Genomic DNA, 55,131 nt, shown 5'->3' with positions numbered 1-55,131 from the left:
CCGGGGTCAGATCGCGAGCGACAGTTGCCAAATAAAGCCATCACTTCGATTGTCGATATTTTCTTATTGGAAATTTTTCTGCCTGTTTCGACCATAAACATTGATATTTATCAATGAGTGGGCCGCTTCCATCCATAGACTTGAACTGAGGGGGGTTGCTATAGCCCGAGAATCTGGCGCTTACCCCCTAGGGCCTGCTTGTCGCATGGCCGGTTTCGTAGGGAGAATTGTAATGAACGTTAGACCAATCGCCACCGCATTCCTGATAGCATCCGGAATGGCTCTGGCTGGTTCCGCAGGGGCCGATGAAGGTGGAATGAATGAATATATGCAGTCTTGCTCTGGCTGCCACGGACCAAACGCTTTAGGCGACGGAGAAATGGCAGAATTCATGACAATTAAAGTTCCGGATCTTACAATGTTGAAGCAGGGAAATGACGGCGTTTTCCCGATGCTGAGGGTAATCCATTCCATTGACGGTCGTACAGGTGTGCGCGGTCATGGTACTGAGATGCCGATCTGGGGCCTTCAGTACAAAGATGCGGTCATGGAAGATGCTGGGGTTTACGGTGCTGAAACGATTATTCGTGGTCGGGTGTTATCGATTGCTTATTATCTGGAATCTATCCAGCAATAGAGGTGAACGTTAAACTACATGCCGCCGTTTCGATCTTGCGAAGGCGCTGGAACCGGCGGCACCAACTTGGATTGCTCTGAGTCTACGTTTGCTTATCCAGTTCCCACAAAGTTTACTGCAAACCATAACAATTAGATTGTGGGGGCTATGCGTTTCGGAGTTTTAATTTTTTTAGCTGCCTGGCTTCCTGTCAGTGCTTCATTGGCAGATGGGCGTGAACGACAGCTTGCGAGTTGGCATCGCAATGCCAGCGAGAAATGTTTGATAACAGTTGATTCAAGCGCTGTCTCGCCAGACCAAACCAGATTAAGAACCGTGCTGGATATCATCGACAGCATTTATCCCGAGGGAAATCCTTTTCTAGATCTTGCAAGGGACCAGAAAACAGCAATCTGCATCGAAGATCGCTCGGCCCCGGAGCTCGGATTTTTCGATGCTGCACTGAATTTGATTGCTTTGCATTTTTCTCTAAACCTTGATGAAACGGTCGTGATTTTAACCCACGAGCTTCGTCACTTGGACCAGTATTCAAGGGGTTTTTGCCAATCGGCACGTTTTGATGTGAAGGAAGAGGTGCGCTTTACCTATGTTATTGAAGCCGATGCGATGGCCGTCACAGCACATGAAATCTGGAGAATGAAAGAATTGGGGTATTCAGGCCCTTGGTATGCCCTGGAACATCTTGGCCACTATAACGATGTCGCTCAATCTTATGCGGAGATTGCCGGCAACGATGGGACAGCAGATGCCGCTTTAACGGCAGCGTTTGATCAATGGTTTACGTCCGAGTGGCGGCGGGACACCTATGAATTGGCGACATGTATGTTCTACTACGACGAATTGGATCGCACGAATACAATACAGAGTTACGGATTGCGGTCTGACAGTCTTTTGCAGAACGTGTGCGTCTTACCGGATGGCAGCCGATACAAATGTGATTTGCCTGCGCGCTAGAATATAGTTTCTTGCTAACGCACAATTTCCATTATCGCACGCTCCATTGCGCAATCGCGTCTGGTATCGGGTCCGCATTTGCGGAATTCCATTTCGAGCGTCATGCAAATGCGCGCTTCCTGTATGTAGCCGGACTCGCAGGTAATTGTAATCATCTCAGCGGTCAGATCAGGGTTGGATTGCAGAAACGCTTCCTCAACCACAGATGCAGGCAGGCGGATTGCATTAGGAAGACGCCGGAAAACAGGCGGGCGTGTGACAGATCGATATGCGCGGCGCGCGGCGGCGTAATAATCTTCAGAGGATAAACCCGAACAGCGGCCATGTTTCTGCCATTGGTGCCATGCAAGTCCGCCCGACCCCATGATGTCTGTCATTGCACGGGTTTGTCTGCGGGATGGGTTGCGAAAACGACTGTTGCAGAAGCTCGGCCAGCCATTTTCGTATTGCGGCCAGAGACCGTGCATAATCCATCCATAGTCGTGTCTTGCATCACATTGGTCAGCGTTTCGCGCATCACCCGCAAGCGCACACCAGTTTGGGGACCATGAAAGGGAAAGGATGTAATAGTCGAAAGTACCCGCTTGCTCACCCTCGGCCTTTGCAACGGTCGCAGTTAAGAGCAGCACAAACAACCAACGCATTTTCTCTTTCCTCTTTTGCTGTTCGGCACTATATAGCTCTCAAGTTCCCCTACAATGAGAACCCGTCCCGATCCGGGGCTGCCCCTTCAAGGGCGTGGGGAAGATGTGTTTAAGGAGAGAGTAAATGGCCAAACCGATCATGGCAAAAGCAACCGCCGTCTGGCTGGTGGACAACACGACCCTGACATTCAAGCAGGTCGCAGACTTTTGCGAGCTTCACGAACTTGAAGTACAAGGTATTGCCGATGGCGACGTGGCCGCGGGTGTCAAAGGTTTTGACCCGATTGCGAACAACCAACTTACTGCAGAAGAAATCGAAAAAGCCGAGAAAGACCCGAACCACAAGCTGGTCCTGAAATTTAATGCTGCAGCAGTCGGTGAAGAAAAACGCCGAGGGCCACGTTACACGCCGCTCAGCAAACGGCAGGATCGTCCTGCGTCTATTCTGTGGCTGGTCAAGTTCCACCCCGAACTGACGGATGGTCAGATTTCAAAGCTGGTTGGGACGACCAAGCCAACCATTCAGGCGCTGCGTGATCGCACCCATTGGAACATCTCCAACATCCAGCCGATCGACCCGGTCGCTTTGGGGCTGTGCAAACAGTCTGAACTTGATGCCGCTGTGCAAAAAGCAAATGCCAAGAAAGCACGCGAAGGCGAAGTGATGTCTGATGACGAACGTCGCAAGCTCGTAAGCACCGAACAGTCGCTGGGTACGGAAGCCGAGCCGCGCATGCCGTCTTCTATAGTCGGTCTTGAAACATTCTCGTTGACGGATGACCGCGAAGAAAAAGAAGAAGAGGCTGTTCCAGACGCTGACACCTTCTTCAACTTGCCCAATAATGATACGGATGAAGACGAAGACTGATCTTACCGGTTACTGAAAAATCGAGCTCCGGCGCTCTGGCTCCGGGGCTTTTTTTAGGCTGATTGACGACTGTCCAAACCCAGCAATTGAATATAAATCTGTATGTTGAAAATAGTTCTTGCAACGACTCAACCACAGCTCTAAACGCGCGCTGAATAGACGCCAACGCACGCGCCTCTGGCCGGTGGTCCGTACTCCACCCGTGTTTACGTAGCGACGGTAACGTCTCCCTTGGAAGTGAGCGGTCATATATGGCCGGGTCTATTGGAGATGACCATGAACGCTATCGTAACCGACATTGTCGGCGGCGCTGTTGCCGACCATACCCGCAACATCAACGCCTTTATCCGCGCTACACATTTTGACCATCCGACATTGGTTCTGGATCGCTCAATAGTTGCCGAGCAGTATGATGCCCTGAAACTTGGCTTGGGACGTGCCAACATTCACTATGCGGTAAAAGCAAACCCTGCGCGCGAAATTCTTGAAGTTCTGATTGCAAAGGGATCTCACTTCGATGCGGCGTCGCGTGGCGAGATTGAGCTTTGTCTCTCTTTGGGTGCGGCCCCATCTGACATTTCTTTCGGAAATACAGTAAAACGCGCAAGCGATATCGCCTTTGCGCATCAGGCCGGTTTGACCATTTTCGCGGCTGATGCCGAAGAAGAGCTTGAAAAAATTGCTGAAAACGCACCAGATGCAGAGGTTTACATTCGTCTGATTGTGGATGCTTCTGAGGCAGACTGGCCGCTTACCCGCAAATTTGGCTGTGCACGGGATAAGGCGCTTGGCTTGTTGGCATACGCGACAAACCTTGGTCTTCGTCCTGTCGGTTTCTCGTTTCATGTGGGTTCCCAAACCCGCCGCGCTGAAATGTGGCGTACAACACTGGATCAGGTCGCAGACGTCTGGCGCGCCGCACAGAATGCTGGGTATGTGCTTGATCTGTTGAATATCGGCGGCGGATTTCCGGCGTTTTACGGCGAAGCGATTCAACACCCAACGGCTTATGCTGCTGAGGTGATGGCTCAAGTCACCGCGCGCTTTGGCGATGTTGCACGCATCATGGCGGAACCTGGCCGTGGAATGGTTGCTGAAGCAGGGATGATTGCGGCAGAGGTTCTGCTGGTTTCCCGCAAGTCTGACAATGACATGCACCGCTGGGTGTATCTAGACATAGGTAAATTTTCAGGCTTGGCCGAAACAATGGACGAAGCGATCCGCTATCAGTTTGTAACGGACCGTGACCACGAAGATATGGGCCCCTGCATTCTAGCCGGTCCAAGCTGTGATAGTGCTGACGTCCTTTACGAAAAGAAGCTTATCGGTCTGCCGCTGGGGCTGCGTTCTGGCGATAAGGTGATCATTCGCAACTGCGGGGCGTACACATCCAGCTATTCTTCGGTCGGCTTTAACGGTTTCCCCCCGCTGGACGTTGTTGTGATTTAGTGCAGGTAGAGTGGGTGCTCACGCACCCACTCATTCATCTGCGGCGAATAGTTTACTCTGCCGGGTGAAGATCACCTAGTCCAACGACAGCTTTGACGAACCCCTCAAATTGTTTTTCCACCGGAAAAGGTTCGGGGATGGAAAACCCTCTCCAAACGGAGGGGCGTTCTGAAACCCGGTCCCACCACTGTTTGAGATGCTGGTTTTGGTTTAGGGGAAAGCCCCCGCAGGCGGGATGAATTTCACAAAGACGTATCCAGGGCGCGACGGCGATATCGGCAATGGTGAATTCGTTTCCGGCCAAATAGTCCCGTGTCGCCAGACGAGCGTTCAGCACTCCCATAATCCTGGAAACCTCGCTAAAGTAACGAGCGGTTACTTTAGGAAACTCGTTACCCCATGCCGCTGCGAACACGAGGTACTGTCCAAGCATCGGGCCAAGAGACGCTACCTGAAACATAAGCGCTTCGATTGTCGCCGTGCGCGCGACTGGTTCGGCTGGCAGAAGCTTCCCGAATTTTTCAGCGAGGTGGATCAGAATTGCACCGGATTCTGTCACGACCAGGCCGTCGTCTATCAGGACAGGAATCTTTTGGTTGGGGTTCATTTCTGTAAAGTCGGGTGCCAATTGTTCGCCTCCTAAGAAAACCTGATGTACCTTGTAGGGAAGGCCCAGTTCTTCGAGTGCAATTGAGATTTTCAACCCATTTGGCGTTGCATCTGTATATAGATCAATCATAGCTTTTTCCTTTTCCGGTGCAAAAATGTGGATACCTATTTGCAAACTTGAAATTATTACTTCTCAGTAGGCTTAACAATTCTTGAAAACTCCAGAGCGGTGGTGCAAAAATCAACCAATGGAAAATTGGGATAATGTCAGAGTATTTTTAGCTGTCGCGCGCCATGGCTCGGTCAGGGCAGCGTCAAATGCTTTGCAACTGAACCATTCGACTGTTCTTCGGCGGGTGTCGCAGATGGAAGCTCAGTTAGGGGCGAGGCTGTTTGAAAAACTCCCAACCGGGTACGAATTGACACCTGCCGGGGCTGAGATTCAGTCACTCGCTGAGGAGATGGAGCAGTCGTCCTCACTTTTGCAATCTCGTGTGTTTGCAAGGGATCAACGGCTGACAGGCAAGCTGAGGGTCGCGATGCCACCATCGTTGGTTGCCGACCTATTGATGCCCGATTTGGCTGATTTTTCGCGTGAACACCCAGAAATAGAGCTTCAGATCATATCATCATATGAACCGGTCAACCTGACGCGCAGACAGGCGGATGTCGCCATTCGGCTTGTCTATGATCAGTTCTCTCTGCCGCAGCACCTTGTAGGGCAACGACTACACGACGTGTATCGCGGAGTGTACATTTCTCAGGCATTGTTAAACGAGTCAGCTTACTCTGAGAGAGATTGTAACAAGTGGATTTTGAAAGAGGAAGACAACGGTCTTCCCGACTGGGCCTTGGTTGGGAGCGATCCAACCAGCGTTCCGCCTATGAAAGTGAATGACGTTTTTTCCCAACTCGCAGCCGTTCGCGCAGATATAGGAAAGGCCATTTTACCATGCTTCGTTGCGGATGCGGACATGGCTCTTGTTCGGGTTCCCAAGAGCGAGATTGCGTTCTACGGAACCTTGTGGATGTTGACCTATGGGGACACCCGGAAGACAAATCGCGTACGGTTATTTGGGAAGTTCATCAAGGAACGAGTGGACGCACACGCGGAGTTGCTGAAAGGGAAATCCCCAGTTGATGCATCAATGAAATAGGGACACTCTCCTATAGAACACGAACTCTGAAGTACGCGTTTTGTTGTTCAGAAATTAGCTTGTGATAGAGTTGGTAAGAGAGACTGACCGCATAAAAAGGACGGCTGGCCATGTTGCAAAAGAATGTCTTTCCCATCGAAAAAATTCGTGTGCCCGTGAAGCGCATGAAAACTTTGGATCCTGCCAAGGTCGAAGAAATTGCAGAGAGCATACTGGAAGAAGGCCAGATTACTCCGATACGGCTGCGCGAAGATGGTGACAGGTTTGTGTTGATTGAAGGGCTGCATCGACTGGAAGCGCTCAAGGCGCTGGGCGAAGAGAGTGTTGATGGCTATTTGGTGCATGCACGGTTGCACTAACGATGTAAGCGGCGCGACAGAGCAACCAAAAAAATAGATTGGTGACAGCGGACCCGATTAAACGCTTTTGCGTGCTTTTAATGCTGCGGAAATGGTTCCGTCATCCAGGTAGTCAAGCTCACCACCAATCGGGACCCCTTGCGCAAGCGACGTAACCTGAACGTCGCTTCCTTCAAATTGTTCGGCGAGGTAATGGGCGGTCGTTTGTCCGTCGATCGTTGCATTCAGCGCAAGGATAACTTCTTTGACCTCTTCGCTGATCACCCGGTCAACAAGTTTTGGAATGCGCAAATCTTCGGGTCCAACCGCATCAAGGGCTGACAGGGTTCCGCCAAGCACGTGATAACGTCCCTTGAAGACCTGTGAGCGTTCCATGGCCCAGAGGTCAGCAACGTCTTCAACAACGCAAATTTCGCCGTTTGCGCGTTTTTCAGACTGGCATATTTCGCACAGGTCAGATGTGCCGATGTTCCCACAATTCAAACATTCGCGCGCTGAAACCGCGACCGCATGCATGGCATCCGCAAGCGGGTTCAATAGTAAACCGCGCTTTTTGATCAGGTGTAACACCGCACGGCGCGCCGAACGCGGGCCAAGGCCCGGCAGCTTAGCCATCAGTTCGATCAGATGATCAATGTCGCGGGGCGCATCGGACACTCGGCGCGCCTCAGAACGGCAGATTCATGTCGGCAGGCAGACCCATGCTTTCGGTCAGGCGCTTCATTTCGTCCTGCGCGCGCTCCGATGCTTTAACCTGGGCGTCTTTAACGGCTGCAAGGATGAGATCTTCGACAACTTCTTTGTCATCCGCGTTGAAGATAGAGGGATCTATATCCAATGCTGTAAGTTCACCTTTTGCTGTTGCAGTTGCTTTAACCAGCCCCGCACCGCTTTCACCCGTGACGGCGATATTGTTCAGGTTCTCTTGCATCTCAGCCATCTTGCCCTGCAATTCTTGTGCCTGCTTCATCATCTTTGCCATGTCACCGAGTTGGCCTAGTCCTTTAAGCATACTTTTTCTCCTACATCTTAGCGGCGTGTATTCCGCGAAATCTTAAATTCGTTTTCAGGCAGCATATCGCAGTACAGTGCATAATGGGCAAGTGTGACAGAGCAATGCAAACATGCAATTTTAACTTTGAATCGGACGCGCACTTGAAACTGTTACCCACGTCAGGATGCGCGTTCGGTTTTGTCATTCTTCTTCAAACGGGTCCCATTCATCTTCGACCTCGGGCAAGGCAACTGCGGCGGCATCGGTTTCAATATCTTTTGCAGTTCTGATTTCCGTAATGCGGGCGGCCGGAAAGGTCGACAGAACCGCCTGTACCAAAGGATGCGCGCGCGCCTCTGATTTCAGGGCCTCCCCATCAGCATCACGCGTTTCGGCGATTGTTGCGGCGCCGCCGTTATCAACAACGCTGATCGCCCAGCGTGCACCTGTCCACCCTTGCAAACGCTGGCCGAGCCTTTGGGCCAAGTCGCGGGGCGCGTCCGCTGTCGGTTCAAACTCGACCCGCCCAGGCGCGTAGCTGACTAGCCGCAGGCCGTTTTCGACATCAACCAACAATTTAACGTCCCGGTTGGCGCGGATCAGCTCAACGACCTGCTCAAACCGGGTATACAGCGCAAGTGCATTCTCAGGCGCTTGGGCCAGCGCAACGACGGAACCATTGCCCATTGCAGAGCTGGATCTGAAAGACGCATCAACCCCGGATGTTTGCGAAGCACCTTCGTTCCCACCTTTGTGGGAACTGGCCTGTGATCTTTCGGACCCGCCGGAAGTGCGTGCGCCGCCACCGCCACCGCCAGATGGGGGAGGCGTTTCGTCCTGAAGCTTGCGCACGAGGTCTTCGGGTGAAGGCAAATCAGCGACATGTGTAAGCCGGATAATCGCCATTTCCGCAGCCATCATCGCGTTTGGTGCCATTGCCACTTCTTCCAACGCCTTTAGCAGCATCTGCCACATCCGGGTCATGACGCGCATCGGCAGCACTGCTGCCATTGCCTGACCGCGTGTTCGCTCGTCCGGAGAAACTGTTGGGTCTTCCGCTGCTTCAGGGGTTATTTTTATCACCGAAACCCAATGCGTAATTTCGGCAAGATCACGCAGCACGGCCATTGGGTCAGCGCCGTCTGCATATTGGGCTGACAACTCGCTCATCGCGCTGGCGGCGTCACCTTTCATAATCATGTCAAACAAGTCGAGCACGCGGCCACGATCCGCGAGACCAAGCATCGCACGCACCTGGTCGGCGGTTGTTTCGCCCGCGCCGTGGCTGATCGCCTGATCAAGCAGCGATGTTGCGTCGCGCGCCGAACCCTCAGCAGCCCGTGTGATCAATGCGAGCGCGTCTTCGGTAATCCCGGCTTTCTCTGAAGCCGCAATCTTCTTCAACAAGGCAATCGTCACTTCCGGCTCGATCCGTCGCAGATCAAACCGCTGGCAGCGCGACAGCACAGTGACGGGCACTTTGCGGATCTCGGTTGTCGCAAAGATGAATTTCACATGTTCGGGTGGTTCTTCCAGCGTCTTCAGCAATGCGTTAAACGCATTGGTCGACAGCATGTGAACCTCATCAATGATGTAAATTTTGTAGCGAGCACTGGCTGCACGATAATGAACTGACTCAATAATCTCGCGGATGTCGCCGACCCCGGTGCGGCTGGCCGCGTCCATTTCCATCACATCAACATGGCGTCCTTCCATGATCGCAACGCAATGTTCGCATTTCCCGCAAGGTTCTGTTGTTGGGCCACCGGTGCCATCTTCACCAATGCAGTTTATTCCCTTGGCAATAATGCGCGCGGTTGTGGTTTTTCCGGTTCCGCGAATTCCGGTCATGATAAAAGCTTGCGCGATCCGGTCTGCCTCGAACGCGTTCTTTAGAGTGCGCACCATAGCGGTTTGTCCGACAAGATCGGCAAATGTTTCCGGCCGGTACTTACGCGCTAAAACCTGATAGCCGGAATCGGGATTATCTGACATCTTGCCTCTCGGGTGGTGGACCATGAACAGACTAAGCGCAGTCGTTGCCAAGGTCCAGCGTTGCGCGTGCAATTACGCTCTTCGGTATTAGGATTTGTCATTCCTAGGGTGGCGAAGTGCTTTATAGCCAATGGAAGATTGATCTGTCTCAAAAATTTCACGGCAGGGCGACTAAGAAAGGACAAAACACAATGGAACTCCTGATGTTCAGATTGGCAGAATTGCGCGCAGGTGCTGGTTGGCTGGGGCTGTCGTCTTTGCCGGGACGCAACGGAAACTACCAAACAGATTTGGCTCAGATGTTGGCATGGCGACCCCAGCTTGTGCTTTCAATGACCGAAATGAAAGAAATGGAACTTTTTGGCGCCAAATCGTTGGGTAGTGATCTGTCTAAAGCAAATGTAGAATGGCGGCATCTGCCAATTGCCGATTTTGGAGCGCCAGAACCCGCAACAGCAGCAAATTGGCCCGAAGCATCAAAAAAGGCGCACGCTATCCTCGCATCAGGCGGTCGGGTTCTTGTGCACTGCAAAGGCGGGTGCGGGCGCTCTGGAATGGCAGTGCTTCGTTTGCTTGTTGAGCGGGGTGAAAGCCCTGAAGAGGCGCTGGCCAGCTTGCGACGCGAAAATCCGGATGCTGTTGAAACCAAGGAACAATACCTGTGGGCGGCCCACCCCTAAAAGCGGGCCGTTGCCACGCTAACGCCCCTTTCGGGTTTTGCTTTCAGTGATAATGCGTTTGGTCATGCGCTTGAAATCACGTTGTCTTTTGCGAGATTCTGCTATTGTCTCTTCGTTGCGGGCATCTTCTTCTTCCAGCTTTTGCCAACGTTGAAGCCGCGCTGCGTCAAGAACCCCTTCTGCAATCGCCTTCTGTATCGCGCACCCAGGTTCTTTGCCGTGTGAGCAATCGCGAAACCGGCAGTTCTGCGCCAGTTCTTCGAGATCGGCAAACACCGAACTGATCCCTTCCGAAACCGAGTGCAGCCTAAGCGCCCGCATTCCCGGCGTATCAATCAGCCAGCTTCCATTTGACACTGGATAAAGAGACCTTGCTGTAGTTGTGTGGCGTCCTTTTGAATCATCGTCCCGTATACCTGCTGTCGATATATCAGCCCCTGCGAGCATGTTTGTCAGCGTCGATTTTCCGACCCCGGATGAGCCAAGCAACGCCGCTGTCTGTCCTTTGCGCCACCAGTCAAAAAGCTGGTTGACATCTTCTGGGTCTTTTGCATTAAGCGCGATGACAGGCATATCGGCAGACAGGCTTTGCGCGCGCCGTATGTAGCTATCTGGGTCACTCGCAAGGTCGGCTTTGGTAAGCACCATAACGGGCTGAATACCCGCATCATGTGCGAGAACCAGATACCGCTCCAACCGTGCTTCGTTGAAATCATCGTTGCACGATGTTGTTATGAATAGCGTATCAACATTGGCGGCAATCAACTGGTTCTGAACATCGGTCCCAGCGGCGCGGCGCTCGAGAACTGTCCTTCGCTCCAGACAACGTACAATCCGGTTGTTTGAATCCGCAAGAACCCAATCACCAACAGCCAGATCCGCTGTTGTCATATCAGGGGGTGTTGTAAGGGTTGTCGCACCTTTTTCCGACAACGCGGTCACAGTGGCGCGTTGCACCTCTGAAATTCGCATCGGGGTGAAAGATTCGAGGTCTTCGACGTCAAGTTGCATCGAAAAAAAGGCTGACCAGCCTAGGTCAGATAAAGTATAGATCATTGTTCTGCCTGAGTTTTTAACAAGAAAATACCCTTCCGCAGCAAATGTGCGCGAAGAGCGTTGTGAAACAGGCAGGACAGCCGGGGCAAATGCCGGATCAGCAATTCCCTGCCTGAGGCATCACGATTGCAATCATAAAATCCCTCCTTGGTCAGGGTTGCGTAAGTGAGAGGCTGGACAGCGACCCAAGCGGGTCTCGTTGCGGCTGCTTCCTTCCGGATCTGACCGGGTTGGCGAGGCGCTCGCCCGCGCCAACCTCTCAACCGCTATTTAGGACAGGTTGCACGGATTCGCAAGCTTAGCCGTAAAGAAGGCTCGGGATGCGGCGCAGGACATCTGATGATCTTTTTGCACGCGCCATGGTCCAACCACCCTGTATTGCAAGCAATAGCGTTTCTGCCGCCTTACCTGCGTCGTCGGTTTCAAGTCCAAGGCGACTAGCCTGTCTGATTATGCTTTCGGTCCAGTCAGTATAAATCTGGTCAGCAAAGTCCCGAAACTCTTCGTTCCCGGGCCCGTCAAACAAGGCCGAGGATACCGGGCAACTTTGCCATTCCTGTGCGGTGTCAAAGAACTTTGCCAGTTTGTAACAAAGCGTGGTCGCGCCATCCTGAAAATCCGAAGCACCTTCAAAGGCCGCATCAATGATTTCCAGCATTCCCTCCGACGCCCAGCTTGCAGCAGCTTTCGCAAGATCGGCTTTTCCAGCCGGAAAATGATGATACAGCGATCCTTTCGGTGTCTCGCTTTTCAACAGAATTTCAGCGATCCCGGTGCCGTGAAAGCCCTTTTCCCGAAAGAGCCTTGCAGCTGTTTTGATCAGGCGCGTGCGTGTATCTGTCTCCAACATATTCATACAACGTCTCATAAACGGTCTAGACCGATTGGTCTAGAGATGTTATTAGACCGATCAGTCTAGTCGCAGGAATCAACGATGAGCACGCAGCAAACCACGGCAGAACCGGTAGTTGAAGACGTGTCCTTTCGCGCAGATCGTGCAAAGCTTTCTGGCCGGTTGTACCAACCATCCGGGTCCCCCAAAGCGGCGATCGTCATTCATGGCGCGACCGGAGTACCCCAGAGTTTTTACCGGCACTTCGCAGGTTGGCTCGCGACAGAAGGTTACACCTGTCTGACATATGACTATCGCGATACAGGTGCCTCTGCCACGGGACACTTGAAAAACTCAAAGGCCACAATGGCGGAATGGGGTGTGGCCGATCAACCTGCGGCTCAGCGCGCTCTGGAGAAATTCGTGCCTGACACACCGGTTTGGGCGATTGGTCATTCACTTGGCGGGATGATGTTGCCTTTTCACGAAGGCGCCTCACGCCTTTCACGAGTCATAACCGTTGCGAGTGGGCCGGTGCATTTTCGTGACCACCCCTGGCCGTATCGTGGCATTGCAGCAGCCTTCTGGTGGGGGCCCGCACCGGGGCTTGTGCGACTCCTGGGCTATTTGCCCGCACGCTGGCTGGGTATGGGCCCCGACTTGCCAAAGGGTGTCTACTGGCAATGGCGCAAGTGGTGCACAACGGCGGGTTTCACGCTCTCGGACGTTGGCTACAGTTTACCGCTGCCTGACTGGAAAGCCGTGCAGGCCCCTGTAAAACTCGTCGCAGTCGCAGATGACGACCTCGTTCCGCCAACCGCTGTCTGGCGTCTGATGCAACAGTTCCCGGAGGCTTCTAAAAAACAGCTTGTTTTGCGACCGTCTGAATTTGGGTTGAAGAAAATCGGGCATGTCGGGGCTTTCAGGCGCGAGAATTCTTCGGTCTGGCCAAAGCTCATCGCGTTTGATTGATGATGGGTGCCTCCACTCTTTTGTTGCGTTAACCCAACTTTCTTTTCCCAAAAATATCCCCGCCGGAGGCAGAAGTATTGCCAGGCGGATCACCTAACTGACAATTGCCATTGTTGAACCGGCGTGGCAGACAGGCCGCTAAAGAGGTCTCGACAGTGAAAATTGCAGAACAGGTAACTTTTGGTGGCTCAGGGCTTGATCGTTTAGGGCAATTGCGTGGGCAGCCAGACCGGATCGAGGCGTTTTGGCAAGAGGTAACTGCAGCCGTCCTGCCCGTCTGGCGTGGCAAACCCCTTATCGCCGGGTCGGAACGAAATGCCATCGGTTTGGTCGCTACCGATCACGAACTGGTCTCACTCGCTGCCGAAGCCCCTGTTTTTCTTGGGCTCGACAGGGGCGCGCCACGTTTTTCGATTGATGTTTCCGCGTGGCAACCAGAGGAACTGGATGACTCAACCTTGGGGCTTTTTCTTGACCCGAGCGAGCAACATTTCCCGGGTTTGCCCGAAGACCTTCGCTTTACTGAGTTGCGCAGTGTCATGTCATCGCTCGGCCCACGCGATGCAGAGCTTATCGCAACCGCAAAGGCGGTCCTAAGCTGGCACGAAAGTCACCAGTTTTGCGCAAAATGCGGTGAAAAAACTGTTCCGGCAATGGCCGGGTGGCAGCGTAACTGCCCTCAGTGTAACGCCTCTCATTTCCCGCGGACAGATCCGGTTGTCATCATGCTGATCACACATGGCAATGATGTTTTGATGGGGCGTAGCCCCGGCTGGCCTGAGGGAATGTTTTCACTTTTGGCTGGGTTCGTTGAGCCGGGTGAAACCATTGAAGCTGCGGTTCGGCGTGAGGCCGAAGAAGAATCAGGCATACGCGTCGGTCGCGTAGATTACCTGGCAAGCCAGCCCTGGCCCTTTCCAACATCACTCATGTTTGGGTGCTGGGGGGAGGCGCTAAACCGGGCGATTGTGATAGACCTGGACGAAATCGAGGAAGCTATGTGGGTATCGCGCGAAGAGATGATGAAAGCTTTTGCGGGCGATCACCCGGTTCTTAAACCAGCCCGAAAAGGTGCAATAGCGCATTTCATTTTGTCAAACTGGCTTGCAGACCGGCTCGATTGACGCGAAAACGAGTTACAGGGCAGCAGAGCGGATAAATGAAGTTTTCGACAAGAGAAGACATAGAAGCACCAATAGAGCATGTGTTTCAGGCAATTTCCGATTTTGACGGCTTTGAACGGTCGGCATTGCGCCGTGGTGCCGAAGTTCAACGTCGGGAAAGGCTGACCGAACCCGGTGCCGAGAAGGGTTGGGATATTGGATTCGAATTTCGCGGCAAACCTCGCCGGATTGTAGCAGAGCTTACACATTTCGACGCACCAAACGGATTGCAGGTCGCCACTGCGACGCCCGGTATCGCGGGAGATCTGGTTGCAGAACTTGTACCGCTCTCGCGTAGTCGCACGCGACTTCGTTTTTCGCTAGAGATGCGGCCAACATCGCTGGGGGGTCGTCTAACCATCCAGTCGCTGAAACTTGCAAAGGGAAACCTTACACGGCGCTTTGTTGCTCGTGTCGCCAAGTTCGCGATTGATGTTGAAGACCGCTACAAAAAGTATTAGTGCCGACGCGGGTCTGCCGGGTAAACGCCCATCAGCGAAACCTCTGATGTGAAATACTCAAGCTCTTCCATCGCAAGCTGGACATTCTTGTCATCAGGATGGCCCTCGATTTCTGCATAAAACTGTGTTGCATAGAACGAACCGTCAACCATGTAGCTTTCGAGCTTGGTCATGTTAACCCCGTTTGTCGCAAAACCACCCATAGCTTTGTACAACGCCGCAGGAAGGTTTCGCACACGAAACACAAAACTGGTCATCATGCCGTCCGCTCCGCGGCGTTTCAGATTCGGTTCGCGGGACATGAGCAAAAAGCGCGTGGTGTTTTTACCGTGGTCTTCGATATGGCGGGCCAAAACATCCAGCCCATATATTTCGCCGGCCAATTCAGAGGCAAGTGCTGCGTGCTCCGGGTTACCATCTGCTGCGACTTGTTTGGCAGAACCGGCCGTGTCAGCACCAGTGATGCGGTGGATCCCGTGTTCAGCAAGGAATTCTCTGCACTGACCCAGAAGGACAGGGTGGCTCATGGCCGAGTCGATTTGCTCAAGACGCGTCCCGGGCAGGGCAAGCAAATTGATATGGACGCGCACAAATGCCTCGTCCACGATGTGCAGTCCTGAATTTGGTAGCAAGTGATGAATATCAGCAACACGTCCGTATGTGGAGTTTTCGACCGGCAGCATCGCAAGGTCGGCCTCACCCTTCCGAACGACCTCGATTGCATCTTCAAAAGTGCGACAAGGAAGGGCTTCGAGATTCGGGCGCGCCTCGCGGCAAGCCTGGTGGGAATAGGCGCCGGGCTCTCCCTGAAATGCGATCCGTCCTGTCATTTTCGTCAACTCCTGTGCCGTATGGGGCGTTTTTTTTCATAAAGGGCGATTGGTCGCGGTAACTATACCTTGCGGAAAGGCAGGGGAAGCGGATAGATAACCCGAAATTTCGAACAAAATGGAACGCGACATGTTCGACACTATGACAATGACTAAAATTGTAGGCGGCTTCTGCGGCGCCTTTCTGGTTTTCCTTCTTGGAGGCTGGGCGGCGGAATCGCTTTATCATATCGGCGGCGGGCATGGTGACGAACATGCAGCGGCGTACCCAATCGAGGTCGACGGAGACGATCACGGTGGTGAAGTCGAGGAAGGCCCAGATTTTGCTACTTTGCTAGCATCTGCAGATGCAGAACGCGGCGAAAGGGTGTTTGGTAAATGTAAAGCTTGCCACTCTGTAGAAGAGGGCGCGCATGGCACCGGGCCAAGCCTGTTCAGAATCGTTGATCGTGATATTGCTGCCATTGATGGTTATGCGTACTCAGGAACAGTCGCCGGCCTCGAAGGTAACTGGACAGCTGACGAGCTTAACGCTTTCCTCGAAAGCCCAAAAGGATATGCACCTGGCACCAAGATGACATTCAACGGTCTTGGAAAAGTTGAGGACCGCGCAAATCTGGTGGCTTACCTGCAAACGCTGACGAACTGATCCGGCGTTTCTGTTTTATTTTGGGGCTGTTTCTTTTCAGAAGCGGCCCCATTTTTTTGCGCATTTTTGTACCAAGAACTGGAATCACTGTTAGTTCACGGAATATCAACTTGATTGTTGCTCTGCGCTATCTAGGTTGTTTCATAACTAGATTGTTGAGAACACATCCACTGGAGGACTTTATGCCCGATTGCCAAATTGCCATGCGTGATCTGAGAATTTTGGGCATTGGAACATTTCTTAGCGTTCTGTTTGTGGCTTTGTTCTGGAGCCAGCTGGCCCAAGCTGAAAATGAAATAATCCGCAGTCACGGCATTTCGACTTTGGGAGAGCTGAAATACGGCCCCGACATTTCCCATCTGGACTATGTGAACCCTGAGGCCCCAAAGGGCGGTGAAATCTCGATTTGGGCGTTTGGTTCATTTGATTCGATGAATCCCTACAGCACCAAGGGGCGCTCTGGCGCAATGTCGAACGCCTTTTTTGAGTCACTTCTGACGGGTACGGCAGATGAGATCGGGTCGTCATACGGGCTGATTGCGGAATCGCTTGAATATCCGAAAGACAGGTCATGGGTTATCTTCAATATGCGTCCGGAAGCGCAGTTCTCCGATGGGACACCACTGACCGCCGACGATGTTCTGTTCTCTTACGAGATTATTCTTGAGCAGGGTTTGCCAAGCTACCGTGCCGTTCTGAGTTCACAGGTTGAACGCGCAGAGGTGCTTGGCCCGCATCAGGTGAAGTTTACATTCAAGGAAGGTGTGCCTACGCGCGACCTGCCGGAAACGGTTGGTGGGCTGCCGATATTTTCCAAGACATTTTTCGAAGAAAACGACCGTAACCTGGAAGATAGTTCGCTTCAGCCGTTTCTTGGGTCTGGCCCGTACGTCCTTGCTGAAATGGACGAAGGCCAATCACTGATTTACGCCTATAACCCTGACTATTGGGGGGCTGATCTGGCGATAAACGTTGGGCGCAACAACTTTGAACGTATTCGAATCGAATACTACGCTGACTACAATGCGGCGTTTGAAGGTTTTAAAGGCGGGAGCTACACGTTCCGCAACGAGGCCTCTTCGAAAATCTGGGGTACGGGATATGACTTTCCGGCCATCGACAACGGTTGGGTGAAAAAGGTTGAACTTCCTGATGGGTCTGTCGCAACCGGGCAATCATTTGTTTTTAATCTACGCCGCCCACAGTTTCAGGACATTCGCGTTCGCGAAGCGATCGGACTGATGTTCAATTTCGAATGGTCAAATGAGACATTGTTTTACGGTCTCTACGAACGAATTCATTCGTTCTGGGAAAACACAGAGCTGGCCGCATCCGGCATGCCTAGTACTGCCGAGCTCGCCTTGCTAGAGCCCTTGGCTGATTTACTTCCACCCGGGGTTCTTGATAGCGAGCCGGTGTTGGCGCCGGAGTCGCGCACGCGACAGTTCGATCGGGGTAATTTGCGAAAAGCCTCTGCATTGCTTGATGAAGCCGGTTGGATTGTTGGTGACGATGGATTGCGGCGCGACGCGAATGGCCGGATGCTTCGGATTGAATTTCTGAATGACAGCCAAACCTTTGATCGTGTGATTAATCCGTTTGTCGAGAATTTGCGACGCTTGGGTGTCGATGCAAGGCACGAACGCGTTGACAATGCGCAGGCAATTAACCGGGAACGGTCCCATGATTTCGATTTTGTGACAACGCAGTTCCCCCTTGGTTATATTCCAGGGGCAGGACTGCGCCAGTACTTTGGCTCCGCCACGGCTGATACCTCTGTCTTCAATACAATGGGGCTGAAGAATGAGGCAGTAGACAATCTTGTCGCGCATGTTGAGGCTGCGCAAACGCAGGAAGAACTGGAAACCGCAATCCATGCATTGGACCGGGTTTTACGGGCAGAACGGTTTTGGGTTCCCCAATGGTTTAAGGATTCCCACACTGTCGCCTATTACGATATGTTTGAGCATCCCGAAGAATTGCCACCATACTCTCTGGGGCATCTGGATTTCTGGTGGTATAACGCAGAAAGAGGCGAAGAGCTGCGCGCCGCCGGCGCGTTTCAATAAAAACAAGAAAGCAGGACGATGGGTGCCTATATCCTACGGCGATTACTGCTGATCATTCCGACACTTATCGGAATTATGGTGGTGAATTTTGCCCTGATCCAATTTGTTCCAGGTGGGCCGATTGAGCAAATTCTAGCTCAGCTAGAGGGCAGCGGTGATGCTTTTGAAACAATCGCTGGAGGGGCCGACGCTGGCGCCAACGCTGTTGGAGGGGACGAACGCTATCTTGGTGCACGTGGCTTGCCGCCGGAGTTCATTGAAGAGCTTGAACGTCAGTTTGGTTTTGATAAACCGCCGCTTGAACGTTTTTTTAAAATGATGTGGGACTATTTACGCTTTGATTTTGGCGAAAGCTATTTCAGGTCTGTCGGTGTGATTGATCTGGTGATCGAGAAAATGCCCGTGTCGATCACACTTGGCCTTTGGTCAACACTGATCGCCTATCTCATTTCTATTCCGCTTGGCATTCGCAAAGCGGTACGCGATGGTAGCAGGTTTGATACGTGGACGTCTGGCACCATCATCATCGCCTACGCCATTCCGGGCTTTCTGTTTGCAATCTTGCTGCTGGTTCTGTTTTCGGGCGGGTCATATTGGAAGATTTTCCCACTTCGAGGCCTCGTTTCAGACAATTGGGACGATCTCAGCATGATCGGAAAAGTACTCGACTACTTCTGGCACATAACGCTGCCTGTCGTTGCTATGACGATTTCTTCTTTTGCGACCCTGACCCTGCTCACGAAGAACTCGTTTCTGGATGAGATCAAAAAGCAATATGTCATCACAGCCAAAGCCAAAGGGCTTAGCGAGAACAAGGTGCTTTATGGCCACGTGTTTCGCAATGCGATGCTGATCGTAATTGCCGGGTTTCCGTCGCTTTTCATAGGGGTGTTCTTTGGTGGATCACTGATAATCGAAACGCTTTTCTCGCTCGATGGTTTGGGTCGGCTTGGCTTTGAAGCCGCTGTAGCGCGCGACTATCCGGTTATGTTCGGCACGCTCTATGTCTTTGGACTTATGGGGCTTTTGGTCGGTATCCTGTCTGACCTGATGTATGTCTTTGTCGATCCCAGGATTGATTTCGAATCGAGGAGCGTCTGATGGCGCGGCTCTCCCCCCTTAACCAGCGTCGCTGGCGTAATTTTCGGCGGAACCAGCGCGCCTATTGGTCACTTATCATTTTCACCATTCTGTTCGGCGTGTCTCTTTTTGCTGAATATATCGCCAACGAGAAGCCCTTGTTGGTGAGCTACCGGGGCGAGTGGTTTGTGCCAGTGCACAATTTCTATACGGAAACAGAATTTGGCGGCGATCTGCCGACCGAGGCTGTTTACCGCGACATCGAGGTGGAATGCCTGATTGTCTCTGGTGGGCTTGAAACCTGCTGGGACGATCCGGAAGCGATTATCGACGACGCGAAAGACGGCGTTGTCGACGGTGAAGAGATTGAAAAGGGTTGGGTCATCTGGCCCGTGATCCCATACTCCTACACTACAATCGTCGACATTCCCGGCGTTGCGCCGTCACCACCCGACAATAACAATTACCTCGGCACCGATGATACAAAACGCGATGTACTGTCGCGGGTGATATACGGCTTCCGTTTGTCGATCCTTTATACACTGATCGTGACCAGTGTTGCTTCAATCCTTGGGATCACGGCGGGAGCTTTGCAGGGCTTCTTTGGCGGCTGGGTTGATCTGATCTTTCAACGAATGCTTGAAATTTGGGGGGCGATGCCGTCGATTTATGTGATCATTATCCTGTTCGCTATTTTGGGTCGAAGTTTCTGGATACTTGTCGCGATATCCATTCTATTCGGATGGCCTGCTTTGGTGGGTGTTGTAAGGGCAGAGTTTTTGCGAGCGCGAAACTTTGAATATGTGCGCGCTGCCCGGGCGCTGGGTGTGTCAAACCGCGTTATCATGTTCCGTCACATGCTGCCGAACGCAATGGTGGCAACGCTTACACTGCTGCCTTTTATTATAACGGGCACCATAGGCATGCTCGCGACTCTGGACTTCCTTGGTTTCGGGTTGCCCTCATCCGCTCCATCGCTAGGCGAACTGACCCTTCAGGCAAAACAAAACCTGCAGGCGCCGTGGCTCGGGTTCACCGCATTTTTTGTCTACGCCATAATGCTGTCCTTGCTTGTCTTCATTTTCGAAGGCGTGCGTGATGCGTTTGATCCAAGAAAGACCTTTCAATGAAGACGGTGCTGGACGTCAAAGACCTGAGCGTTGGTTTCAGTCAGGATGGTAAGGTTGTTCCTGCGGTTACTGATGTATCCTTCACCGTCGGTCTGGGCGAGACCGTTGCGATCGTGGGGGAATCCGGTTCTGGTAAATCCGTGTCGGCGCTTTCAACCGTGTCGCTGCTGCCAGACAGCGCCCGGGTCACTGGTTCCGTTACATATTTAGGTACAGAGATGATTGGCGCGCCAGAGGCAGATCTGCGCAGAGTTCGCGGGAATGATATCAGTTTTATTTTCCAGGAACCTATGACATCGCTGAACCCGCTGCACACGCTTGAAAAACAATTGGCAGAAAGCATTCAGTTACATCAGGGCTTGTCCGGGGACGCTGTAAGAAAACGAATTATTGAATTGCTGATCAAAGTCGGCATTCGTGACCCGGAAACCCGACTGACATCTTATCCGCACCAGTTGTCAGGTGGGCAAAGGCAACGCGTGATGATCGCGATGGCACTTGCAAATGGACCGGAGTTGTTGATCGCAGATGAACCGACGACAGCGCTGGACGTGACCATCCAAGCGCAAATCCTTGTACTGCTTGCAGAACTGAAACGCGCCGAAAATATGAGTCTACTATTTATCACGCATGATCTGGCCGTTGTTCGCAAGATCGCGGATCGGGTTTACGTTATGCAGAAAGGCCGCATCGTCGAAGAGGGCCTTACAGAAGGGCTGTTTAACAATCCGCAGCACCCGTACACACAGATGCTGCTCGGAGCGGAACAAACTGGTGAGCCTGACCCAGTACCCGAAGACGCAGAAGAAGTCGTGCGTACTGACAATTTGCGGATTTGGTTCCCAATCCATCGCGGATTGCTGCGTCGAACGGTTGGTCATATCAAGGCAGTAAATTCGGCCACAATTTCCGTGAGACAGGGCGAAACGCTTGGTATCGTTGGCGAGAGCGGGTCGGGCAAAACCACGCTCGCGCTCGGTATCATGCGATTGATCCGTTCTGAAGGAACGGTTGTTTTCTTCGGCGACAACATTTCCGGCACAAAAGGCAAAGCGCTTCGCGGATTGCGGCGCTATATGCAGATCGTGTTTCAGGACCCTTATGGGTCACTTTCGCCGCGCATGTCCGCGATGCAAATTATTGCCGAAGGATTAAGCGTTCACGGTGCGCCCGATGGCCGTGATACGCGTGAACTGGTGGCCGAGATTATGACCGAAGTCGGTCTGGACCCCTCTACGATGGACCGATACCCGCATGAATTTTCAGGTGGCCAGAGACAGCGCATTGCCATTGCCCGGGCTATGATCCTGCGCCCCAAGCTGGTTGTGCTGGATGAGCCGACGTCGGCCCTAGATATGACTGTTCAGGTGCAGATTGTCGGGCTCCTCAGGGAGTTGCAGCGCAAGTACGGGCTGGCGTACCTGTTCATCAGCCACGATCTGAAAGTCGTGCGCGCGATGAGCCACAAGGTGATCGTTATGAAAGAGGGTGACGTTGTCGAATATGGGGATCGTGATCAGGTATTTGATAGCCCACAGACCGATTATACCCGTGCATTGATGGCAGCTGCCTTTGACCTGAAGGTTGCTGCGCAAGAATACGGCGCGACTTAAACGAATGCTTCGGACGTTATACGCCTGACTTTTTAAACAGCAGAGCTGTGCCCCGCCTTCGACAGTTCGTACGCATCAAAAGCACGAGCGATCATTCGCGTGAGAGGCCGGGCAGTTTCCGAAATCGTAAAGCCTGAACTCGAAACGCGGACCATGTCGTCAAAATCTGCTGCTGCAGCGTTGAACAACGTGTTTAGTTGCTTTGGAGTTATGTCGAAGTTTTCCAGTATCTCTGCGGTATCGATATGAAAGTCACACATCAAAGCTTCAATCAACCGGCTGCGAAGCCGATCATCGGCGCTAAAGACGTGGCCGCGTACCGTTGAAAACTGACCTTCACGAATTGCTTTAGTATGCGCCGAGGTCGCTGGAGCGTTTTGTGCATAGCCTTGCGGGAAGCGAGAAATTGATGAGGCGCCAACGCCTATCAATACATCTGCACGATCATCGGTGTAGCCTTGGAAATTGCGCTTAAGCCTGCCTTCGGTCTGGGCAACGGCAAGGCCATCATCGGGTCTTGCAAAGTGATCGATCCCGATTTCCCGATAATCATCCCACAGAAACAAGTGCCGGGCAGTTTCGAATAAAGCAAGCCGTTCTTCAGGGGTCGGCAGCGCATCAGATGGGATCATCTGTTGGCGTTTTGCCATCCATGGCACATGTGCGTAGCCGTAAAGAGAAACCCTGTCAGGTGAAAGCGAAAGCAGCTTTTGTACAGAGTCCGCAATACGTCTGTTGGTTTGGTGCGGCAAGCCATAGAGAATGTCTGCGTTCAGGCTTTTGACACCGTGACCGCGTATCGCTTCAATGGCGTCTCGCGTGATCTCGTAACTTTGTTCGCGCCCGATCACCTGCTGGATTTCAGCGTCGAAATCCTGCACGCCAATCGAGGCTCGGTTCATCCCAGCCGCAGCCAGGGCTTCTAGGCGCGGCGCGTCAATCTCGTTTGGGTCAATCTCAACGGAAAATTCAGCGTCGTTTCCCATTGGAATGACATCAAAAATTGCTTCGGCTAATTCCGTCATCATGTCAGGAGCAAGCAGCGTGGGTGTTCCACCGCCCCAGTGCAGTCGCGAAAGATGCAGGTTATCGGGTAACTCTGCTTTGAGAATCGCCAGTTCCTGTTTCAGGACATCCAGATAGGCACGCACCGGAGAATCGGTTTGTGTGCCTTGTGTGCGACAGGCACAGAACCAGCACAAGCGGCGACAAAATGGCACATGAACGTAAAGAGAGACGTCAGTTTCATTAGCGATTTCGTTTAGAAACCCTTTGAAAATAGACCCATCAACCGCATCAGAAAAATGAGGAGCGGTTGGGTAGCTCGTATAACGGGGCACGCGCGAGTCAAAAAGACCGTATTGCGCGAGTTGCGAAATCACTGTCATTCGCCTAGCGTTATGTTTAAGAGGCAGATGTCTCTTTGACACAGATCAAATTTTCCAGGCTTATGACCCTTCAAGACGCTAAAATTGGTTTTAAAGACTGCAGCGATTGCCCGATACGGCATCGCGCTGTTTGTGCGCGTTGCGAAACGAACGAGCTAGAGCTGCTAGAAAAGATCAAATATTATCGAAGCTACGAGGCTGGACAAACTGTAGTCTGGTCCGGGGATCAGATGGATTTTGTCGCATCTGTTGTTACTGGAATTGCGGCTTTGACGCAGACTATGGAAGATGGGCGCACTCAGATGGTTGGGTTGCTTTTACCCTCTGACTTTGTTGGCCGCCCCGGACGGAATGTTGCGCCCTATGATGTGACCGCCACGACAAATCTGATGATGTGTTGCTTTCGCAAAAAACCATTTGAAGAAATGATGCAGGCAACGCCACATATTGCGCAACGCTTGCTCGAGATGACGCTGGACGAATTGGACGCTGCGCGCGAATGGATGTTGTTGCTTGGTCGTAAAACAGCACGCGAAAAAATTGCCAGCCTGTTGATGATTATTGCGCGACGCGAAGCGTCACTGAACGTATCGGCGGATTCAGACGTTCGGGTTTTTGATTTGCCGCTGACGCGCGAAGCAATGGCAAACTACCTTGGACTAACGCTTGAAACGGTAAGCCGTCAAATCTCGGCATTGCGGAAAGATGGCGTCATCATGCTGGAAGGAAAACGTCACGTCACCGTCCCCGATTTCCAGCGTTTGCAGGATGAAACCGGGGATGATTCAGACGGCGGTATGCTGTTCTGATTTCCTGAAAAGAGCTTTGTCACCTGAGCCGAAGTTAATGCGCCAGCAAGACCGGCACTTCTGCCAATTCAAGCATGTTTCGTGTCGCCCCTCCAAGAATTGCCTCACGGAAGCGCGAATGGCCATAGGCACCCATGACAAGTAAATCGGCATTCAGGTCGCGCACGTGACGTACCAGAACATCCGCAACCCGAGGCATGGTTTTCGCAAGTACTGATATTTCCGCTTTAACCCCGTGACGTGCCAGCATTTGCGAAAGCGCTCCACCAGGGTCAGATCGATCCGGACCATGGGTGGGCGGGTCGATCACGGCAACATTTACAAGATCGGCATTTTTAAGAAGGGGAAGAGCCGCACGTATTGCCGCCAACGCTTCGGCACTTTCATTCCAGGCGATAATAATTCTTTTCGGGGTTGTTGTACCGTCAATGTCATCTGGCACCACCATGACCGGCGCGTGGCCTTCGAACATAGCTGATTCGACGACGGCCTCGAGTTCTTGTTTGCGATTTTCGCCATAAGGCTTGGGTAAGATCACAAGATCGGAAAAACGGGCACGGTGGGCGATCAGCCGGTTAAGGCCGGTCAGTTGTGCCACGCCAGATTCGCAAGACCAGTTGATATCTTCGTTTTTAAGTCGGGCGCGTATTTTTTCTTCCAGATCTTCGGCGTCTTGTTGCGCTTGCTGAAGTGTTTGCTGAAGCACCATCGCGTTTGCACCCGCATAGTAGTAACCTGTTTGCGTGCGATCAACGCCGATACACTGCACATCTAAATGCGCTTCGCCCATTCTTGCCATTGCGATTGCATGTTGTAGCGGTGGTTCGCAAATCTCAATATCGGTCGCGATTGTAAGCAAAGATTTGTAGGCCATTGGTTTCGCCCTTTCTGAATTCGATCTAAAAAAACCCTATCGACGATAATTTTACCCGGCTTTGATATCGATCAAACGAAAGCCGCGTCAAAATTGACATGGATCAAAGCAGTTTCTGCCATGGCCATTCATACCCCGAACAGTCAAAATGAGCCCGCGCGACCAACGAGTCGCCGCAGGGAAAGACGAAGGGACGCTTTAATGTGGGACTATTTTAAGCTGATCGTATTGGGGGTTATTGCGCTTTTGGCCGCAATCGCCGCTAACTACGCACGTGATTTAGCCTATCAGGTGCATGCGATTATTGTCATGCTAGCATCTGGTGGATTGTTTTTATGGACCGTTCGGCGAACGGATGAACCCAGAACCGTCGAGACCGGCTATATGGACGGTGTAATACGCTATGGCGTTATCGCAACGGCGTTTTGGGGCGTTGTTGGTTTTCTGGTCGGTACGTTTATTGCCTTCCAGCTTGCCTTTCCGGTGCTTAACTTTGACTGGGCCGAAGGATATGCAAATTTTGGGCGTCTGCGGCCACTGCATACCTCGGCAGTAATTTTTGCGTTTGGTGGCAACGCGCTCATTGCGACGTCCTTTTACATTGTTCAGCGTACAACGGCAGCACGGCTATGGGGTGGAAACCTCGCCTGGTTCGTGTTCTGGGGCTATCAGCTGTTTATCGTTTTGGCGGCAACCGGTTATTTGCTCGGTTCGACCCAATCCAAAGAATATGCAGAGCCTGAATGGCATGTGGATATCTGGCTGACCATCGTATGGGTCGCGTATCTGGTGGTCTTCATGGGGACACTTTTCAAACGAAAAGAAAAGCATATCTACGTTGCGAACTGGTTCTTGCTAAGCTTTATCGTGACTGTTGCGATGCTTCACCTGGTCAATAACCTTTCGATCCCTGTTTCGATTTTCGGGTCCAAATCTGTGCAGGTCTTTGCCGGTGTGCAGGATGCGATGACGCAGTGGTGGTATGGTCACAACGCTGTGGGCTTTTTCCTGACAGCGGGCTTCCTTGGTATGATGTATTACTTTGTACCAAAACAAGCGGAACGTCCTGTCTACAGCTACAAGCTGTCGATCATTCACTTCTGGGCGCTCATTTTCCTTTATATCTGGGCTGGTCCTCACCACTTGCATTACACCGCGCTTCCCGACTGGGCGAGCACGCTGGGTATGGTGTTCTCGATCATTCTCTGGATGCCCAGCTGGGGTGGCATGATCAACGGCCTGATGACACTATCAGGTGCCTGGGACAAGCTGCGAACCGACCCGATTTTGCGGATGATGGTTGTGTCGATTGGTTTTTACGGCATGTCGACGTTTGAGGGTCCGATGATGTCGATCCGTGCGGTCAACTCCTTGTCGCACTACACAGACTGGACCATTGGTCACGTGCATTCCGGCGCTCTTGGTTGGAACGGTATGATCACCTTTGGTGCGCTTTACTTCCTATTTCCGAAACTCTGGAACAAGACTGGCCTTTACTCACTGAAACTGGTGAACTGGCACTTCTGGCTAGCAACGATCGGTATCGTTCTCTACGCGTCGTCGATGTGGGTCACCGGTATCATGGAAGGCCTGATGTGGCGCGAAGTTGATGCGCAAGGGTTCCTTGTAAACTCGTTCGCTGACACGGTTAGCGCGAAGTTCCCAATGTATGTCGTTCGCGGCATGGGAGGCGTGTTGTTCCTCGCCGGTGCACTGATCATGTGCTATAACCTCTGGATGACTGTTGTACGTGGTGAGGCTAAGGCCGAAGCCCCCGCAGCAGCTCCGGCTGAATAGGGAGGGCCGGAGAGATGGCAATTCTTGATAAACATAAGGTTCTGGAAAAGAACGCAACGCTTCTGCTGGTCTGTAGCCTTCTTGTAGTTACGGTGGGCGGTATCGTCGAAATCGCACCTCTTTTCTACCTCGAAAACACGATCGAAGAGGTGGAAGGTGTGCGGCCTTATTCGCCGCTCGAACTGACGGGGCGTGACATCTATATCCGTGAGGGCTGCTATGTCTGTCACAGTCAGATGATCCGCCCAATGCGGGATGAGGTGGAGCGCTATGGCCACTACAGCCTTGCGGCAGAGTCGATGTACGATCACCCGTTCCAGTGGGGTTCCAAACGGACCGGGCCAGACTTGGCGCGGGTTGGTGGGCGTTACTCTGATGAATGGCATCTTGATCACCTGCGTGATCCACAGACCGTGGTGCCTGAATCTGTCATGCCAAAATATGGTTTCCTCGAAGATCGGATGGTTGATGCAACCTACATCACCGATTTGATGGAAACGCACCGGATGGTTGGCGTGCCTTACACTGATGACATGCTGGAAAATGCGTCGGCCGATTTTACCGCGCAGGCTGATCCAGACAGTGATTGGGATGCACTGGTCGAACGGTATCCAAATGCGCAGGTTCGCAACTTTGATGGGCAACCCGGGATTTCAGAAATGGATGCCATGATCGCTTATCTACAGATGCTTGGCACATTGGTTGATTTCTCAACCTTTACGCCAGACGCAAGCCGATAGGAGGGAACAATGGATTTATATTCCCTTATGCGAGAGTTCGCTGACAGCTGGATGCTTTTATTTATGTTTACCTTCTTCATTGGTTGCATCATCTGGGTGTTTCGCCCAGGCAGCAAGAAGACCTACGAGGACACTGCAAACATCCCCTTTCGGCATGAAGACAAACCTGCGAGCGACTGTGACGCAGATCGCAAGGAGGCACGGACATGACCAAAAAACCACAAAAAACTGAAAAGCATGAAATCGAAACAACTGGGCACAGCTGGGACGGTATTGAAGAGTTTAACAATCCTTTGCCGCGGTGGTGGCTCTGGACTTTTTACCTCACAATTATCTGGGGCATTGGTTATGTGATTGCATATCCTGCATGGCCGCTGATCAGCGGGGCGACGCCAGGCGTCCTCGGCTATTCGACACGTGCTGAAGTTGCAGCTGACATCGAGGAGTTTGATACAGCAAACGCCGGGATTGAAGCCAAACTTGTGGGCACAGAGCTGACTGCCTTAAGCGAGGATCCAGAGTTGTTGCAGTTTGCAGCGAACGCAGGCCGGTCAATCTTCGCAACGAATTGTTCAACCTGCCACGGCTCTGGTGCCGCAGGTGCCAAAGGATATCCAAATCTTTTGGATGATGACTGGCTATGGGGTGGTGACATTGACGCAATTTACGCCACCGTCAACCACGGCATTCGCAATGAAACTGATCCGGATGCGCGTTTCTCGCAAATGCCTGCTTTTGGTGAATTCCTGAGCGAAGAGGAAATCGCACAGGTCGTAAACCACGTCATGGCAATTTCTGGTCAGGAAGCAGATACAACTCTGGCATCGGCTGGTGCCACGGTATTCATGGATAACTGTGCAAGCTGTCACATGGATGAAGGTACGGGTGACCGTGAACAGGGTGCACCTAACCTGACAGACGCGATCTGGCTTTACGGCGGCGACGTGGACACGTTGACCGAAACTGTGTCGAATTCCCGCTACGGCGTCATGCCAAACTGGAACACCAGGCTGAGCGACGCGGATGTTCGCGCTGTTGCAGCTTATGTTCACCAGCTTGGTGGTGGCGAGTAAATAAAAGGTTTCCGGAGGCCAATGGCCCCCGGAGATGACACCGGCACCCCGTCCTGTTCGCGCGTTTCCTGGGGTGCCGGTGTTTATCGGTTTATTAACCAATTGAGACGCGATTTCCACCTTGTTCTTTGGAATTACCCTCGACACCGACTTTGGCCGTACCGTCGGACTCCTGGTGTTGGTGCGTGTTAACCAAATTGTGTTGAGATAGATTTTGTGTGAAAGACGTCATTAGGAGCACTAATTTCCTCAACGAAAGAGCCGCTGAATGCGCTTTGACGGCAATGCTGCACAACTTTTTGATTGGAGGAGGCCTGTTGACTGGGTTTTGCCGATAATATTTTTAATCCAAAAGAAGAATCAGAGGAACATTGCCTGTGGCGTTGCGCCTCGTTCAAACCGTCATTTGTTTGACCTAGGTCAAGGCCATGACACAGGCTGCCTGTAAAAAGACAACGACTTCGCGAATAGGATGATCGGAGAGATTCCTTGGCCAGCAATGAAAACCCCCCGTCGCTTTATGCGGCACGTGAACCCGTTTTCCCAAAACGTGTTTCAGGGCCGTTCCGTAATTTCAAGTGGTGGATTATGGCGGTTACGCTGGGAATCTACTATCTGACACCGTGGATACGTTGGGACCGTGGTCCAAACCTGCCGGATCAGGCGGTTTTGGTTGATCTGGCGGGGCGGCGCTTCTTTTTCTTCTGGATCGAGATTTGGCCACATGAGTTTTACTTTATCGCCGGATTGCTGATCATGGCGGGCCTTGGTCTGTTTTTGTTCACCTCGGCGCTTGGCCGTGTCTGGTGTGGCTATGCATGTCCGCAGACCGTCTGGACCGATTTGTTCATTCTGGTCGAGCGCTGGATTGAAGGAGATCGCAACGCAAGGGTGCGTTTGTGGAATTCCAAATGGACGGCCAGGAAAGTTCGCCTCACTCTTGTTAAGTGGACAGCGTGGCTTTTGATTGCCGTAGCGACTGGTGGTGCATGGGTTTTTTACTTCGCAGATGCCCCGCAATTGCTGGCTGATCTGGTCACTTTGAATGCCCACCCTGTCGCTTACTCCACAATTTTGGTTCTGACGCTGGCAACCTTTGTTTTCGGCGGTTTTATGCGCGAGCAGATTTGTATCTACATGTGCCCGTGGCCGCGTATTCAGGCGGCAATGATGGATGAAGACACGCTTGTCGTTGCATACAGGGAATGGCGTGGTGAACCCCGTGGCAAACACCGCAAGGGGCCAGAAGCAGACAACCTTGGTGACTGCATAGATTGCATGGCTTGCGTCAATGTTTGCCCGGTTGGAATCGATATCCGCGACGGGCAACAGTTAGAGTGTATTACATGCGCGCTTTGTATTGATGCTTGTGACGACATCATGGAAAAAATCGGTAAGCCGCGTGGATTGATTGACTACATGGCGCTTAAGGACGAAGCAGCAGAGCGGGCAGGCGGCAAACCTGTTTCTGTCTGGAAGCACGTCTTCCGCCCCCGCACAATCATGTATACTTCGCTTTGGTCGGCGGTTGGGTTCGCTTTGCTTTTTGCTTTGTTCATTCAGTCAGATATCGACATGACAGTTGCCCCGGTGCGCAACCCAACTTTTGTCACTTTGTCTGACGGATCGATACGCAACACCTATGATGTGCGTCTGCGAAACAAGCACGGTGACGACAGGCCGTTCCATGTTTCGCTTACCTCGGATTCTGTGTTACAAATCTCGCTTGAAGGCGCCGATGAGTTGCTTGTAACGGTTCCGGCGGACGATACAAAGCTGCAACGGGTCTATGTCACTGCACCGGCGGGGTCTGATGCCTCCTCTGTGGGACGCACAGATTTAAGGTTGTGGATCGAAGACATGACAAATGGTGACCGTGCCTACTCGGATACTGTATTCAATGGGAAAGTCCAATGAGCTCTAAACCACTGACAGGGCGCAAGGTGTTTGCGATTTTGTTCGCCGCCTTTGCGGTGATCATCGGTGTTAATGTTTTCATGGCCTTCAGCGCCATTCGAACGTTTCCCGGTTTAGAAGTGGGTAACAGCTACGTCGCAAGTCAGACTTTTGACGCAGATCGCGCAGCACAGGATGCACTGGGCTGGGACGTATCAGCAATAATTGAGGCAAATGAGTTGGTCCTTACCATCTTAGACGATCTTGGAGCCCCGGCCGGTATCGCTGAACTGCAGGCCATTCTTGGTCGTGCTACAAATATACGCGACGACATGAACCCAGAATTCACTTACGAAAACGGTGTGTATCGCGCACCTGTTGATGTCGCTCCGGGAAACTGGAATCTTCGCTTGGTTGCGACTGCCGAGGACGGCACAAAGTTTCAGCGCCGCATTGTTCTATACGTCGGAGGTTAGCGATGAACACGGCGGTGCCTACACAAGTTTCCGGCTGTCCCGCGTGTGCAGCATCTCCGGCGGCAGAGGCGCTTGCGGAGCAGTCCAAAAGCGGTGACGCTCGTATTCTGCTTTCATTACCCACCATTCACTGCTCCGGCTGTATTTCAGCTGTTGAGCGCGGGCTTCTTGCACATCCCGGAGTTAAGTCTGCACGTGTTAACCTCACGCTGAAGCGTGCAAGTATTGAAGCTGCGCCGGATGTGGAAGCAGGCGACCTGATAAAAGCACTTGATGGGGTGGGATACACCGCGCACGAGCTTGATCGTGGCCTTCTCTCTGCGACAGAAAACGACAAGGCAGGGCGCGATCTTTTGATGCGGCTCGCCGTGGCTGGTTTTGCGGCTATGAATGTGATGCTGCTCTCTGTCGCGATTTGGTCAGGCGCTGAAGCTGCAACACGCGACCTGTTTCACTGGATTTCTGCCGCAATTGCGTTACCGACAATTGCGTTTTCAGCGCAGCCGTTTTTCAAAAATGCGATGCGTGCTTTGTCTGTCAGAAGGCTTAATATGGATGTCCCCATATCGCTCGCTATTTTGCTTGCTGCGGGAATGTCGCTCTATGAGACCACCCAATCGGGCGAACACGCATATTTTGATGCGGCCCTTTCTTTGACGTTCTTTCTGCTTGCAGGTCGCTATCTGGACCACCGGACACGCGCAGTTGCGCGTTCGGCTGCCGAAGAACTTGCAGCGCTTGAAGTACCCCGTGCGACACGTCTGAACGGTGAAACCGAAGAAGTTGTGGCTATTGCTGAACTTGTAGTCGGAGACTTGGTGCGTGTGAAACCGGGCGGAAGAATGCCAGTTGATGGTTTCGTAACTGAAGGGGCGAGCGAGATTGACCGCTCTTTGCTAACTGGCGAGACACTGCCGGTCTTCGCGGGCATCGGGCAGAGCGTAAGCGCGGGGGAGGTTAATCTGACCGGACCGCTAACGCTTAAAGTGACAGCCGCCGGAGAGGACAGTTCGCTGCATGTCATGGCAGATCTTGTCGCGATGGCCGAAAGCTCAAAGAACCGCTACACATCCTTGGCTGATCGCGCTGCGCAGATTTACGCCCCCGGTGTCCATTTGCTGGCCTTTGTCGCATTTGCTGGATGGTTGTGGATATCTGGTGGTGATGTACGACTGGCGTTAAACATTGCGGTTGCGGTCTTGATCATAACTTGCCCATGCGCCCTTGGTCTTGCGGTGCCAGCGGTGACAACCGCCGCATCAGGCCAATTGTTCCGAAAAGGGATGCTGATCAAGGACGGGACAGCGCTCGAAAGACTGGCAGAGATTGATACCGTCGTTTTTGATAAAACTGGTACTTTGACGGAAGGTCGGCCAGAGCTTACCAACCTTAATGACCACGACATAAAAGACCTCGAAGTTGCGCTTGCTTTGGCGGAGGGGTCGTCGCATCCGCTTGCCGTGGCCTTGGTTGATGCATTGAATGAAGCGAATGTAAAAGCTGCCACTGTAACGGACCTGAAAGAAGTGCCAGGCTACGGAATTGAAGCGCAATTTTGTGGAATGCCTGTTCGACTGGGACGCGCTGCATGGGTGGATGCAGAAGCATCAGAGATGACAGCAACCTATTTGTCGGTTGGCAAGGCAAGCCCCGTTTCTTTTACCTTCGTCGACAGGCTGCGAGCGGGCGCCGAACAAGCGGTTGCAGAGCTAAAGGCACAAGGCAAAACCGTACATCTCATCTCAGGCGACATACCAGCAGCAGTTCAGGCGATGGCAGAGCGGCTGGGTATTGAAAACTGGGTCGCCGAAGCCTTGCCAGAAGAAAAGGCCAGCGCAATTGGGGCCGTCACCCGTGCTGGTGCGCGTGTTCTCATGGTTGGCGATGGGCTGAATGACACAGCGGCACTTGCTGCGGCGCATGTCTCTATCTCGCCCGCAACAGCGTTGGATGCGGCGCGTGTCGCCTCGGACATCGTGCTCTTGGGCGTTGATCTTGCACCGCTTGCGGAGGCGACAGTTATTGCCGAGAAATCGGTTAGCCGCATCCGTGAAAACTTTGGCATCGCAGTCGTTTACAATTTGATAGCAGTTCCTGTCGCGCTGCTTGGATTTGCAACGCCCCTGGCTGCGGCCTTGGCGATGTCTCTGTCTTCAATTAGCGTGTCCCTTAACGCGCTGCGGCTGAGGTGACGCAATGGAAATGCTAGTTTACTTGATCCCGATTTCGCTCTTTCTGGGCGGGCTCGGGCTCGCTGCGTTTTTCTGGGCCCTTAAATCACATCAGTATGATGACCCGGAAGGGGACAGCCAGCGGATTCTCAGCCCGGACTGGGAGGATGAGCCACGTCCCTGATCCGACGTGTCTTTTTAGCGAAAACTGACGCTCACAGAGCCAAGGCCATCAATCTCGACTCGGCAGCTTTCGCCGTGTTTAATCGATCCAACTCCAGCTGGCGTACCTGTGAATATCAAATCCCCTGGTGCGAGAATGACAAGGCCGGAAAGATAGGCGATAACGTCAGCAACGGGCCAGATCATATCTGCTATGTCGCCATCCTGACGAAGGTTGTCATTCACTGTTGCCGTGATGCGCGCTTGGTCCGGGTGGCCTACTTCGCTGACCGGATGTAGTGCTCCGCAGGCTGCAGAATGGTCAAAACCTTTTGCCATATCCCACGGGCGCCGGGATGCCTTGGCTTCGGCCTGAAGGTCGCGGCGTGTAAGGTCATTGCCCGGGCCATATCCCCAAACATGGTTGAGTGCCTCGTCAGGTGAAATACCTGCGCCACCAGTGCCAATCGCAACGACAAGTTCGGCTTCGTGATGCAGGTTTTTCGTATGAGTAGGAAAAGGTAACACGGCGCCATCATCAATCACGCAATCGGCCGGTTTTGTGAAAAAGAAGGGCGGCTCTCGATCCGGGTCATTGCCCATTTCGCGCGCATGCTCTGCATAATTGCGGCCGACGCAAAAGATACGGCGTACTGGAAAGCGGTTCTCACTCTTTGCAATTGCAACAGAGGGCGGTTCGGGCAGCGGCAGAACGAAAGTTGTCATCTTGATCTCTCCTGATTGCAGCTAACTTGCCCGCTTGATTGCGTGGGGGCAAGGGCTCAGGAAGAAGGACCAAAGGGTGTGCATTCTATCGCGCGTGCCTGAAGGCGACGACAGGCCAATTCTGCGGCTTCTTCGGTCATACCCATAAAGTTGGCTTCAAACCCGCCGCCACGCTGAACGACACGACGCAGCGCGCCATCAAGCGTTGTCATTTCATTGAGGGCTGTACGCAGCAAGACACGCTCTGCCTGATAACGCGATCCATAGCGCCCGACATTCACGCCCCAATGCTCACCGCCAGATGTCGACACACGCATTACAATAACAGGGTCCTGCGCTTCCGGTTTGGGTTCCGGCGTTATGATTTTGGCAGGTTCCGCTGCAGCCAGAACGATTTCCCCAACTTCTTGAGCAGCCTGCGTTGCTGCGGCTATTGCGATAGCCTCGGTTTCAGCCTCGGACGGGCGCGGTGCCGGAGTCGTTGTGGTTTCAGCCGTTGCTGCAGGCGTTGTACCGGAAGATTGCTGCACTTCCTGAATTGCATTTTCGATTTCGCTCTGCATTGCGATCAGAATATCTGCCGTGGGTGCCTGAGTTGGCCGCGGGGTTGGCCGCAAGCTCGTGTTAACCGCAGTGACCAAACGAATGGTTCGACCGGCGGCAGTTCCGGCTGACGTGCCGCTTGCAACTGCAGTCGTATTGTCATCGTACACAGGAAGCGCTGGGCGATTTACAGCGACCCGACTAGGTGCGCGTTGAAAGCCCATATCTAGCAGTTCAGCCACGCGCGCATTGCGCGTTGCAGACGAACGCCCACCAAAAACCGTTGCGATAATGCGTTCACTACCCCGTTCAGCGGAGGCGACAAGGTTGAAACCAGCCGCGCGTGTGTATCCGGTCTTAATTCCGTCAGCACCACGATAGGCGCTTAGCAGACGGCGGTTTGTATTGGAAACTTCGCGAACACCAGCGTCGGTAGAGCGCCGGGAAAACAGATTGTAGTAATCCGGATAGTCGTAGAACAAATGCCGGCCCAGAATTGTCATATCGCGCGCGGTTGAGAGGTGCCCCTCTTCGGTCAGGCCATGGGCGTTTCGAAATATAGAGCGGGTCATTCCAAGCGCCCGGGCTGTGCGGTTCATCCGTCGCGCAAATGCGGCCTCGGAACCTTCAATGGCTTCGCCAAGTGCAGTAGCTGCATCATTTGCGGATTTCACTGCTGCAGCGCGGATCAGATAGCGTAAACGTATGCGTTGTCCGGACTGAAGCCCCAGCTTTGAGGGTGGTTCAGACGCTGCATTTCTGGAAATACGCACCTGCGTATCAAGCGAGATTTCACCGTTGCGAATAGCTTCGAACGTAATGTAAAGAGTCATCATTTTTGTCAGAGACGCCGGGTGCAAACGGGTATCTGCATTTCTGGAATGAAGCACCTCGCCTGTGCGCGCGTCTATTACCATTGCTGCATAAGGTGCAGCAAAAGACCTGATCGGCGCGAACGCCACCAAACAGATCATCACTGTCACGAATAACCCCGTAGGGGCAATCTGCCCTAGACGTGTCTTCACGTCGCCCGCCTCTTTCTGCCTCGTGCTGCCGATTTTTCGGTCAGCTTTTTATTGTTACGGTGACGATAGCACAGTGAATGGAATCAGAAAATACCCCAATTTCAAATACTTTAAGTCTTGTCTGCATCAAAATTTGGCAGATATTGCGTATGCCAGTGGATCAGTCGCAAGATGTCTTATTGCGGCAAAAATAAGGCAAATCTCCAAGGTGTGGAAAACTTCGATATCGGGGATGTGTTGTCGGTGCTTCGGCGTGTTCGAGCGCCCAGGTTAATTCGTGCGGAATATAGATGCCCCAACTCCCGGCTGTAAGCGCAGGTATCACATCTGACCTAAGGGAATTTCCAACCATCATTGCATTTTCAGCACCCTGACCGTGGCGTGAGAAAATTTCGGAATAAGTCTCTGGTGTTTTATGCGAGACAATTTCGACCCCGTCAAAAAAATCCCCAAGCCCGGATTGAGCAAGCTTTCGTTCCTGATCTAAAAGATCACCCTTGGTGATCAAGAGCACCCTGAAGTCAGCGGCCAGAGAGGTCACTGTTTCACGTGCATGCGGCAAAAGGTTGATCGGATGTGCAAGCATATCCTGTCCCGCACTGATCAATTCGCGGATAATGCGCGCTGGTACGCGGTCTTCGGTGACCTCGATCGCGGTTTCGATCATCGAGAGAACAAACCCCTTCACCCCAAACCCATAGTGGCCGAGATTGCGTCTTTCCGCTGCCAGCAATCGTTCCTCTAGATGATCTTTTTCAGCAAAATCAGCCAGTAGGGTTGCGAATCGCTCTTGCGTGATGCGAAAGAATTGCTCGTTATGCCAAAGCGTATCGTCTGCATCCAAGCCAATTGTGGTCACTTTTACCCTTTGAGGGTCTCTCATAGCCAAACCGCCCCTTTTCACGCCGTTCCAAGCGACTATATAGTTCGCCTGAGGCTTATAATGGAATTCCCTTTGACGAAAATAAAGGCAGCACTGCCCCCGCGTATGTCCGACAAGGATGATACCGGTGATGGCGAGACTGGTACGGTGACTAAAACGCGTAGCAAAACTGCACGCCCGCCACTTTATAAGGTATTGCTGCTGAACGACGATTTTACGCCAATGGAATTCGTGGTTCACATTCTTGAACGCTTCTTCGGTCTCAACCATGCACAGGCGTTTGAGATTATGTTGACAGTGCATAAAAAGGGCTTGGCCGTTGTTGGTGTGTTCAGCCATGAAATCGCTGAAACCAAGGTCACGCAGGTGATGGATTTTGCCCGCCAGCATCAGCATCCGTTGCAGTGCACCATGGAAAAGGAATAGGGCGTCGCCCTTGCCATGAAACAGTCCCGTATTTCCATTGCTCTTGAAACTGGTGCGTTCCTTCTGCCCGCCGAAAGCCGGATTGCAGTATTTAGCCCGCTAGCTGAAGATGATTTTTCTGCACTACCAATTACGCGTGTCGATATAATTCAGGGATTCAAACCCGATCACGATGCCTGGGCGTCGCGCGGTTATGCAACGTTTGCCGAGGCGCGCAACGACTATGGCTTGTCGATTATCATGCTTCCGCGTGCCAAAGCAGAAGCCCGCGCAATGATTGCTGAAGCCGCACGCCTTACCCCAAACGGTTTGATCGTTGTAGACGGCCAGAAAACCGACGGCATTGACAGTATGTTCAAGGAATGCCGCAAACGCACCACTGTTAGCCCGGCCATCTCAAAAGCACATGGCAAACTGTTCTTCTTTAACTCGTCCGACTGTTTTGACGGCTGGATTGCTGGAGAAACTATTGGTCCCGATGGCTACACAACTGCCCCGGGCGTATTTTCTGCAGACAAGATTGACCGCGGTTCGCAGGCACTAATCGCGACGTTGCCGCAGAAACTAGGTCGGCGTGTTGCGGATTTGGGGGCAGGCTGGGGATATTTGTCTGCAAATATTCTGGGTCGCGACGGCGTTGAAGAAATTCATCTGATCGAAGCGGAATACGCCGCAATCAATTGCGCGCGGATCAATGTCACCGATCCACGCGCTCATTTTCACTGGGCGGATGCTACCCGTTTCAAGCCTGACGTGCCATTTGATACCATCATCACAAACCCGCCGTTTCATACCAGCCGCGCAGCGAACCCGGCACTTGGACGCGCGTTCATCGCCGCCGCGGTACGTATGTTGTCGCCCGCAGGGCAGCTTTGGCTCGTCGCAAACCGGCACCTGCCTTACGAAAACACGCTGTCTGATGTCTTTCAACGTGTCGAAGAAATCGGTGGCGACAAGAGCTTTAAAGTGCTCAAAGCAAGCCATGCAAAGCGCGGCTCTCGCGCAAGTGGCTGAAATTTAATACTCTCCTTAGAGAATCAACAGTTCAGGTTGCTCATGTCATTTTCCATTTCAGGTAAAACTGCGATCATCACAGGCGCCGCGAACGGTGTCGGCCTTGCTACAGGCCGCCATTTCGCGGAGCAGGGCGCAAACGTTATGTTTGCTGATATAGACGAAGCTAGGTTGATAGAAGAGCTTGGCAATACCTCGGAAGAGGGAAACGTACGTTACTTTGCGGGCGATCTGCGTGAGAAACTGACCATAGCTAACCTTCTGTCGGCAACGATAGACGCATTTGAGCGGGTGGATATTCTGGTGAACGCGAGCCGTCAGATTGTGACTTCTGACCCTTTGAATCCGGATGACGATGCCGTTGAGAAATTGCTGCGGCAGAATTTATTAACCAGCCTCAGACTTAGCCAATCTGTTGCGCGTCGCATGATTGCACAGGCGGAAAACGATGGTCAGACAGAAGGGCAAATAGGATCTATTGTGAACTTATCGTCCATCGCGGCAAGACGCACACATCCTGACTTGCTGGCCTATTCCATCAGTGCTGCCGCGCTTGATCAGATGACGCGTTCGCTTGCAGTTGCGCTGGCGCCAAACCGCATTCGCGTGAATGCTGTCGCTTTTGGCAGCGTTATGAGCGCCAGTCTTCAGGCGGAACTGAAAGAACACGAAGGATACCGTCAGGAAATTCTGGATCATACGCCTATGGGACGCATTGCCCCTGCCAGCGAAGTTGCAGAGGCAGTTCAGTTTCTGGCCTCTGACAGTTCCAGTTTTGCCACCGGCCAAATTCTAACAGTTGATGGCGGCAGGACTTTGCTGGACCCAGTCGGGGCACCTGCGCATTAATGACAAGTCAGTTTCATCCTTCCGGGTAATGCGCAGCACAGGATGCGATCTGCAACTGTACTTTTTGGGTCATCTCTGCACGTCGCTTTTTCAGAGAGGCAAGGATGCGTGTTTCTTCTTCCAAGTCGATTGCTACGGGCCTGCTCACCAACCGTGTTGAATGTGAATTGCAGAACAGGAAGTTGTCGTGAGGGCTGCCGCAAAGTTGAATCCGAAAATCGGGTTCTCTTGTCCGGCTGATCGCGTAGCCACGTTCAATATTTCCTTCTGTTGTTGTGATAAGCCTGTCTATGACACGCAGGTCCTTGCTGACAGTGCTGATGCACTGCTGACGCGGCGTTTCACATGCGGCAAGCAATAGAACGAGTGGAAGGAAAAATCGAAACATGGCGGACCTCACTAAACTAGGGAACATAGAGTATATATATTGGTTCTGTTTGCCAATTACGACACCGAGTTGGGTACAAGCACTGGAACGTTACATGGTTTAGGGTTAATGGGGATTTAAACCAAAGGAGACAATTGATGGACGCGACAATGGACAATCAGAAAGCCCGCGCCGCTGCCTGGTTTCGGGAGCTACGCGACCAGATTGTTGAGCGTTTTGAGGCTTTGGAAGACAACCAGACCGCTGGCCCATTTTCAGATCAGCCTGCCGGGCGGTTCGACGTAAGCGAAACAAAGCGCGCTTCTGCTGATGGGTCCGACGCTGGTGGTGGGTTGATGAGTGTTATGCGTGGCGGTCGTGTTTTTGAGAAAATTGGCGTAAATGTTTCAACTGTTTACGGCACCTTGGGAGAACGCGCGCAGGCTGCTATGGCGGCACGCAAAGGGCTAGAAGGCATGGCTGATGATCCACGTTTCTGGGCGTCGGGCATTTCTTTGGTCGCGCATATGCAAAACCCGCATTGCCCTGCTGTTCACATGAATACGCGCATGTTCTGGACGCCTCATGCATGGTGGTTCGGGGGCGGGTCTGACCTTAACCCATGCATCGAGTACCCTGAAGACACGCAGGCCTTTCATGCGGTTCAAAAGGGGCATTGTGACCGCCACAATGCGTCCTACTACCCGCGCTTTAAGGAATGGGCGGATGAATATTTTTATGTTCCGCACAGGGGCAGGGCACGCGGCGTTGGTGGTATTTTCCTAGATGACCACAATACAAGTGACTGGGAAACTGATTTTGCATTTATCCAGGATGTGGGCCGTGCGTTCCTACCGGCGTTTGTACCCCTTGTCGAAGCGCGCAGAACCACGCCATGGAACGAAGCCGATAAAGATAAGCAGCTTATCCACAGAGGGCTCTACGCCGAGTACAATCTTGTCTATGACCGCGGCACGAAATTTGGCCTTGAAACCGGGCATGATGCAAACGCCGTTCTGATGAGCCTGCCTCCGTTAGCAAAGTGGGTATGATCGACCGGTAGCAAACCGGAATCTCTGCTGAGAACGCAGTAATTTCCATTGATGCAGGTCATGGCGTGACATTCCGGACCTGCCATGTTTCACTGCAGTGAATGGAAAGGACAGGCAATGTTTCAACATATTGTTGTCGCTGTGGACGGATCTGAACAAGCGAATAACGCGCTGGATATCGCGTGTGAAATCGCAAAAAGATTTAGTTCAAACCTGCATTTGGCCCATACGCCCGAAGTTGACACAACCGCGATCGCGATTGGGGCTGGCGTCTATGTGAAAGAACCCACACAGGAAGAGATTGAAGCCGCAGGCCGCGAAGTGATCAAAGCGGCAGAAGCGCGTGCAGCCGAAAATGGATGCAGGCCCGTCAGTATTGAGATTGGCAATGCGGATCCGGCCCATCACGTTCTTGATGTTGCAGAACGCGTTGGCGCAGATTTGATCGTTACCGGAAGACGCGGTTTGGGAGGACTATCTAGGTTATTGCTTGGCAGTACATCACAAAGGATTGCGAATGACGCAGACTGTGCCTGTATGACCGTAAAATAGGCCTGTGAGCTATCCTCGGATAGCCTCTAACATCAGATGCACATTGTTGGGGTCAGCATCTGGTGTGATCCCGTGTCCCAGATTGAAAATATGCGGTCCATTTTTAAAGGCAGCGACGATGCGTTTGGTTTCATTAATCAGGTCTTGGCCGCCGGTCACCATATGCCGTGAAGCAAGATTCCCTTGTACGCAGCCATCGGTCTGAACATTTTCAGCGGCCCATTCCGGGCTGACAGAATTGTCGAGTGCGACACAGTCTGCACCCGTTGCCTTGGCAAAACCAATATACCGCTCACCTGCCTCGCGCGGAAAAGCAATAATTGGCGTATCGGGGTGTTTTGACTTTAGCTCTGAAATGATGCGGTGCGCGGGCGCGAGCGCGTATTTGTCGAAAGCGTCGCCTTTTAACGAACCAGCCCAGCTGTCGAACAGCTTCACAACTTCTGCGCCAGCCTGAATTTGCATCGAAAGGTATTCCACCGTCGCTTCTGTAATCCGCTCAAGCAGGGCCTCGAATGTTGCCACATCTTCAGCCATCAGCGCGTGTGCTGGGCCCTGATCAGGCGTGCCACGCCCGGCGATCATATAGGTTGCAACGGTCCAGGGTGCGCCAGCGAATCCCATTAAAGTGGTTTCTTTTGGCAGCTCTGACTTGAGAATACGGACAGTTTCATAGATTGGGGCCAGATGATCATGTATTGCATCGGCGGGTTTCAGCGCGTTCATTTCATCTGGTGTTGTGATGGTCGACAAGCGCGGGCCTTCGCCTGTGACAAACCAAAGGTCTGCACCTAACGCTTGCGGTACCAAAAGAATATCCGCAAACAAAATTGCAGCGTCAAAACCATAGCGGCGGATCGGTTGCAAAGTGACCTCTGCGGCCAGTTCAGGGTTATAACAAAGGGATAAGAAGTCACCGGCCTTGGCGCGCGTTGCGCGGTACTCCGGCAGATAGCGCCCTGCTTGCCGCATCATCCACACGGGTGGCACCGGTTGGGTTTCGCCCGCAAGTGCGCGCAGTATCGTCTTTTCTTTCGCCATTTATTTTACCCTAAATCACGCATCTTTAACTGCTTCTGGCGCTTGGGTGTCGTTCTAGCAACGCGATGTCAAGTCCAAGCCGTATTGTCACGCGCTTTTGACGCGATTAGATGGTGTCATGGCTTTGACTTTACCCACCCCGACTGAACCGCTGAAAATTGGCACGCGAGGATCGCCCCTGGCATTGGCACAGGCATGGGAAACCCGTGCACGTCTTGCAGAGGCTTTCGCCCTGGAAGAAGTGGCATTTGAGATTGTTGTCATCAAGACAACAGGGGACAGAATTCAGGACCGGCCGCTGAAAGAAGTTGGCGGCAAAGGGCTGTTCACCAAAGAGATCGAGGAAGACTTGCTGTCAGGTGCGATCGACATAGCTGTTCATTCGATGAAGGACATGCCTGTCGCGCAGCCGAAGGGGCTTTTGCTGGATACGTATCTGCCGCGTGAAGATGTTCGGGATGCGTTTATCTCACCGCATGGCAGCAGCCTGGTTGATCTGGAGGCTGGCGCAACGGTTGGAACGTCCAGTCTGCGTCGGCGTGCGCAGTTGCTGAATGCGCGTCCGGACCTGAATGTTGTGGAATTTCGCGGAAATGTGCAGACCCGGTTGCGTAAACTGGAGGAAAACGTAGCTGTCGCTACTTTTCTGGCAATGGCTGGTTTGAAACGGCTTGGTATGACCGATGTCCCGGCAACCCCGATCGCAACAGAAGAAATGCTACCGGCAGTCGCGCAGGGGGCTATTGGTATTGAACGCCGCGCTAAGGACACTCGCGCCGCCGAAATGCTGTCTGCGATTCACGATCAGGCCACTGGCCAGCGGTTGCTGGCTGAGCGTGCCTTTTTGGCGGCGCTTGACGGTTCGTGCGAAACACCCATTGCAGGATTGGCTGAGATAGGCGGCGGAATCATTACCCTGCGCGGTGAAATTCTGCGTGTTGACGGTGCCGACCGCTTGGCAGAGGTGAGCAGTGCGCCGGTCGAAGACGCCAAGGCACTAGGGAAAACTTTGGGAAAATACCTAAAATCTGCAGCGCCAAATGGGTTTTTCGACTGGAAGTAAACTTTTCAGTCTTCAATTGCACAGCGCGAAATCGCGTCAGCGAGTCCGGTCATAAGTGCATTGTAAAACCCGGGGCCGGGTTCAATCATCGCTCCAGAGGGATCCAGCGTTCCGATGTGTATCTGATTGTCTGCTACGATTGCTTCCAGCATCGCTGCGCTATGTTGGGGTTCCCTGAAAACACAGGCAACTGAACCCGAGTCAATCAACGTTTGCAACGCATTCAGGTGCGCAGCACCGGGGGCGGTGGCATCTCCTTCGCGAACGGCACCTACAACAGTGAGATCAAATTGATCCGCGAAGTAACCATAAGCGTCGTGAAGTACGATGATCGGCAACTCTTTCGCGGGTGCCAGAGTTGAGTGGAGATAGGACGTGATATCGTCTGTTTCTGCCCGCGCGATACCGGCGTTGACCGCATAGGTTTCCGCATTTCCCGGATCAGCGGCAGAAAGTTTCTGGGCAATTATGCCAAGCCAGAGCGCTGCATTTTGCGTATCAAGCCATGCATGTGGATCGTGTCCGTGGTGATCATGATCGGTCCCTTCGCTGTGACCCTCATTAAATTGTCGAACCCGCGTTTCCGGGGCTTCCAGAAGGGCAATGGCGTGGTCGTGTGATGCTCCGCCTTCGATCGCACGGTCCAGCCAGGGAGTCAGTTCGTCACCTATCCAAAATATCAGGTCCGCATTCGCCAGGGCGCGCGCCTGAGAAGGCCGCATCTGAAAATGGTGCGGATCTGAACCCTGATCAAGCAGCAAGACTGGTTCGCCAAGTTTACTCATCACCTGTGACACAAGCGAATGAACAGGCGCTATGTCAGTGACGACATTAGGCACCTCTGCTATCGCGGAAGATGCAAGCGTGAGAAACCCGATTACGGCCGGAAGTCGCATTGTGTTGTCCTTGTTGATTACTGGAAAAGTGTATAATATAACATGTGATACTATAACAAGTCTGGAATCCAAAAAAATGCCCGAAAACCCAGCAGGAGCATTAGCGTTTTGTTCGCACGATCATGCGGTCTGCACGAAGGCGGCGTTGGCCCACGCAGACCATCTGGCTGTGGATAAAGCTTTGCGTCTGACGCCTGTCCGCCGTCGCACGCTTGAGATATTGCTAGAGGCCCACCAGGCCCTAGGAGCTTATGATGTGCTTGAGCGTCTGGCAGAAGATGGTTTCGGCAACCAGCCACCCGTCGCTTACCGCGCGCTTGAGTTTTTAGTGGAACATGGGTTTGCACACCGTATTCGTCGCCTGAATGCCTTTACCGCCTGTATGCATCCCGATCATGCGCACAAGCCGGTGTTCTTTATTTGCAAGTCTTGTGCTGTTGTCGCTGAAACAGCTGGAACAGACGTTCAAATTGCGGTGGAGAAAGCGGCGCAATCTTTTGGATTTCAGGTCGATCGGATGAATTTGGAAGCTGTTGGTCTTTGCCCCACCTGTCAGGAGCAAGCAGAATGAGCCTGATTTCCGCCAAGGATGTGACTGTATGCTATGACGCAGCACCCGTATTAAGCCACGTGAATTTTTCGATTGAGTCAGGTGAAATCGTTACGATTGTCGGGCCAAATGGTTCTGGGAAATCTACATTGCTGCGCACCTTGCTTGGTGTTTTGACCCCCAGCAAAGGGACGGTGACACCGAAACCAGGTCTATCTGTGGGATATGTGCCCCAACGGCTTTCGGTTGATACATCCATGCCAATCACAGTTTCGCGGTTCTTGTCATTGCCTCACAGAAAATTTGTCGCGGACCAATCGCACGCCCTTGAACGCGTCGGCGTTCAAGGACTTGAAACACGTCAGATGGTTGATCTTTCAGGTGGGCAGTTTCAACGGGTACTGCTTGCACGCGCGCTTTTGGCGAAACCGGATATTCTTATTCTGGATGAACCTACCCAGGGGTTGGACCAACCCGGTGTTGCTGCATTTTACAGATTGATTGAAGATGTCCGCAATGAAACGGGTTGTGCTGTTTTGCTGGTCAGTCATGACCTTCACGTTGTTATGAGCGCGTCTGACAGGGTCATCTGTCTGAACGGCCACATTTGTTGTGAAGGGGCGCCCACGGTCGTGTCGGAAACCCCAGAATACCGCGCATTGTTCGGGCTTGGAACGCAAGGTGCGCTCGCGCTTTATCAGCACGCACATGACCATGTGCACGACGGTGATTGCGATCACCATGACCATGCCCATGCCCATGAGGATCACGCCAATGCTTGATGATTTTTTCGCGCGTGCAGCGCTTGCAGGTGTGGGTGTTGCTTTAGCCGCGGGTCCGCTTGGCAGTTTTGTTGTCTGGCGTCGTATGGCCTATTTTGGCGATGCAACATCGCATGCTGCAATTCTGGGCGTGGCCTTGGCGCTTGGGTTTTCAAGTTCTGTTTTTCTGGGAACGCTTGTAGCTGCGCTTGGAATGGCTTTGCTCGTCAATATGCTATCGCACAAGGGCCATTCGATGGACACAGCACTTGGGGTGCTTGCGCATTCGGCTTTGGCGCTGGGTCTGGTCGCAATCAGCTTCATCCAGGGTGCGCGCGTGGATCTGTCTGCTTATCTGTTTGGCGATATACTGGCGGTTTCGCGTCTGGACCTACTAGTGATCTGGAGTGGTGCACTGGTCGTGACCGGCCTGCTTTACTGGCGTTGGTCAGCATTGCTAACGGCAACGCTGAACCGGGATTTGGCGCAGGCCTCTGGGATCAATCCGCGGCGTGAAGAACTTGTTCTAACGCTGGCCTTGGCACTGGTTGTGGCTGTCGCGATCAAGGTTGTTGGTGCACTGCTAATTGCGGCATTGCTTATTATCCCGGCTGCAGCGGCCCGCGGTTTCGCACGCACGCCGGAACATATGGCAATCGGGGCAATTATCTTTGGTGCGGCGTCAGCCCTTGCTGGGCTGGGAATGTCATTGTGGCTCGATACCCCTGCCGGTCCAAGCATCGTGGCGGCAGCGGCTGCGTTTTTCGCCACGTCTTTGGGGCGGCGCAAAGCGTAGTGTGCCTCTATCTTTTACCATAGTAGAGGCCGACCACATGTTCAGCTTCTGCAAAAAACAGCCAACGCGATACCAATGTGCCAAACAGATGAGACAGCACAGCAACCGCTGCAATGGCATGACCGACAGGCAGAAGCAGCAGGAGCACAGGTAAGATCGACATGAACACCAATGCAATAATGCGCAGTTTCAATGCGTGTTTGCGGCCAACAACGAACACGAACTCTTTCAGCAGGTAGTTTGGGCCGCTGTGCGGGGCTTCAAATAGCCTGACTTTGCCGATGGACCCCAAGCCGGTCGCGGTTTCGATGCTATGGCCACGTTCGCCAAAGCGCGTGTCACCCTTGATCCAGGTGATGACCTGCACTGCCCCGACAAGCGCCAGTAACAAGGCAGCAAGTCTGGCTTGCCCGGCGAGAAGCGCGCCACCTGCAATTGAGGTCGACAGAAAGTAAAGCGATGTCAGAGGGTTGTTCCACCGAGGAATGGTTTTCAATTGCCCATAAATCATGGACGTCGCATAGACAGTTGCAACAGAAAGCGCGGCGCCAACCCAGCCGAGTGGTTCTATCTTTTGATCCAAAAAGATCACACAAAAAGCGTAAACTCCCATAACAACAAGCGCACCAACCGCGAGCCACCCTTCGCGCGAAAGCCAGCTTGTGCGCCACTGCGTAAAGGCCTTCATCGCGCGTTGTGGGTTGCCAAGGTGGAATGTGGACGCAAGCAAGCCCCCGACCGCCAAGGCAAAGGCGATCAGGAAGAAAACAAAAGCCACCCAACCGCTTATGTCAGGGACGCCAAGGCCCAAAAAGGTAAGCAGACCAAAGCCAAGGCCGGAAAGAACGGTGAACAGAATAACGGAGGGAGCGGGATGCATCAGAGTTTCTCCAGCGCTTTATCGAGCCAACCAAGGAAACCTTTGGGCTCTGCTGCAACGGGGGTGAGGAGAGGTGCGAGGATGTCGACCTCTTCCCATGTATCCTTTGGGCGGGGTGGCAGGTACTTGTTGACGGGCTTGGTTCCCTGTTCGGGCATCAGATCCATGCCGCCACGGGCTTCAACCAACTGGCTGACCTCGCTGTCAGGATCACCCAGATCGCCAAAGTGTCTCGCGCCCGAAGGGCAGGTTCTGACGCATGCGGGAACCCGGTCTTCTTCGGGTAAGTTATTGTTATATATACGATCCACGCAAAGGGTGCATTTTTTCATCACCCCTTCCACCTGGTCCAGTTCACGCGCGCCGTAGGGGCAGGCCCAGGCGCACAGACCACAGCCAATACAATCGCTTTCGTTTACCAGTACGATACCATCTTCCAAACGCTTGTAGCTCGCCCCGGTGGGGCAGACCGTGACGCAGGGCGCATCTTCGCAATGCAGACAGGATTTCGGGAAATGCACAGTTTGCGCAAACCCTTGCTCTGGCTGAACTTCGTAGGAATGAACCCGGTTCAGGAAGGTTCCCACAGGCTCGGCACCGTAGGCATCCATATCAGACAGCGGCGCACCGTAGTTTTCGGTGTTCCAGCCCTTGCAGGAAACAACACAGGCATGGCAGCCGACACAGGTATCAAGGTCGATGACAAGGCCAAGCTTTTTTTCGGTGTGGGTCGGCAGATCAGTCATGACGACCCTCCGAATTTAAAGTTTTCAATGTTTTGAAACCGGGGGTTTTGCAAAACTTTAAAGGTGCTGAGCAGTGGAACTTGTAAGAATTCAAACTCATTTCCCCACCTTCCACGTCAGATTTTTTGCACCTTTCCCGACCGGTGATTTGATCGGGTCGAAGACGGGCTGTGATTCACTTGGGGCAATGGCCTTTTCAATCTTCACCCTGAGATCAAACCAAGCGGCCTGACCTGTGATCGGATCGGAATTTGACCAGCGCATTCCATCGCCTTTGGGGGGTTGAAGCTCGTGAATCAAATGGTTGAGCAGGAAGCCTTTGGTGGCCTCTGGTGCGTTCTCATCCAGGGCCCAGGTGCCTTTGCGCTTGCCAATCGCGTTCCACGTCCAGATTGTTTTTTCGTTCAGTGCAGCCATAAGTGCGACCGGAACCGTAATTTCACCATGGGCCGAGGTGACACGCGCCCAGTCACCGTCGGCAAAGCCATGCTCTTCCCAAATCTTTGTTGGTACATAAAGCGGGTTCACACCGTGAATCTGACGCAGCCATGCATTCTGCGTTCCCCACGAATGATACATCGCCATCGGGCGCTGGGTCAGCGCGTGGATCGGGAATTTTTCCGTATCAACATTGCTGTCTTCAAACGGTGCATACCAGATTGGCAGCGGGTCCATCGTGTCGATGATGCGTTTGCGTAGATGCTCTGGCGGCTGGCGCTCGCCATGCCCTTCGGCGGCGCGCTGGAATTTGCGCATCGGCTCGACATAAAGCTGGAACAGGTAAGGCTGGGGCGCATCATAGATACCCATGCCAACCGCCCAGTCCTGATAGGCTGTGTTCCACGGTTTATAGTAACTTGCCTCTGTTGGGATATGCTCGACAAAAAAGCCACCGTTTTCAATGTAGCGATCAAGCTGATCGGGGTTTACGGCACCCCGGCCTGACTCAGACCCGTCCCCGCGGAAACCTGCAAGCGGGCCAATGCCCGGGCGGCGTTCGTGGTTCACGATATAATCGGCGTAATCTTTGTATTTGGCAGAGCCATCTTCGTTTACAAAGCCGGGAAGTTTCATGCGGTTTGCAAGGTCGACCAGAACAGATTGGAAGCCGCGTACATCGCGGTCAGGTTCTATCAGCGGCCAGCGGATCGCATCTGCCGCACCGTCCGCCTCGCAGATCGGGCGGTCAAGCAGCGAGATACAATCATGCCGTTCAAGATAGGTGGTGTCCGGCAGAATGAGATCAGCATAGGCCACCATTTCTGAACTGTAAGCGTCCGAATAGATGATGTGCGGAATAACGTAGTCACCGTTTTCATCCGTGTCCGTCAGCATCTGCATGACACCGCCGGTGTTCATCGATGAATTCCAAGACATATTCGCCATATACATGAACAGCGTGTCGATCTTGTATGGGTCCCCTGCATGGGCGTTAGAGATCACCATATGCATCAGGCCATGTGACGACATCGGGTTTTCCCAGGTGAACGCCTTGTCAATGCGCGCCGCTGTGCCGTCTTCTTTAAGAGCAAGATGCTCAGGCCCATGCACAAATCCAAGGTGCGGCCCATCAAGCGGGCAGTCGGGTTTTGAATGGCAATGCGGAGTCGGGTGCGCCTCCACCGGTTTTGGATAGGGCGGTTTGAAGCGGAAGCCGCCGGGCACCTCGACCGTACCAAGAATGATTTGCAGCACGTGCAGCGCGCGACAGGTCTGGAACCCGTTGGAATGCGCTGACACTCCGCGCATAGAATGGAAAGAGACTGGCCGACCCGTCATCTGAGCGTGTTTCTCACCGCGAAAATCTGTCCACGGCCGCTCAAGCACAATGGCCTCGTCAAAGGCGACACGGGCAATTTCAGCCGCGATTTTGCGAATGCGCCCAGCAGGGATGCCGCAACGTTCGGCAACGGCTTCTGGTGCATATTGTTCGTCCAGATAACGCTCGGCCATCAGTTGGAAAACCGTGCGGTTGCCTTCGTGCGTGGCTGCAAGGTCAGGGCGAACGCCGCGCTTGTCAAAGGGCGCCAGTTTGCGGGTTTTACGATCAACGACAAGTTGCTTGCCGTTTTTATCCCGCATCAGAAGCCCGGTTTCAGCATCAATCAGAACCGGGGCATTGGTGTAACGCGACAGGTAGTCGAGGTCGATCTTACCCGCCTTTATCAATTCATGTATGAGCGACAGAATGAACAGACCATCGGTGCCGGGTGTGATGCCGACCCATTCATCAGCAATCGCGTTATAGCCGGACCGGATCGGGTTCACGCCGATGACCTTGGCACCATTGGCCTTGATTTTACCAAGGCCCATTTTGATCGGGTTTGAATCATGGTCTTCGGCAACACCAAACAGCATGAACAGTTTTGTGTGATCCCAGTCAGGCTGACCGAACTCCCAAAACGCACCACCCATCGTGTAGATTCCCGCTGCGGCCATATTGACCGAGCAGAACCCACCGTGTGCCGCGTAGTTTGGGGTGCCAAACCCCTGCGCCCAGAAGGATGTGAAAGATTGCGACTGATCGCGCCCGGTAAAAAAGGCGAGCTTTTCCGGGGCTTCATGGCGGATCGGCTGCAGCCAGCTTGTCGCGAGGCTCAGCGCCTCTTCCCAACTGATTTCTTCGAATTCGCCAGAACCGCGCGGGCCAACCCGCTTTAGGGGTGCGCGCAGGCGCGAGGGTGCATTGACCTGCATAATGCCCGCAGACCCTTTGGCACAAAGCACACCCTTGTTCACAGGGTGATCACGATTGCCTTCGATATAGGCGACCTTGCCGTCCTTAAGATGCACATTAATCCCACAGCGACAGGCACACATGTAACATGTCGTCTTGCGGATTTCGTCAGAAACCTTTGGGGAGGTCTCCAGGGCTGGCTGATTAAAGGACATATGGCTTCCCTGCTGTGTAAATGCTTGAGACACTTAAGCTGAATTCTGTCGTTTGCGCGACTATTATTCTGGTTGTTTTGGACTTTACGAAACGCATGTTCTTTTAAGTCGCCAATCTTAGGATTCCCGTTCCTGCTAATACCATCAACAGGCTTAGGCAAAAAGGGCGGTAATAGGGTTCAAGTCTGGGTGAAAACATCTGTTTTCCAACAGCGACTCCCAGCATGGTTGGAAGACTGAATAAAAGACCAAGGGCAATGGTGGCGCGGTCCATCATGCCGTAGGAGATAAGAAAAACGAGGCTGCTGATAAGCGAGACGGTCAGATACATCACCAAAGAGGCCCGCATTTCGCGTGCGGGCGCCGTGCTTGCCAAAACATAAAGCGCGACAACCATTCCCCCGACAGAGGCAAGGCCACTGACGACACCTGAAATCAGGCCAGCACCGTAAAGACCAGGCAATGTTGCAAGGAAGGCCAGGCGAACGCGCAATATTTGCGTAAAGGCGAGCGTAAGAACGATGCATAGCGCAACCAGTTTTGATGTTTCAACCGGCAGGCTGTGAGTCAGCGAAAGGCCGATCGGGTAACCAAGGATTGATCCAATGACAAGCCCCATGACCACGGTCATATTTGCTTCTTTAATCCCGTTTCGAACCATAAGAATATTAGCAGAAAACTCGAGAAACCAAAGTATCGGGATAAGCTTGACAGGGGGCAGGATAAACAGCGCCGTCGCCATCACCACGGCTGACAAAGCAAACCCTGAAAAGCCACGTACAACACCGGCGACAAATGTGATCAGGCCCAAAAGGACAAGATGCAGCATTGGCAGCCCGGTGATTTCGACCAAAGCATTCATTCGGGGGTTATCCCAGCGCAATGGATTGCGGCAAGCGCTACGGATGCAAGGCGCGCAGCGGGCGGATCAGCACGGCTGGTCAGCAGCAGCGGCACCTTTGCGCCAAGCACCAGACCGGCTGCGCATCCACCAGACAGATACACAAGTGCCTTGAACAGCGTGTTACCCGAAACAATGTCCGGCACAATGACAGCGTCGGCCTGACCTGCGACAGGATCATCGGTCAGTCCTTTTACGGCGACGGAGTCTGGTGACAGGATCAAATCAAGCGCCAATGGTCCGGATACATCGGCATCAGGCACGTTTTGCGCCGCCCATTCAGAAAGTTCACGGCCTTCTACCGCGCTCGGGACAGAGGGGATCGGGGATTCAGTTGCCGAGAGTATCGCTATTTTTGGGCGCGCGGTGCCAAGTTGCTGAAGCAGGGTTGTAACCGCGCGGATCGCGTCTTGCCGGGTTTCAAGGTTTGGCGCCACGTTGACCGCGGCGTCAGAAATCAAAAGCGGGCGTCCACCATCTGGATGCGTGACATGGAAAATATGAACAAGGCGGCGACCTGTACGCAGACCCGCATCGCGGTTGAGGGCCGATTTCATGAAAACGTCAGTGTGAAGCTGGCCTTTCATCAAGACATCAGCCTGTCTATTGCCACATAGTGCGGCAGCAGCTTGGCCAGCTTCTTCCTCGCCTTTTGTTTGGATCAGTTGGTATTGGGAAATATCCCAGTTCAATGCGGCTGCTTCGCGCGAAATATCGGCAGCTTCACCTGTGAAAATCGGGGTCATAAGACCCGCTTTGGTCGCCTCAAACGCGGCTTGCATTGGCAATGGGGATCCGGCGCGGGCAATCACGACACGCGGAGAGGGTAAGGCGGCGGCACGCTCTATCAGATCTGCTGGGCAGGTCGGTTCGCGCGAAGTGAGGAATGGCGAGGTCATCGGTAAATTTCACGGTCAGGCGGCGATGCCGCCGGGAGTACCGGCCCCCGAAAAACAAGTTCCGGGGGCCGATAAGGAGGTTTTTAGAACAATTAAGACTGCGGACGCATATCGTCTGCGCTGATACCGGCAACTTCAACCGGGTTTTTCATTGCGTCGCGACGGAACGGTTCGCCCAGTTCCTGATTTATCATGGCTTCGATCAGTGTGGTGATACCGTTTTTCTGATCCTTGATCGCTTGGTCCAGAGCATCGGTCAGTTCGTCCATCGTACGCGCGACAACACCTTTCAGGCCGCAGGCCTTGGCGATGCCGGCATAAGACACCTGAGTGTCCAGTTCGGTGCCGACGAAGTTGTCATCAAACCACAGTGTCGAATTACGTTTTTCGGCTCCCCACTGGTAGTTGCGGAACACGATCTGGGTCACGGCAGGCCATTCTTTGCGGCCGATCGCGGTCAGCTCGGTTACTGCGATGCCGAAAGCACCGTCACCGGAGAAGCCGACAACGGGAACATCGGGGCAGCCGATTTTCGCACCAACAACCGCCGGCAGGCCATAGCCGCATGGGCCAAATAGACCTGGTGCGAGGTATTTACGGCCTTCTTCAAACGACGGGTAGGCGTTACCGATAGCGCAGTTGTTGCCGATATCGGAAGAGATGATCGCGTCTTTTGGTAGCGCGGCCTGAATCGCTCGCCATGCACGACGTGGGCTGAGCCAGTCGGGCTTGGCAGCACGTGCGCGCTCGTTCCATGTGGTGCCGGGATCGTCCTGCTCGTGATCCATCGAGCTGAGTTCCTGCGCCCAAGCCGATTTAGTTGTGGCGATTTTCGCTTTACGCGCGTCACGCCCTGCATCGCCTGCAGTATCTGACAGTTTTTCCAGCAGTGTTGCCGCAACCTTTTTGGCGTCGCCCACGATGCCAACGGCAACTGGCTTGGTCAGGCCGATACGCTCTGGCTTGACGTCAACCTGAATGATTTTAGCGTTTGTGGGCCAGTAGTCGATTCCATAGCCCGGCAGTGTTGAGAATGGGTTGAGGCGCGTGCCAAGGCACAAAACAACATCAGCCTGATTGATCAGCTGCATACCTGCTTTCGAGCCATTGTAGCCAAGAGGACCCGCATGCAACGGGTGAGAGCCCGGGAAGGCATCATTGTGCTGGTAACCACAGCAGACGGGTGCATCAAGTCTTTCAGCCAGAGCGGCGGACGCCGGAATTGCGTCGGCAAGAATAACGCCGGCGCCGTTCAGGATTACAGGGAACTTGGCATTTGACAGCAATTCAGCGGCCTGATCCAGTGCGGCTTCACCGCCGGCCGGGGTTTCGAATTCGACGATCTGAGGCAGTTCGATGTCAACGACCTGCGTGAAGTAGTCGCGTGGCACGTTGATCTGTGCCGGGGCGCTGTAGCGTTTGGCGTTCAGAATAACGCGGTTCAGAACCTCGGCCATACGGGTAGGGTCGCGGACTTCTTCCTGATAGCATACCATGTCTTCGAACGCGGCCATTTGCTCGACTTCCTGAAAGCCACCTTGACCCATAGTCTTGTTCGCGGCTTGTGGTGTCACGAGCAGTACGGGAGTGTGGTTCCAGTAAGCGGTTTTTACGGCGGTCACAAAGTTGGTGATGCCCGGTCCGTTCTGAGCGATCATCATTGACATCTTGCCGGTGGCACGGGTGTATCCGTCCGCCATCATGCCGCCGGAGCCTTCATGTGCACAATCCCAGAAGGTGATACCGGCTTTGCCAAAGATATCGGAAATCGGCATCATTGCCGAGCCGATGATACCGAAGGCATGTTCGATCCCATGCATCTGGAGGGTTTTTACAAAGGCTTCTTCAGTTGTCATTTTCATGCGGTGTCTCCTCGACGTGGCGGGCTGGGCCAATTTATATGATTTCAGCGCGTAGGCTACTGCTTAGCTTTGCCTTCATGTAGGTCCAGTTTTGGGTGCACTCTATAGCCAGCATTTCCGTTAATGAGACCTTAAGTCTCATTAACGGAAGTTTTTGTCAACGTTGAATTTGCAGCACTCGGTCTTGTACAGTCTTTGCGGGCTCCCTTAGCGGCCCATTTCTTCAGCAAGAATGGCGATGCCCTTGGGAATCTTAGCAAGCGGTATCGAAGAATAGGCAAGACGAAAGTATTCTCGTCCTTCATCGGCCGTTTCAAAAAACGGTGTTCCGGGTTCAATTAAGACGCCCCGTGCCTTGAGGCGGGTTGTCAGATCGTCGACGTCAATGCCAGGCCCGGTCGACATCCAGAACGAAGACCCGCCAAAGCTGGCACGCCCAGCGATGGAAAGGCCATGCTTGCGGATTTCCTGGTCCATCAATTCACGCCGTTCATGAAGCGCATTTCGAATACGGCGCACGAGAGCATCATAGTGTCCATGCGACAGAAAATAGGCGGTGGTACGCTGCGTGTGACCGGGTATATGGCGCAGGACCGAGGATCGGAGCGCGCGGGCTTCCTGAATAAATGGTGCAGAACCGACCAGATACCCCAACCTCAGTCCCGGAAAAAGGGATTTGGAAAAAGAGCCTACATAGATAACGCGACCATCTTCATCCAGAGACTTAAGCGCTGGTGATGCTTTGGTCAGGAACGACATTTCAAACTCATAGTCGTCTTCAACGACCAGAAAATCCCGTTCACGTGCGCGTTCCAGCAAT

Annotated in this window: 56 protein-coding genes and 1 other RNA gene (1 of these 57 running past the window's edge); 33 read left to right on the top strand and 24 right to left on the bottom strand. The window is 53.1% G+C overall.

Translation table 11 applies throughout. From position 1 onward, the window contains the following. The first annotated feature begins 232 nt into the window (after positions 1-232). Together J4E70_RS10805 and J4E70_RS10800 are read left to right on the top strand one after the other, a co-directional pair. Positions 233-637: a c-type cytochrome gene (locus J4E70_RS10805; RefSeq protein ID WP_213889284.1), complete on the top strand. Its 405-nt coding sequence runs from the start codon at positions 233-235 to the stop codon at positions 635-637. Between the two features lie 147 nt (positions 638-784). Beyond that, entirely contained in the window at positions 785-1,591 is an 807-nt protein-coding gene (locus tag J4E70_RS10800; protein ID WP_213889283.1) for a DUF6782 family putative metallopeptidase, read from the top strand. Positions 1,592-1,605: 14 nt separating this feature from the next. On the opposite strand, the gene J4E70_RS10795 is transcribed toward J4E70_RS10800, so the two are convergent. Further along, entirely contained in the window at positions 1,606-2,235 is a 630-nt protein-coding gene (locus J4E70_RS10795; protein ID WP_213889282.1) for a ribonuclease T2 family protein, read from the bottom strand. A gap of 124 nt (positions 2,236-2,359) precedes the next feature. On the opposite strand from J4E70_RS10795, the gene J4E70_RS10790 reads away from it, so the two are divergent. Continuing rightward, complete coding sequence (locus J4E70_RS10790) at positions 2,360-3,103, top strand: DUF1013 domain-containing protein (RefSeq protein ID WP_213889279.1); 744 nt, start codon at positions 2,360-2,362, stop codon at positions 3,101-3,103. A gap of 276 nt (positions 3,104-3,379) precedes the next feature. Further along, positions 3,380-4,552, top strand: coding sequence for a type III PLP-dependent enzyme (locus J4E70_RS10785; protein ID WP_246531705.1), 1,173 nt, complete (start codon positions 3,380-3,382; stop codon positions 4,550-4,552). Between the two features lie 52 nt (positions 4,553-4,604). Here the strand turns inward: J4E70_RS10785 and J4E70_RS10780 are convergent, their stop codons facing one another. Continuing rightward, complete coding sequence (locus tag J4E70_RS10780) at positions 4,605-5,291, bottom strand: glutathione S-transferase family protein (RefSeq protein WP_213889275.1); 687 nt, start codon at positions 5,289-5,291, stop codon at positions 4,605-4,607. A gap of 118 nt (positions 5,292-5,409) precedes the next feature. Here J4E70_RS10780 and J4E70_RS10775 point away from each other — a divergent pair, with 118 nt between their 5' ends. Both J4E70_RS10775 and J4E70_RS10770 read left to right on the top strand, forming a co-directional pair. Then, positions 5,410-6,318 carry a LysR family transcriptional regulator gene (locus J4E70_RS10775; protein ID WP_213889274.1) on the top strand — a complete coding sequence of 303 codons (909 nt, stop codon included), beginning with the start codon at positions 5,410-5,412 and terminating at the stop codon, positions 6,316-6,318. A gap of 110 nt (positions 6,319-6,428) precedes the next feature. Beyond that, positions 6,429-6,677 carry a ParB N-terminal domain-containing protein gene (locus J4E70_RS10770; RefSeq protein ID WP_213889273.1) on the top strand — a complete coding sequence of 83 codons (249 nt, stop codon included), beginning with the start codon at positions 6,429-6,431 and terminating at the stop codon, positions 6,675-6,677. A gap of 57 nt (positions 6,678-6,734) precedes the next feature. Here J4E70_RS10770 and recR read toward each other — a convergent pair whose 3' ends face one another. The 3 genes from recR to J4E70_RS10755 form a co-directional block, all read right to left on the bottom strand. Next, positions 6,735-7,334: a recombination mediator RecR gene (recR, locus tag J4E70_RS10765; protein ID WP_213889271.1), complete on the bottom strand. Its 600-nt coding sequence runs from the start codon at positions 7,332-7,334 to the stop codon at positions 6,735-6,737. A gap of 10 nt (positions 7,335-7,344) precedes the next feature. Next, positions 7,345-7,689: a YbaB/EbfC family nucleoid-associated protein gene (locus J4E70_RS10760; protein WP_213889270.1), complete on the bottom strand. Its 345-nt coding sequence runs from the start codon at positions 7,687-7,689 to the stop codon at positions 7,345-7,347. 183 nt (positions 7,690-7,872) lie between these two features. Continuing rightward, the gene (locus J4E70_RS10755; protein WP_213889269.1) at positions 7,873-9,666 is read right to left on the bottom strand and encodes a DNA polymerase III subunit gamma/tau; all 1,794 of its coding nucleotides are present in this window, start codon (positions 9,664-9,666) and stop codon (positions 7,873-7,875) included. A 191-nt stretch (positions 9,667-9,857) separates the two neighbouring features. On the opposite strand from J4E70_RS10755, the gene J4E70_RS10750 reads away from it, so the two are divergent. Beyond that, positions 9,858-10,346 (top strand): protein-tyrosine phosphatase family protein, encoded by a 489-nt coding sequence (locus J4E70_RS10750; RefSeq protein WP_246531704.1) that lies wholly within the window; start codon positions 9,858-9,860, stop codon positions 10,344-10,346. Between the two features lie 18 nt (positions 10,347-10,364). Here the strand turns inward: J4E70_RS10750 and rsgA are convergent, their stop codons facing one another. From rsgA to J4E70_RS10735, 3 genes are all read right to left on the bottom strand, one after another. Next, positions 10,365-11,402 carry a ribosome small subunit-dependent GTPase A gene (gene rsgA, locus J4E70_RS10745; protein ID WP_213889268.1) on the bottom strand — a complete coding sequence of 346 codons (1,038 nt, stop codon included), beginning with the start codon at positions 11,400-11,402 and terminating at the stop codon, positions 10,365-10,367. 164 nt (positions 11,403-11,566) lie between these two features. After that, positions 11,567-11,663: signal recognition particle sRNA small type (gene ffs / locus J4E70_RS10740), an RNA gene on the bottom strand. A 37-nt stretch (positions 11,664-11,700) separates the two neighbouring features. Further along, positions 11,701-12,258, bottom strand: a complete 558-nt coding sequence (locus J4E70_RS10735) for a TetR/AcrR family transcriptional regulator (protein WP_213889267.1) — start codon at positions 12,256-12,258, stop codon at positions 11,701-11,703. Between the two features lie 78 nt (positions 12,259-12,336). Between J4E70_RS10735 and J4E70_RS10730 the strand changes: the two genes are divergently transcribed. The 3 genes from J4E70_RS10730 (at position 12,337) to J4E70_RS10720 (ending at position 14,830) form a co-directional block, all read left to right on the top strand. Beyond that, positions 12,337-13,206 (top strand): alpha/beta hydrolase family protein, encoded by an 870-nt coding sequence (locus J4E70_RS10730; RefSeq protein ID WP_213889265.1) that lies wholly within the window; start codon positions 12,337-12,339, stop codon positions 13,204-13,206. Positions 13,207-13,361: 155 nt separating this feature from the next. Then, the gene (gene nudC, locus J4E70_RS10725) at positions 13,362-14,330 is read left to right on the top strand and encodes an NAD(+) diphosphatase (RefSeq protein ID WP_213889263.1); all 969 of its coding nucleotides are present in this window, start codon (positions 13,362-13,364) and stop codon (positions 14,328-14,330) included. A 35-nt stretch (positions 14,331-14,365) separates the two neighbouring features. After that, positions 14,366-14,830 carry an SRPBCC family protein gene (locus tag J4E70_RS10720; RefSeq protein ID WP_213889262.1) on the top strand — a complete coding sequence of 155 codons (465 nt, stop codon included), beginning with the start codon at positions 14,366-14,368 and terminating at the stop codon, positions 14,828-14,830. Here the strand turns inward: J4E70_RS10720 and J4E70_RS10715 are convergent. Further along, on the bottom strand, positions 14,827-15,660 hold the full coding sequence (locus J4E70_RS10715) for a prephenate dehydratase (RefSeq protein WP_213889261.1): 834 nt from the start codon (positions 15,658-15,660) through the stop codon (positions 14,827-14,829). The genes J4E70_RS10720 and J4E70_RS10715 overlap by 4 nt on opposite strands. A gap of 130 nt (positions 15,661-15,790) precedes the next feature. On the opposite strand from J4E70_RS10715, the gene J4E70_RS10710 reads away from it, so the two are divergent. The 5 genes from J4E70_RS10710 to J4E70_RS10690 all read left to right on the top strand — a co-directional run bounded on the left by J4E70_RS10710 (position 15,791) and on the right by J4E70_RS10690 (position 22,201). Then, complete coding sequence (locus tag J4E70_RS10710; RefSeq protein ID WP_213889260.1) at positions 15,791-16,309, top strand: c-type cytochrome; 519 nt, start codon at positions 15,791-15,793, stop codon at positions 16,307-16,309. Between the two features lie 182 nt (positions 16,310-16,491). Next, the gene (locus tag J4E70_RS10705) at positions 16,492-18,378 is read left to right on the top strand and encodes an extracellular solute-binding protein (protein ID WP_213889258.1); all 1,887 of its coding nucleotides are present in this window, start codon (positions 16,492-16,494) and stop codon (positions 18,376-18,378) included. Positions 18,379-18,396: 18 nt separating this feature from the next. After that, positions 18,397-19,479: a microcin C ABC transporter permease YejB gene (locus J4E70_RS10700; protein WP_213889257.1), complete on the top strand. Its 1,083-nt coding sequence runs from the start codon at positions 18,397-18,399 to the stop codon at positions 19,477-19,479. Beyond that, positions 19,479-20,588 carry an ABC transporter permease gene (locus J4E70_RS10695; protein WP_213889255.1) on the top strand — a complete coding sequence of 370 codons (1,110 nt, stop codon included), beginning with the start codon at positions 19,479-19,481 and terminating at the stop codon, positions 20,586-20,588. Before J4E70_RS10700 ends, J4E70_RS10695 begins: the two co-directional genes overlap by 1 nt. Further along, on the top strand, positions 20,585-22,201 hold the full coding sequence (locus J4E70_RS10690) for an ABC transporter ATP-binding protein (protein WP_213889253.1): 1,617 nt from the start codon (positions 20,585-20,587) through the stop codon (positions 22,199-22,201). The genes J4E70_RS10695 and J4E70_RS10690 overlap by 4 nt, the downstream gene beginning before the upstream one ends. A gap of 32 nt (positions 22,202-22,233) precedes the next feature. Here the strand turns inward: J4E70_RS10690 and hemN are convergent, their stop codons facing one another. Continuing rightward, positions 22,234-23,589, bottom strand: a complete 1,356-nt coding sequence (hemN, locus tag J4E70_RS10685; RefSeq protein ID WP_213889251.1) for an oxygen-independent coproporphyrinogen III oxidase — start codon at positions 23,587-23,589, stop codon at positions 22,234-22,236. 62 nt (positions 23,590-23,651) lie between these two features. Between hemN and fnrL the strand changes: the two genes are divergently transcribed. After that, complete coding sequence (fnrL, locus tag J4E70_RS10680) at positions 23,652-24,398, top strand: transcriptional regulator FnrL (protein ID WP_213889448.1); 747 nt, start codon at positions 23,652-23,654, stop codon at positions 24,396-24,398. A gap of 34 nt (positions 24,399-24,432) precedes the next feature. Here fnrL and J4E70_RS10675 read toward each other — a convergent pair whose 3' ends face one another. After that, on the bottom strand, positions 24,433-25,272 hold the full coding sequence (locus tag J4E70_RS10675) for a universal stress protein (RefSeq protein ID WP_213889250.1): 840 nt from the start codon (positions 25,270-25,272) through the stop codon (positions 24,433-24,435). A 201-nt stretch (positions 25,273-25,473) separates the two neighbouring features. Between J4E70_RS10675 and ccoN the strand changes: the two genes are divergently transcribed. The 8 genes from ccoN (at position 25,474) to ccoS (ending at position 33,609) form a co-directional block, all read left to right on the top strand. Then, positions 25,474-27,069 carry a cytochrome-c oxidase, cbb3-type subunit I gene (gene ccoN / locus J4E70_RS10670; protein WP_213889248.1) on the top strand — a complete coding sequence of 532 codons (1,596 nt, stop codon included), beginning with the start codon at positions 25,474-25,476 and terminating at the stop codon, positions 27,067-27,069. 14 nt (positions 27,070-27,083) lie between these two features. Continuing rightward, complete coding sequence (ccoO, locus tag J4E70_RS10665; protein ID WP_213889246.1) at positions 27,084-27,809, top strand: cytochrome-c oxidase, cbb3-type subunit II; 726 nt, start codon at positions 27,084-27,086, stop codon at positions 27,807-27,809. Positions 27,810-27,818: 9 nt separating this feature from the next. Continuing rightward, complete coding sequence (locus J4E70_RS10660) at positions 27,819-28,019, top strand: cbb3-type cytochrome c oxidase subunit 3 (protein WP_213889245.1); 201 nt, start codon at positions 27,819-27,821, stop codon at positions 28,017-28,019. Further along, the gene (ccoP, locus tag J4E70_RS10655; RefSeq protein ID WP_213889244.1) at positions 28,016-28,882 is read left to right on the top strand and encodes a cytochrome-c oxidase, cbb3-type subunit III; all 867 of its coding nucleotides are present in this window, start codon (positions 28,016-28,018) and stop codon (positions 28,880-28,882) included. Before J4E70_RS10660 ends, ccoP begins: the two co-directional genes overlap by 4 nt. 489 nt (positions 28,883-29,371) lie before the next feature. Next, complete coding sequence (ccoG, locus tag J4E70_RS10650; protein WP_213889243.1) at positions 29,372-30,799, top strand: cytochrome c oxidase accessory protein CcoG; 1,428 nt, start codon at positions 29,372-29,374, stop codon at positions 30,797-30,799. Beyond that, a complete protein-coding gene (locus tag J4E70_RS10645; RefSeq protein WP_213889242.1) occupies positions 30,796-31,254 on the top strand; it encodes a FixH family protein in 459 nt (152 codons plus the stop codon). Before ccoG ends, J4E70_RS10645 begins: the two co-directional genes overlap by 4 nt. 2 nt (positions 31,255-31,256) lie before the next feature. Next, positions 31,257-33,446, top strand: coding sequence for a heavy metal translocating P-type ATPase (locus J4E70_RS10640; RefSeq protein ID WP_213889241.1), 2,190 nt, complete (start codon positions 31,257-31,259; stop codon positions 33,444-33,446). Positions 33,447-33,450: 4 nt separating this feature from the next. Next, positions 33,451-33,609 (top strand): cbb3-type cytochrome oxidase assembly protein CcoS, encoded by a 159-nt coding sequence (gene ccoS, locus J4E70_RS10635; RefSeq protein WP_213889240.1) that lies wholly within the window; start codon positions 33,451-33,453, stop codon positions 33,607-33,609. Positions 33,610-33,623: 14 nt separating this feature from the next. On the opposite strand, the gene J4E70_RS10630 is transcribed toward ccoS, so the two are convergent. From J4E70_RS10630 to J4E70_RS10620, 3 genes are all read right to left on the bottom strand, one after another. After that, on the bottom strand, positions 33,624-34,313 hold the full coding sequence (locus tag J4E70_RS10630; protein WP_213889239.1) for a fumarylacetoacetate hydrolase family protein: 690 nt from the start codon (positions 34,311-34,313) through the stop codon (positions 33,624-33,626). Positions 34,314-34,369: 56 nt separating this feature from the next. After that, the gene (locus J4E70_RS10625) at positions 34,370-35,830 is read right to left on the bottom strand and encodes a D-alanyl-D-alanine carboxypeptidase family protein (protein WP_213889447.1); all 1,461 of its coding nucleotides are present in this window, start codon (positions 35,828-35,830) and stop codon (positions 34,370-34,372) included. Positions 35,831-36,041: 211 nt separating this feature from the next. Further along, a complete protein-coding gene (locus tag J4E70_RS10620; RefSeq protein ID WP_213889237.1) occupies positions 36,042-36,764 on the bottom strand; it encodes an HAD family hydrolase in 723 nt (240 codons plus the stop codon). Positions 36,765-36,869: 105 nt separating this feature from the next. Here J4E70_RS10620 and clpS point away from each other — a divergent pair, with 105 nt between their 5' ends. The 3 genes from clpS to J4E70_RS10605 are packed head-to-tail and all read left to right on the top strand — an operon-like array spanning position 36,870 to position 39,053. Then, complete coding sequence (gene clpS / locus J4E70_RS10615; protein WP_213889446.1) at positions 36,870-37,190, top strand: ATP-dependent Clp protease adapter ClpS; 321 nt, start codon at positions 36,870-36,872, stop codon at positions 37,188-37,190. Positions 37,191-37,205: 15 nt separating this feature from the next. Next, positions 37,206-38,204 carry a class I SAM-dependent methyltransferase gene (locus tag J4E70_RS10610; RefSeq protein WP_213889236.1) on the top strand — a complete coding sequence of 333 codons (999 nt, stop codon included), beginning with the start codon at positions 37,206-37,208 and terminating at the stop codon, positions 38,202-38,204. Positions 38,205-38,246: 42 nt separating this feature from the next. Continuing rightward, positions 38,247-39,053: an SDR family NAD(P)-dependent oxidoreductase gene (locus J4E70_RS10605; protein ID WP_213889235.1), complete on the top strand. Its 807-nt coding sequence runs from the start codon at positions 38,247-38,249 to the stop codon at positions 39,051-39,053. A gap of 13 nt (positions 39,054-39,066) precedes the next feature. On the opposite strand, the gene J4E70_RS10600 is transcribed toward J4E70_RS10605, so the two are convergent. Next, positions 39,067-39,441, bottom strand: coding sequence for a hypothetical protein (locus J4E70_RS10600; RefSeq protein WP_213889232.1), 375 nt, complete (start codon positions 39,439-39,441; stop codon positions 39,067-39,069). A gap of 137 nt (positions 39,442-39,578) precedes the next feature. On the opposite strand from J4E70_RS10600, the gene hemF reads away from it, so the two are divergent. Both hemF and J4E70_RS10590 read left to right on the top strand, forming a co-directional pair. Continuing rightward, positions 39,579-40,472, top strand: coding sequence for an oxygen-dependent coproporphyrinogen oxidase (hemF, locus tag J4E70_RS10595; RefSeq protein ID WP_213889229.1), 894 nt, complete (start codon positions 39,579-39,581; stop codon positions 40,470-40,472). A 117-nt stretch (positions 40,473-40,589) separates the two neighbouring features. Next, on the top strand, positions 40,590-41,024 hold the full coding sequence (locus J4E70_RS10590; RefSeq protein ID WP_213889227.1) for a universal stress protein: 435 nt from the start codon (positions 40,590-40,592) through the stop codon (positions 41,022-41,024). A 9-nt stretch (positions 41,025-41,033) separates the two neighbouring features. On the opposite strand, the gene hemE is transcribed toward J4E70_RS10590, so the two are convergent. Next, positions 41,034-42,065 (bottom strand): uroporphyrinogen decarboxylase, encoded by a 1,032-nt coding sequence (gene hemE / locus J4E70_RS10585; RefSeq protein WP_213889225.1) that lies wholly within the window; start codon positions 42,063-42,065, stop codon positions 41,034-41,036. Between the two features lie 118 nt (positions 42,066-42,183). On the opposite strand from hemE, the gene hemC reads away from it, so the two are divergent. After that, entirely contained in the window at positions 42,184-43,128 is a 945-nt protein-coding gene (hemC, locus tag J4E70_RS10580; RefSeq protein ID WP_213889223.1) for a hydroxymethylbilane synthase, read from the top strand. A gap of 5 nt (positions 43,129-43,133) precedes the next feature. On the opposite strand, the gene J4E70_RS10575 is transcribed toward hemC, so the two are convergent. Continuing rightward, complete coding sequence (locus J4E70_RS10575) at positions 43,134-44,024, bottom strand: zinc ABC transporter substrate-binding protein (RefSeq protein WP_213889221.1); 891 nt, start codon at positions 44,022-44,024, stop codon at positions 43,134-43,136. 76 nt (positions 44,025-44,100) lie between these two features. Here J4E70_RS10575 and J4E70_RS10570 point away from each other — a divergent pair, with 76 nt between their 5' ends. The 3 genes from J4E70_RS10570 to J4E70_RS10560 are packed head-to-tail and all read left to right on the top strand — an operon-like array spanning position 44,101 to position 46,131. Beyond that, positions 44,101-44,595: a Fur family transcriptional regulator gene (locus tag J4E70_RS10570; protein WP_213889220.1), complete on the top strand. Its 495-nt coding sequence runs from the start codon at positions 44,101-44,103 to the stop codon at positions 44,593-44,595. Next, positions 44,592-45,356 (top strand): metal ABC transporter ATP-binding protein, encoded by a 765-nt coding sequence (locus J4E70_RS10565; RefSeq protein WP_213889219.1) that lies wholly within the window; start codon positions 44,592-44,594, stop codon positions 45,354-45,356. The genes J4E70_RS10570 and J4E70_RS10565 overlap by 4 nt, the downstream gene beginning before the upstream one ends. Beyond that, positions 45,349-46,131 carry an iron chelate uptake ABC transporter family permease subunit gene (locus J4E70_RS10560; RefSeq protein ID WP_213889217.1) on the top strand — a complete coding sequence of 261 codons (783 nt, stop codon included), beginning with the start codon at positions 45,349-45,351 and terminating at the stop codon, positions 46,129-46,131. The genes J4E70_RS10565 and J4E70_RS10560 overlap by 8 nt, the downstream gene beginning before the upstream one ends. A gap of 7 nt (positions 46,132-46,138) precedes the next feature. On the opposite strand, the gene J4E70_RS10555 is transcribed toward J4E70_RS10560, so the two are convergent. The 7 genes from J4E70_RS10555 to pdxR form a co-directional block, all read right to left on the bottom strand. Further along, on the bottom strand, positions 46,139-47,011 hold the full coding sequence (locus J4E70_RS10555; RefSeq protein ID WP_213889215.1) for a dimethyl sulfoxide reductase anchor subunit family protein: 873 nt from the start codon (positions 47,009-47,011) through the stop codon (positions 46,139-46,141). Further along, positions 47,011-47,757, bottom strand: coding sequence for a 4Fe-4S dicluster domain-containing protein (locus J4E70_RS10550; protein ID WP_213889214.1), 747 nt, complete (start codon positions 47,755-47,757; stop codon positions 47,011-47,013). The genes J4E70_RS10555 and J4E70_RS10550 overlap by 1 nt, the downstream gene beginning before the upstream one ends. Positions 47,758-47,853: 96 nt before the next feature. Beyond that, positions 47,854-50,649 carry a molybdopterin oxidoreductase family protein gene (locus tag J4E70_RS10545; protein WP_213889213.1) on the bottom strand — a complete coding sequence of 932 codons (2,796 nt, stop codon included), beginning with the start codon at positions 50,647-50,649 and terminating at the stop codon, positions 47,854-47,856. 103 nt (positions 50,650-50,752) lie between these two features. Beyond that, positions 50,753-51,511, bottom strand: a complete 759-nt coding sequence (locus J4E70_RS10540; protein WP_213889212.1) for a sulfite exporter TauE/SafE family protein — start codon at positions 51,509-51,511, stop codon at positions 50,753-50,755. After that, positions 51,508-52,449, bottom strand: coding sequence for a phosphate acyltransferase (locus J4E70_RS10535; protein ID WP_213889208.1), 942 nt, complete (start codon positions 52,447-52,449; stop codon positions 51,508-51,510). The genes J4E70_RS10540 and J4E70_RS10535 overlap by 4 nt, the downstream gene beginning before the upstream one ends. Positions 52,450-52,541: 92 nt before the next feature. Then, positions 52,542-54,311, bottom strand: coding sequence for a sulfoacetaldehyde acetyltransferase (xsc, locus tag J4E70_RS10530; protein WP_213889207.1), 1,770 nt, complete (start codon positions 54,309-54,311; stop codon positions 52,542-52,544). Positions 54,312-54,518: 207 nt separating this feature from the next. Further along, positions 54,519-55,131 carry the final stretch of a MocR-like pyridoxine biosynthesis transcription factor PdxR gene (gene pdxR, locus J4E70_RS10525; RefSeq protein WP_213889205.1) on the bottom strand. 842 nt of this gene lie beyond the right edge of the window, so only the last 613 of its 1,455 coding nucleotides appear in the window; its start codon lies beyond the right edge, outside the window — the gene reads right to left on this strand; it ends in the stop codon at positions 54,519-54,521.

The organism is Pseudohalocynthiibacter aestuariivivens (assembly GCF_018457175.1).
GTDB classification, from domain to species: domain Bacteria; phylum Pseudomonadota; class Alphaproteobacteria; order Rhodobacterales; family Rhodobacteraceae; genus Pseudohalocynthiibacter; species Pseudohalocynthiibacter aestuariivivens.
Note: the sequence above shows the minus strand (reverse complement) of the source record. Positions and strands in the feature narration are given on the sequence as shown.

What these genes read in the sequence shown, in the direction of transcription:
- ccoP (WP_213889244.1), top strand. Translation starts at nt 28,016, where the DNA reads ATGACCAAAAAACCACAAAAAACTGAAAAGCATGAAATCGAAACAACT.
- J4E70_RS10645 (WP_213889242.1), top strand. Translation starts at nt 30,796, where the DNA reads ATGAGCTCTAAACCACTGACAGGGCGCAAGGTGTTTGCGATTTTGTTC.
- ccoO (WP_213889246.1), top strand. Translation starts at nt 27,084, where the DNA reads ATGGCAATTCTTGATAAACATAAGGTTCTGGAAAAGAACGCAACGCTT.
- J4E70_RS10795 (WP_213889282.1), bottom strand. Translation starts at nt 2,235, where the DNA reads ATGCGTTGGTTGTTTGTGCTGCTCTTAACTGCGACCGTTGCAAAGGCC.
- J4E70_RS10720 (WP_213889262.1), top strand. Translation starts at nt 14,366, where the DNA reads ATGAAGTTTTCGACAAGAGAAGACATAGAAGCACCAATAGAGCATGTG.
- xsc (WP_213889207.1), bottom strand. Translation starts at nt 54,311, where the DNA reads ATGAAAATGACAACTGAAGAAGCCTTTGTAAAAACCCTCCAGATGCAT.
- hemF (WP_213889229.1), top strand. Translation starts at nt 39,579, where the DNA reads ATGGACGCGACAATGGACAATCAGAAAGCCCGCGCCGCTGCCTGGTTT.
- J4E70_RS10640 (WP_213889241.1), top strand. Translation starts at nt 31,257, where the DNA reads ATGAACACGGCGGTGCCTACACAAGTTTCCGGCTGTCCCGCGTGTGCA.
- J4E70_RS10610 (WP_213889236.1), top strand. Translation starts at nt 37,206, where the DNA reads ATGAAACAGTCCCGTATTTCCATTGCTCTTGAAACTGGTGCGTTCCTT.
- J4E70_RS10695 (WP_213889255.1), top strand. Translation starts at nt 19,479, where the DNA reads ATGGCGCGGCTCTCCCCCCTTAACCAGCGTCGCTGGCGTAATTTTCGG.
- J4E70_RS10775 (WP_213889274.1), top strand. Translation starts at nt 5,410, where the DNA reads ATGGAAAATTGGGATAATGTCAGAGTATTTTTAGCTGTCGCGCGCCAT.
- J4E70_RS10735 (WP_213889267.1), bottom strand. Translation starts at nt 12,258, where the DNA reads ATGAATATGTTGGAGACAGATACACGCACGCGCCTGATCAAAACAGCT.
- J4E70_RS10605 (WP_213889235.1), top strand. Translation starts at nt 38,247, where the DNA reads ATGTCATTTTCCATTTCAGGTAAAACTGCGATCATCACAGGCGCCGCG.
- J4E70_RS10730 (WP_213889265.1), top strand. Translation starts at nt 12,337, where the DNA reads ATGAGCACGCAGCAAACCACGGCAGAACCGGTAGTTGAAGACGTGTCC.
- J4E70_RS10785 (WP_246531705.1), top strand. Translation starts at nt 3,380, where the DNA reads ATGAACGCTATCGTAACCGACATTGTCGGCGGCGCTGTTGCCGACCAT.
- J4E70_RS10590 (WP_213889227.1), top strand. Translation starts at nt 40,590, where the DNA reads ATGTTTCAACATATTGTTGTCGCTGTGGACGGATCTGAACAAGCGAAT.
- hemN (WP_213889251.1), bottom strand. Translation starts at nt 23,589, where the DNA reads ATGACAGTGATTTCGCAACTCGCGCAATACGGTCTTTTTGACTCGCGC.
- J4E70_RS10560 (WP_213889217.1), top strand. Translation starts at nt 45,349, where the DNA reads ATGCTTGATGATTTTTTCGCGCGTGCAGCGCTTGCAGGTGTGGGTGTT.
- clpS (WP_213889446.1), top strand. Translation starts at nt 36,870, where the DNA reads ATGTCCGACAAGGATGATACCGGTGATGGCGAGACTGGTACGGTGACT.
- J4E70_RS10625 (WP_213889447.1), bottom strand. Translation starts at nt 35,830, where the DNA reads ATGATCTGTTTGGTGGCGTTCGCGCCGATCAGGTCTTTTGCTGCACCT.
- J4E70_RS10630 (WP_213889239.1), bottom strand. Translation starts at nt 34,313, where the DNA reads ATGACAACTTTCGTTCTGCCGCTGCCCGAACCGCCCTCTGTTGCAATT.
- J4E70_RS10710 (WP_213889260.1), top strand. Translation starts at nt 15,791, where the DNA reads ATGTTCGACACTATGACAATGACTAAAATTGTAGGCGGCTTCTGCGGC.
- J4E70_RS10690 (WP_213889253.1), top strand. Translation starts at nt 20,585, where the DNA reads ATGAAGACGGTGCTGGACGTCAAAGACCTGAGCGTTGGTTTCAGTCAG.
- J4E70_RS10555 (WP_213889215.1), bottom strand. Translation starts at nt 47,011, where the DNA reads ATGCATCCCGCTCCCTCCGTTATTCTGTTCACCGTTCTTTCCGGCCTT.
- ccoS (WP_213889240.1), top strand. Translation starts at nt 33,451, where the DNA reads ATGGAAATGCTAGTTTACTTGATCCCGATTTCGCTCTTTCTGGGCGGG.
- J4E70_RS10575 (WP_213889221.1), bottom strand. Translation starts at nt 44,024, where the DNA reads ATGCGACTTCCGGCCGTAATCGGGTTTCTCACGCTTGCATCTTCCGCG.
- J4E70_RS10770 (WP_213889273.1), top strand. Translation starts at nt 6,429, where the DNA reads ATGTTGCAAAAGAATGTCTTTCCCATCGAAAAAATTCGTGTGCCCGTG.
- J4E70_RS10675 (WP_213889250.1), bottom strand. Translation starts at nt 25,272, where the DNA reads ATGGCCTACAAATCTTTGCTTACAATCGCGACCGATATTGAGATTTGC.
- J4E70_RS10620 (WP_213889237.1), bottom strand. Translation starts at nt 36,764, where the DNA reads ATGAGAGACCCTCAAAGGGTAAAAGTGACCACAATTGGCTTGGATGCA.
- J4E70_RS10755 (WP_213889269.1), bottom strand. Translation starts at nt 9,666, where the DNA reads ATGTCAGATAATCCCGATTCCGGCTATCAGGTTTTAGCGCGTAAGTAC.
- J4E70_RS10565 (WP_213889219.1), top strand. Translation starts at nt 44,592, where the DNA reads ATGAGCCTGATTTCCGCCAAGGATGTGACTGTATGCTATGACGCAGCA.
- J4E70_RS10705 (WP_213889258.1), top strand. Translation starts at nt 16,492, where the DNA reads ATGCCCGATTGCCAAATTGCCATGCGTGATCTGAGAATTTTGGGCATT.
- J4E70_RS10780 (WP_213889275.1), bottom strand. Translation starts at nt 5,291, where the DNA reads ATGATTGATCTATATACAGATGCAACGCCAAATGGGTTGAAAATCTCA.
- J4E70_RS10600 (WP_213889232.1), bottom strand. Translation starts at nt 39,441, where the DNA reads ATGTTTCGATTTTTCCTTCCACTCGTTCTATTGCTTGCCGCATGTGAA.
- fnrL (WP_213889448.1), top strand. Translation starts at nt 23,652, where the DNA reads ATGACCCTTCAAGACGCTAAAATTGGTTTTAAAGACTGCAGCGATTGC.
- J4E70_RS10790 (WP_213889279.1), top strand. Translation starts at nt 2,360, where the DNA reads ATGGCCAAACCGATCATGGCAAAAGCAACCGCCGTCTGGCTGGTGGAC.
- J4E70_RS10760 (WP_213889270.1), bottom strand. Translation starts at nt 7,689, where the DNA reads ATGCTTAAAGGACTAGGCCAACTCGGTGACATGGCAAAGATGATGAAG.
- J4E70_RS10800 (WP_213889283.1), top strand. Translation starts at nt 785, where the DNA reads ATGCGTTTCGGAGTTTTAATTTTTTTAGCTGCCTGGCTTCCTGTCAGT.
- J4E70_RS10550 (WP_213889214.1), bottom strand. Translation starts at nt 47,757, where the DNA reads ATGACTGATCTGCCGACCCACACCGAAAAAAAGCTTGGCCTTGTCATC.
- J4E70_RS10545 (WP_213889213.1), bottom strand. Translation starts at nt 50,649, where the DNA reads ATGTCCTTTAATCAGCCAGCCCTGGAGACCTCCCCAAAGGTTTCTGAC.
- J4E70_RS10660 (WP_213889245.1), top strand. Translation starts at nt 27,819, where the DNA reads ATGGATTTATATTCCCTTATGCGAGAGTTCGCTGACAGCTGGATGCTT.
- ccoN (WP_213889248.1), top strand. Translation starts at nt 25,474, where the DNA reads ATGTGGGACTATTTTAAGCTGATCGTATTGGGGGTTATTGCGCTTTTG.
- hemC (WP_213889223.1), top strand. Translation starts at nt 42,184, where the DNA reads ATGGCTTTGACTTTACCCACCCCGACTGAACCGCTGAAAATTGGCACG.
- J4E70_RS10750 (WP_246531704.1), top strand. Translation starts at nt 9,858, where the DNA reads ATGGAACTCCTGATGTTCAGATTGGCAGAATTGCGCGCAGGTGCTGGT.
- J4E70_RS10535 (WP_213889208.1), bottom strand. Translation starts at nt 52,449, where the DNA reads ATGACCTCGCCATTCCTCACTTCGCGCGAACCGACCTGCCCAGCAGAT.
- J4E70_RS10570 (WP_213889220.1), top strand. Translation starts at nt 44,101, where the DNA reads ATGCCCGAAAACCCAGCAGGAGCATTAGCGTTTTGTTCGCACGATCAT.
- J4E70_RS10805 (WP_213889284.1), top strand. Translation starts at nt 233, where the DNA reads ATGAACGTTAGACCAATCGCCACCGCATTCCTGATAGCATCCGGAATG.
- J4E70_RS10540 (WP_213889212.1), bottom strand. Translation starts at nt 51,511, where the DNA reads ATGAATGCTTTGGTCGAAATCACCGGGCTGCCAATGCTGCATCTTGTC.
- J4E70_RS10715 (WP_213889261.1), bottom strand. Translation starts at nt 15,660, where the DNA reads ATGACAGGACGGATCGCATTTCAGGGAGAGCCCGGCGCCTATTCCCAC.
- J4E70_RS10700 (WP_213889257.1), top strand. Translation starts at nt 18,397, where the DNA reads ATGGGTGCCTATATCCTACGGCGATTACTGCTGATCATTCCGACACTT.
- rsgA (WP_213889268.1), bottom strand. Translation starts at nt 11,402, where the DNA reads ATGATCTATACTTTATCTGACCTAGGCTGGTCAGCCTTTTTTTCGATG.
- hemE (WP_213889225.1), bottom strand. Translation starts at nt 42,065, where the DNA reads ATGGCGAAAGAAAAGACGATACTGCGCGCACTTGCGGGCGAAACCCAA.